Source organism: Pedobacter sp. UYP1 (assembly GCF_040547305.1).
Lineage (GTDB): Bacteria > Bacteroidota > Bacteroidia > Sphingobacteriales > Sphingobacteriaceae > Pedobacter.
In genome coordinates, this window is record NZ_JBEPPL010000017.1 from 57,672 (window position 1) to 115,342 (window position 57,671).

Annotated in this window: 59 protein-coding genes (2 of these 59 cut by a window edge); 19 read left to right on the forward strand and 40 right to left on the reverse strand. The window is 39.1% G+C overall.

The window, feature by feature from the left end; translation table 11 throughout:
• Positions 1-513 carry the 5' portion of a 3-ketoacyl-ACP reductase gene (locus ABIB30_RS23860; RefSeq protein WP_354305561.1) on the reverse strand. 204 nt of this gene lie to the left of the window's left edge, so 513 of the gene's 717 nt are visible here — the first part of the coding sequence; the start codon lies at positions 511-513; the stop codon falls past the left edge of the window.
• A 172-nt stretch (positions 514-685) separates the two neighbouring features.
• A complete protein-coding gene (typA, locus tag ABIB30_RS23865; protein ID WP_354305562.1) occupies positions 686-2,488 on the reverse strand; it encodes a translational GTPase TypA in 1,803 nt (600 codons plus the stop codon).
• 310 nt (positions 2,489-2,798) lie between these two features.
• Here typA and ABIB30_RS23870 point away from each other — a divergent pair, with 310 nt between their 5' ends.
• Positions 2,799-3,458 carry an NAD(P)H-binding protein gene (locus ABIB30_RS23870; RefSeq protein ID WP_354305563.1) on the forward strand — a complete coding sequence of 220 codons (660 nt, stop codon included), beginning with the start codon at positions 2,799-2,801 and terminating at the stop codon, positions 3,456-3,458.
• Between the two features lie 17 nt (positions 3,459-3,475).
• On the opposite strand, the gene ABIB30_RS23875 is transcribed toward ABIB30_RS23870, so the two are convergent.
• Positions 3,476-4,297 (reverse strand): alpha/beta hydrolase, encoded by an 822-nt coding sequence (locus tag ABIB30_RS23875; RefSeq protein WP_354305564.1) that lies wholly within the window; start codon positions 4,295-4,297, stop codon positions 3,476-3,478.
• Positions 4,298-4,524: 227 nt separating this feature from the next.
• Between ABIB30_RS23875 and ABIB30_RS23880 the strand changes: the two genes are divergently transcribed.
• The 9 genes from ABIB30_RS23880 (at position 4,525) to ABIB30_RS23920 (ending at position 12,010) form a co-directional block, all read left to right on the forward strand.
• A complete protein-coding gene (locus ABIB30_RS23880; RefSeq protein WP_354305565.1) occupies positions 4,525-5,229 on the forward strand; it encodes an esterase family protein in 705 nt (234 codons plus the stop codon).
• 61 nt (positions 5,230-5,290) lie between these two features.
• Positions 5,291-6,505: a hypothetical protein gene (locus ABIB30_RS23885; RefSeq protein ID WP_354305566.1), complete on the forward strand. Its 1,215-nt coding sequence runs from the start codon at positions 5,291-5,293 to the stop codon at positions 6,503-6,505.
• Positions 6,506-6,526: 21 nt separating this feature from the next.
• Complete coding sequence (locus tag ABIB30_RS23890) at positions 6,527-7,633, forward strand: carboxylate-amine ligase (RefSeq protein WP_354305567.1); 1,107 nt, start codon at positions 6,527-6,529, stop codon at positions 7,631-7,633.
• Positions 7,630-8,460 (forward strand): type 1 glutamine amidotransferase, encoded by an 831-nt coding sequence (locus ABIB30_RS23895; protein ID WP_354305568.1) that lies wholly within the window; start codon positions 7,630-7,632, stop codon positions 8,458-8,460. Before ABIB30_RS23890 ends, ABIB30_RS23895 begins: the two co-directional genes overlap by 4 nt.
• 1 nt (position 8,461) lies before the next feature.
• On the forward strand, positions 8,462-9,655 hold the full coding sequence (locus ABIB30_RS23900) for a hypothetical protein (RefSeq protein ID WP_354305569.1): 1,194 nt from the start codon (positions 8,462-8,464) through the stop codon (positions 9,653-9,655).
• 50 nt (positions 9,656-9,705) lie between these two features.
• A complete protein-coding gene (locus tag ABIB30_RS23905) occupies positions 9,706-9,864 on the forward strand; it encodes a FeoB-associated Cys-rich membrane protein (protein ID WP_183868329.1) in 159 nt (52 codons plus the stop codon).
• Positions 9,865-9,881: 17 nt separating this feature from the next.
• The gene (locus tag ABIB30_RS23910) at positions 9,882-10,469 is read left to right on the forward strand and encodes a Crp/Fnr family transcriptional regulator (protein WP_068405211.1); all 588 of its coding nucleotides are present in this window, start codon (positions 9,882-9,884) and stop codon (positions 10,467-10,469) included.
• An 86-nt stretch (positions 10,470-10,555) separates the two neighbouring features.
• The gene (locus tag ABIB30_RS23915) at positions 10,556-11,086 is read left to right on the forward strand and encodes a YceI family protein (protein ID WP_354305570.1); all 531 of its coding nucleotides are present in this window, start codon (positions 10,556-10,558) and stop codon (positions 11,084-11,086) included.
• A gap of 51 nt (positions 11,087-11,137) precedes the next feature.
• Positions 11,138-12,010 (forward strand): pirin family protein, encoded by an 873-nt coding sequence (locus ABIB30_RS23920; protein ID WP_354305571.1) that lies wholly within the window; start codon positions 11,138-11,140, stop codon positions 12,008-12,010.
• 71 nt (positions 12,011-12,081) lie between these two features.
• On the opposite strand, the gene ABIB30_RS23925 is transcribed toward ABIB30_RS23920, so the two are convergent.
• Genes ABIB30_RS23925 through porV form a run of 3 tightly spaced genes read right to left on the reverse strand, consistent with a single transcriptional unit; the run spans position 12,082 to position 14,017 of the window.
• On the reverse strand, positions 12,082-12,297 hold the full coding sequence (locus tag ABIB30_RS23925) for a hypothetical protein (RefSeq protein WP_354305572.1): 216 nt from the start codon (positions 12,295-12,297) through the stop codon (positions 12,082-12,084).
• 46 nt (positions 12,298-12,343) lie between these two features.
• A complete protein-coding gene (gene ispF, locus ABIB30_RS23930) occupies positions 12,344-12,820 on the reverse strand; it encodes a 2-C-methyl-D-erythritol 2,4-cyclodiphosphate synthase (RefSeq protein ID WP_068405202.1) in 477 nt (158 codons plus the stop codon).
• A gap of 12 nt (positions 12,821-12,832) precedes the next feature.
• Positions 12,833-14,017, reverse strand: coding sequence for a type IX secretion system outer membrane channel protein PorV (gene porV / locus ABIB30_RS23935; RefSeq protein WP_354305573.1), 1,185 nt, complete (start codon positions 14,015-14,017; stop codon positions 12,833-12,835).
• Positions 14,018-14,235: 218 nt separating this feature from the next.
• Between porV and ABIB30_RS23940 the strand changes: the two genes are divergently transcribed.
• Complete coding sequence (locus ABIB30_RS23940; protein ID WP_183868334.1) at positions 14,236-15,840, forward strand: SUMF1/EgtB/PvdO family nonheme iron enzyme; 1,605 nt, start codon at positions 14,236-14,238, stop codon at positions 15,838-15,840.
• 87 nt (positions 15,841-15,927) lie between these two features.
• On the opposite strand, the gene ABIB30_RS23945 is transcribed toward ABIB30_RS23940, so the two are convergent.
• The 20 genes from ABIB30_RS23945 to ABIB30_RS24040 form a co-directional block, all read right to left on the reverse strand.
• Entirely contained in the window at positions 15,928-16,428 is a 501-nt protein-coding gene (locus ABIB30_RS23945; RefSeq protein WP_354305574.1) for an acyl-CoA carboxylase biotin carboxyl carrier protein subunit, read from the reverse strand.
• A gap of 1 nt (position 16,429) precedes the next feature.
• Positions 16,430-17,089 (reverse strand): DUF4159 domain-containing protein, encoded by a 660-nt coding sequence (locus ABIB30_RS23950; RefSeq protein WP_354305576.1) that lies wholly within the window; start codon positions 17,087-17,089, stop codon positions 16,430-16,432.
• The gene (locus ABIB30_RS23955) at positions 17,086-17,790 is read right to left on the reverse strand and encodes a 16S rRNA (uracil(1498)-N(3))-methyltransferase (protein WP_354305577.1); all 705 of its coding nucleotides are present in this window, start codon (positions 17,788-17,790) and stop codon (positions 17,086-17,088) included. The genes ABIB30_RS23950 and ABIB30_RS23955 overlap by 4 nt, the downstream gene beginning before the upstream one ends.
• An 11-nt stretch (positions 17,791-17,801) precedes the next feature.
• The gene (locus tag ABIB30_RS23960; protein ID WP_354305578.1) at positions 17,802-19,127 is read right to left on the reverse strand and encodes a hemolysin family protein; all 1,326 of its coding nucleotides are present in this window, start codon (positions 19,125-19,127) and stop codon (positions 17,802-17,804) included.
• Positions 19,127-19,678, reverse strand: a complete 552-nt coding sequence (locus tag ABIB30_RS23965) for an inorganic diphosphatase (protein ID WP_183868339.1) — start codon at positions 19,676-19,678, stop codon at positions 19,127-19,129. Before ABIB30_RS23965 ends, ABIB30_RS23960 begins: the two co-directional genes overlap by 1 nt.
• Positions 19,679-19,691: 13 nt before the next feature.
• Positions 19,692-20,336, reverse strand: a complete 645-nt coding sequence (locus tag ABIB30_RS23970; RefSeq protein ID WP_354305579.1) for a DedA family protein — start codon at positions 20,334-20,336, stop codon at positions 19,692-19,694.
• Between the two features lie 44 nt (positions 20,337-20,380).
• Positions 20,381-21,754 (reverse strand): NADH-quinone oxidoreductase subunit N, encoded by a 1,374-nt coding sequence (locus ABIB30_RS23975; protein ID WP_354305580.1) that lies wholly within the window; start codon positions 21,752-21,754, stop codon positions 20,381-20,383.
• A gap of 4 nt (positions 21,755-21,758) precedes the next feature.
• Positions 21,759-23,225 (reverse strand): complex I subunit 4 family protein, encoded by a 1,467-nt coding sequence (locus ABIB30_RS23980; protein ID WP_354305581.1) that lies wholly within the window; start codon positions 23,223-23,225, stop codon positions 21,759-21,761.
• A 21-nt stretch (positions 23,226-23,246) separates the two neighbouring features.
• Complete coding sequence (gene nuoL / locus ABIB30_RS23985) at positions 23,247-25,139, reverse strand: NADH-quinone oxidoreductase subunit L (RefSeq protein ID WP_354305582.1); 1,893 nt, start codon at positions 25,137-25,139, stop codon at positions 23,247-23,249.
• A gap of 21 nt (positions 25,140-25,160) precedes the next feature.
• Positions 25,161-25,490, reverse strand: a complete 330-nt coding sequence (nuoK, locus tag ABIB30_RS23990) for an NADH-quinone oxidoreductase subunit NuoK (RefSeq protein WP_041883890.1) — start codon at positions 25,488-25,490, stop codon at positions 25,161-25,163.
• Complete coding sequence (locus tag ABIB30_RS23995; protein ID WP_183868344.1) at positions 25,490-25,987, reverse strand: NADH-quinone oxidoreductase subunit J family protein; 498 nt, start codon at positions 25,985-25,987, stop codon at positions 25,490-25,492. Before ABIB30_RS23995 ends, nuoK begins: the two co-directional genes overlap by 1 nt.
• Positions 25,988-26,067: 80 nt before the next feature.
• Positions 26,068-26,568 (reverse strand): NuoI/complex I 23 kDa subunit family protein, encoded by a 501-nt coding sequence (locus tag ABIB30_RS24000; RefSeq protein WP_111635046.1) that lies wholly within the window; start codon positions 26,566-26,568, stop codon positions 26,068-26,070.
• A gap of 33 nt (positions 26,569-26,601) precedes the next feature.
• Positions 26,602-27,642 (reverse strand): NADH-quinone oxidoreductase subunit NuoH, encoded by a 1,041-nt coding sequence (nuoH, locus tag ABIB30_RS24005; protein ID WP_068405177.1) that lies wholly within the window; start codon positions 27,640-27,642, stop codon positions 26,602-26,604.
• A complete protein-coding gene (locus tag ABIB30_RS24010) occupies positions 27,642-28,646 on the reverse strand; it encodes an NADH-quinone oxidoreductase subunit G (protein ID WP_068405175.1) in 1,005 nt (334 codons plus the stop codon). The genes nuoH and ABIB30_RS24010 overlap by 1 nt, the downstream gene beginning before the upstream one ends.
• 61 nt (positions 28,647-28,707) lie before the next feature.
• The gene (gene nuoF / locus ABIB30_RS24015) at positions 28,708-30,075 is read right to left on the reverse strand and encodes an NADH-quinone oxidoreductase subunit NuoF (protein ID WP_354305583.1); all 1,368 of its coding nucleotides are present in this window, start codon (positions 30,073-30,075) and stop codon (positions 28,708-28,710) included.
• On the reverse strand, positions 30,075-30,587 hold the full coding sequence (locus ABIB30_RS24020) for an NADH-quinone oxidoreductase subunit NuoE family protein (RefSeq protein WP_068405171.1): 513 nt from the start codon (positions 30,585-30,587) through the stop codon (positions 30,075-30,077). Before ABIB30_RS24020 ends, nuoF begins: the two co-directional genes overlap by 1 nt.
• Positions 30,580-31,794, reverse strand: coding sequence for an NADH-quinone oxidoreductase subunit D (locus ABIB30_RS24025; protein ID WP_111635042.1), 1,215 nt, complete (start codon positions 31,792-31,794; stop codon positions 30,580-30,582). Before ABIB30_RS24025 ends, ABIB30_RS24020 begins: the two co-directional genes overlap by 8 nt.
• Positions 31,795-31,798: 4 nt before the next feature.
• Positions 31,799-32,299 carry an NADH-quinone oxidoreductase subunit C gene (locus ABIB30_RS24030; RefSeq protein ID WP_354305584.1) on the reverse strand — a complete coding sequence of 167 codons (501 nt, stop codon included), beginning with the start codon at positions 32,297-32,299 and terminating at the stop codon, positions 31,799-31,801.
• On the reverse strand, positions 32,299-32,841 hold the full coding sequence (locus ABIB30_RS24035; protein WP_354305585.1) for an NADH-quinone oxidoreductase subunit B: 543 nt from the start codon (positions 32,839-32,841) through the stop codon (positions 32,299-32,301). Before ABIB30_RS24035 ends, ABIB30_RS24030 begins: the two co-directional genes overlap by 1 nt.
• Before the next feature lie 106 nt (positions 32,842-32,947).
• On the reverse strand, positions 32,948-33,319 hold the full coding sequence (locus ABIB30_RS24040) for an NADH-quinone oxidoreductase subunit A (protein ID WP_183868350.1): 372 nt from the start codon (positions 33,317-33,319) through the stop codon (positions 32,948-32,950).
• A 499-nt stretch (positions 33,320-33,818) separates the two neighbouring features.
• On the opposite strand from ABIB30_RS24040, the gene ABIB30_RS24045 reads away from it, so the two are divergent.
• Positions 33,819-35,306 carry a serine hydrolase gene (locus ABIB30_RS24045; protein WP_354305586.1) on the forward strand — a complete coding sequence of 496 codons (1,488 nt, stop codon included), beginning with the start codon at positions 33,819-33,821 and terminating at the stop codon, positions 35,304-35,306.
• A 95-nt stretch (positions 35,307-35,401) separates the two neighbouring features.
• Here ABIB30_RS24045 and ABIB30_RS24050 read toward each other — a convergent pair whose 3' ends face one another.
• From ABIB30_RS24050 to ABIB30_RS24095, 10 genes are all read right to left on the reverse strand, one after another.
• Entirely contained in the window at positions 35,402-37,120 is a 1,719-nt protein-coding gene (locus tag ABIB30_RS24050; RefSeq protein ID WP_354305587.1) for a tetratricopeptide repeat protein, read from the reverse strand.
• A gap of 199 nt (positions 37,121-37,319) precedes the next feature.
• Entirely contained in the window at positions 37,320-38,225 is a 906-nt protein-coding gene (locus ABIB30_RS24055; RefSeq protein ID WP_354305588.1) for a substrate-binding domain-containing protein, read from the reverse strand.
• Position 38,226: 1 nt separating this feature from the next.
• On the reverse strand, positions 38,227-38,451 hold the full coding sequence (locus tag ABIB30_RS24060; RefSeq protein ID WP_068405158.1) for a hypothetical protein: 225 nt from the start codon (positions 38,449-38,451) through the stop codon (positions 38,227-38,229).
• 14 nt (positions 38,452-38,465) lie between these two features.
• The gene (locus ABIB30_RS24065; RefSeq protein ID WP_183868354.1) at positions 38,466-39,287 is read right to left on the reverse strand and encodes an energy transducer TonB; all 822 of its coding nucleotides are present in this window, start codon (positions 39,285-39,287) and stop codon (positions 38,466-38,468) included.
• Positions 39,288-39,314: 27 nt separating this feature from the next.
• Positions 39,315-39,851: an ExbD/TolR family protein gene (locus ABIB30_RS24070; RefSeq protein WP_183868355.1), complete on the reverse strand. Its 537-nt coding sequence runs from the start codon at positions 39,849-39,851 to the stop codon at positions 39,315-39,317.
• A gap of 8 nt (positions 39,852-39,859) precedes the next feature.
• Positions 39,860-40,474 (reverse strand): ExbD/TolR family protein, encoded by a 615-nt coding sequence (locus ABIB30_RS24075; RefSeq protein WP_183868356.1) that lies wholly within the window; start codon positions 40,472-40,474, stop codon positions 39,860-39,862.
• 85 nt (positions 40,475-40,559) lie between these two features.
• Positions 40,560-41,387 (reverse strand): MotA/TolQ/ExbB proton channel family protein, encoded by an 828-nt coding sequence (locus tag ABIB30_RS24080; protein WP_183868357.1) that lies wholly within the window; start codon positions 41,385-41,387, stop codon positions 40,560-40,562.
• A 280-nt stretch (positions 41,388-41,667) separates the two neighbouring features.
• Complete coding sequence (pckA, locus tag ABIB30_RS24085; protein WP_354305589.1) at positions 41,668-43,272, reverse strand: phosphoenolpyruvate carboxykinase (ATP); 1,605 nt, start codon at positions 43,270-43,272, stop codon at positions 41,668-41,670.
• Between the two features lie 133 nt (positions 43,273-43,405).
• Entirely contained in the window at positions 43,406-43,759 is a 354-nt protein-coding gene (locus tag ABIB30_RS24090; RefSeq protein WP_354305590.1) for a translation initiation factor, read from the reverse strand.
• A gap of 10 nt (positions 43,760-43,769) precedes the next feature.
• Positions 43,770-44,669, reverse strand: a complete 900-nt coding sequence (locus ABIB30_RS24095; protein ID WP_354305591.1) for a diacylglycerol/lipid kinase family protein — start codon at positions 44,667-44,669, stop codon at positions 43,770-43,772.
• 233 nt (positions 44,670-44,902) lie between these two features.
• On the opposite strand from ABIB30_RS24095, the gene metK reads away from it, so the two are divergent.
• The 6 genes from metK (at position 44,903) to ABIB30_RS24125 (ending at position 53,084) form a co-directional block, all read left to right on the forward strand.
• Positions 44,903-46,171 carry a methionine adenosyltransferase gene (gene metK / locus ABIB30_RS24100; protein WP_354305592.1) on the forward strand — a complete coding sequence of 423 codons (1,269 nt, stop codon included), beginning with the start codon at positions 44,903-44,905 and terminating at the stop codon, positions 46,169-46,171.
• 154 nt (positions 46,172-46,325) lie between these two features.
• A complete protein-coding gene (gene treF / locus ABIB30_RS24105) occupies positions 46,326-47,873 on the forward strand; it encodes an alpha,alpha-trehalase TreF (protein ID WP_354305593.1) in 1,548 nt (515 codons plus the stop codon).
• A gap of 51 nt (positions 47,874-47,924) precedes the next feature.
• Positions 47,925-48,272: a hypothetical protein gene (locus ABIB30_RS24110; protein ID WP_183868363.1), complete on the forward strand. Its 348-nt coding sequence runs from the start codon at positions 47,925-47,927 to the stop codon at positions 48,270-48,272.
• Positions 48,273-48,404: 132 nt separating this feature from the next.
• Positions 48,405-49,583 carry a cytochrome P450 gene (locus ABIB30_RS24115; RefSeq protein ID WP_354305594.1) on the forward strand — a complete coding sequence of 393 codons (1,179 nt, stop codon included), beginning with the start codon at positions 48,405-48,407 and terminating at the stop codon, positions 49,581-49,583.
• 11 nt (positions 49,584-49,594) lie between these two features.
• A complete protein-coding gene (locus ABIB30_RS24120; protein WP_354305595.1) occupies positions 49,595-49,939 on the forward strand; it encodes an antibiotic biosynthesis monooxygenase family protein in 345 nt (114 codons plus the stop codon).
• 130 nt (positions 49,940-50,069) lie between these two features.
• Entirely contained in the window at positions 50,070-53,084 is a 3,015-nt protein-coding gene (locus ABIB30_RS24125) for a glycoside hydrolase domain-containing protein (protein ID WP_354305596.1), read from the forward strand.
• A gap of 273 nt (positions 53,085-53,357) precedes the next feature.
• Here the strand turns inward: ABIB30_RS24125 and ABIB30_RS24130 are convergent, their stop codons facing one another.
• Complete coding sequence (locus ABIB30_RS24130) at positions 53,358-53,999, reverse strand: TetR/AcrR family transcriptional regulator (RefSeq protein ID WP_354305597.1); 642 nt, start codon at positions 53,997-53,999, stop codon at positions 53,358-53,360.
• Between the two features lie 184 nt (positions 54,000-54,183).
• Between ABIB30_RS24130 and ABIB30_RS24135 the strand changes: the two genes are divergently transcribed.
• On the forward strand, positions 54,184-55,284 hold the full coding sequence (locus tag ABIB30_RS24135; protein WP_354305598.1) for a Fic family protein: 1,101 nt from the start codon (positions 54,184-54,186) through the stop codon (positions 55,282-55,284).
• Here the strand turns inward: ABIB30_RS24135 and ABIB30_RS24140 are convergent.
• The 3 genes from ABIB30_RS24140 to ABIB30_RS24150 form a co-directional block, all read right to left on the reverse strand.
• Complete coding sequence (locus ABIB30_RS24140; protein ID WP_354305599.1) at positions 55,281-56,327, reverse strand: hypothetical protein; 1,047 nt, start codon at positions 56,325-56,327, stop codon at positions 55,281-55,283. The two genes, ABIB30_RS24135 and ABIB30_RS24140, sit on opposite strands and share 4 nt — an antisense overlap.
• 114 nt (positions 56,328-56,441) lie before the next feature.
• A complete protein-coding gene (locus ABIB30_RS24145) occupies positions 56,442-57,323 on the reverse strand; it encodes an NAD(P)H-binding protein (protein ID WP_354305600.1) in 882 nt (293 codons plus the stop codon).
• An 11-nt stretch (positions 57,324-57,334) separates the two neighbouring features.
• A protein-coding gene (locus ABIB30_RS24150) for a nuclear transport factor 2 family protein (protein ID WP_354305601.1) crosses the window boundary here: on the reverse strand, positions 57,335-57,671 show its 3' portion. Its footprint extends 107 nt past the window's final position; the window shows 337 of its 444 coding nt (coding positions 108-444); its start codon lies beyond the right edge, outside the window; its stop codon occupies positions 57,335-57,337.

Consider the following 57,671-nt stretch of genomic DNA (forward strand, 5'->3'; position numbering starts at 1 on the left):
TTGCATTAAGGATTCAGAAAGACCAATTAATGCAAATTTAGAAGCACTATAAGCACTGGTGACAGCCGCTCCGCGCTGGCCTGCTGTAGAAGAAATATTTACGATATCCCCTGTTTTGCGATCTATCATTTCCGGAAGTACGGCACGGGTTACATAATAAGCACCGAATAAATTAACTTTTACAATCTCTTCCCACCTTGCTGGTTCTAATTCCATGAAGGAACCAAAGGAGCTGATCCCTGCATTATTGATCAGAATATCTATAACGCCCAACTCAGTTTTAACTTTCGCCACAGCAGCATTTACCGAGTCTATTGAAGCAACATCTGCAGTAGCAATAGCGATATGAATATTAAAAGCTTTTAGTTCTTCTGCCACATTTTTCAAGTCAGCTTCTGTCCTGGCCACTAGTCCCACATTCACCCCCTCTTGCGCAAGGGCAATCGCCAAAGCACGACCAATTCCTTTACCAGCACCTGTAATCAGTGCATTTTTTCCTTGTAATGATTCCATGATATCAATTGTTGAGCTACAAAACTAAGAAACTTTGTAAAAATTACCTCTTGCCTATTTCACAATTGAATAACTATAGTTTTTACCTATACAACGAGCAACCCGAAAACCGTCTTAAAACAAAAAATCCCGCAAGCAAAAGCTTACGGGATTCATACTTAGTTATAAGGTATTAGAAATTTTTACCTTTTATTTTACGTTCACCTTCAGTTAAGTAGATTTTACGTAAACGCATGCTTAATGGAGTGATTTCAATGTACTCATCAGCCTGGATGTATTCCATAGCTTCTTCCAGAGAGAACTTAATTGCCGGAGCAATACGGTTACTATCATCTGTACCTGATGCACGCATATTAGTTAAAGCTTTTCCTTTAACAATGTTTACTACTAAATCATTATCACGGATGTGCTCACCCATAATCTGACCTTCATAAACATCAACACCCGGGTCAACGAAGAAACGACCACGATCCTGTAATTTATCAATTGAATAAGCTGTTGTGCTTCCTTTTTCCATAGAAACCAATACACCATTCAATCTTCCAGGAATAGTACCTTTCCAAGGCTCGTAAGCTTTGAAACGGTGAGCCATAATCGCTTCACCACCTGTAGCAGTTAATACGTTATTTCTTAAACCAATGATACCACGTGCAGGGATTTCAAACTCTAAATGTTGTAAATCACCTTTTGGCTCCATGATCAACAGTTCACCTTTACGTTGTGTAACCAGTTCAATTACTTTACCAGCGACTTCACCCGGTACGTCAACGATCAGTGTTTCAACCGGCTCACATTTCTTACCATCAATTTCTTTGATAATTACCTGTGGTTGTCCTACCTGAATTTCATATCCTTCGCGACGCATAGTCTCGATTAATACTGATAAATGCAGAATACCTCTACCATATACTAAATAAGCATCAGGTGATTCAGTTTCCACAACTTTCAAAGCAAGATTTTTCTCCATCTCTTTGTACAAACGTTCTTTGATACGTTGAGAAGTAACAAATTTACCTTCTTTACCGAAAAATGGTGAGTTGTTGATTGTGAACAACATGTTCATAGTCGGCTCATCAATTTTGATAACTGGTAATTGCTCAGGAGCTTCAAAATCAGCAATAGTATCACCGATATCAAATCCATCAATACCTACAACTGCGCAGATATCACCTGAAAATACTTCAGTAGTACGAACTTTACCTAATCCTTCGAAAGTGTATAATTCTTTTACTCTTGATTTTACCATTTTACCATCACGTTTGATTAAAGTAACCGGCTGGTTTTCTTTAATTGATCCGCGGTGAACACGTCCAACTGCGATACGACCTACGAAAGATGAATAATCTAACGAAGTGATCTGCATTTGTAAAGTTCCTTCAATTAATTGCGGAGCTGGAATGTTAGCAACAACTGCATCTAATAAAGGGAAAATATCTGTAGTTGGTTTAGTATAATCTGTACTCATCCATCCTTGTTTAGATGAACCGTAGATTACAGGGAAATCCAACTGGTCTTCTGTAGCTTCAAGGTTAAAGAACAATTCAAAAATCTGCTCATAAACCTCTTCAGGACGACAGTTTTCTTTATCTACTTTATTTACAACAACAATAGGCTTCAAACCTAAAGCCAAAGCTTTTTGAGTTACGAAACGAGTTTGAGGCATTGCACCTTCAAACGCATCGCATAACAACAATACACCATCAGCCATTTTTAATACACGTTCAACTTCACCACCGAAATCGGCGTGACCAGGTGTATCAATGATATTAATTTTAATATCTTTATACATTACTGAAACGTTTTTGGAAACGATGGTAATACCACGTTCTCTCTCCAGGTCGTTATTGTCAAGTATTAAGTCACCTGTTTGCTCGTTGTCACGAAAAATAGAACAAGTGTGTAAAATCTTATCAACCAATGTAGTTTTACCGTGGTCAACGTGTGCTATAATAGCTATGTTTCTTATTTTTTGCATAAAATGCGCCTAAATTTTGGCGCAAAGATAACGTAAATAATTGATATATCAGCCTATTAACTAGGACTATGTCAATATATTTCGCATAAAAAGCAATCCGGACATTAAATTCCTTTTCATCTTATTCCAAGATGATTGTGTAACAAAACCGTCTGATCAACGAAGAAAAAAATTGATAACGCCTGTTTTTTAACAGAAAAAGTGATCTTTAAAGATTACAACTATTCTGAAATGAATTACAACTATTCTGAGATGATAGGTTGCGATGATAACATCAATAAGCTGAAAGAAAACGTTTATGACAGAAAATATGAAAGCAATACTGGTTGGTGCAAGCGGATCTATTGGCCGGAGTTTACTACAAGACTTATTAGATGATGTCCATTACACTGAGGTACTGGTATTGGTCCGCAAGAGATTAACGATACAACATCTTAAATTAAATCAGTTAGTAATAGATTTTAATCGTTTGAATGACTATGCGGCAGAAATTAAAGGAAACGCAGTTTTCTGCTGCCTTGGTACTACAAAAAGCCAGACGCCGGATCAGCAGCAATACCGTCAGATAGACTATCAGTATCCCCTGGACATCGCCAGGATAGCTTATACAAATGGCGCAGCAAGTTATCACTTAGTTTCAGCAATGGGCGCCAACGAAAACTCTTCCTTCTTTTACAACAGAACAAAAGGAGAAGTGGAACGTGACCTTAAGGTAGTTCCGTTCAAAAGTATCCATATCTACCGCCCTTCTTTATTGGATGGAGAAAGAACACAAAAACGTTTCGGGGAGAGTATAATGAACAGATTGATGCATTTAATCAATCCACTTTTGGTTGGTAAATGGAAAAAGTACAGAAGTATTAAAGTGAGTGCTGTAGCAAAAGTGATGGCCGCACAATCACTAAATGAGCAGAAAGGGATATTCACACATCCATCTGATCAAATTCAGGCTTTGAGTGATGTATTGTAAAATACTTGTGTAATAGGCTATAAAAACGTTTTTCTTGGAAATGCCCAGCATAAAAAAGAAGGGAGTGCTTTAGACCAGGTCGCTACATTATGCTTCCCTCCCACCATTTCATAGTAGAAAATATCTTCTTGTCTTTTATATCCTTTTTTGGTTAATTCTTTGATAATATCAATTGTATCATCAATAGAGTCAATGATAAAATTACGGTTACGGTCAGCTGTTTCATCTTCTGTTCCGGTCATTAACCAGAACTTCACCGGAGGCTTTCCCTCAGTCTCCCTGATTACCTGGTGCATAATGCGGTCGTCATCCGTGTACCCGTCTTTCAGATCTTTTTTTCTCCACCAGAAAGAACCAGAGAAAACCCCGGCCAGGTCAAAGAAAGCATCGTTTTTCCAGACGATATCAAAAGCGGTTAAGCCACCTAATGAGCATCCGGCAAATGCACGTTTACCCAAAAAAGGCATTCCAGTTTCTTTTTCAAGGTAAGGCATTAATTCAAGGGTGATGAAGTTGGAATACGAATTAGCCTTGCTGCCCCTTGAAGCAAAATCAACAACTCCAGCTACACCATATTCCTGAAGCCGCTCTTCAGAAGCTCTGATTGCAGCAACAACAACGGGTTCAATTTTCTGATCTTCGTACAAACTGCTCAGGGTCTCCTGCAGGTTTAGTCCTGCAGCATCCTGTCCATCGTTTAACAACAACAAATTCAACTTTTCATTTCCCAGCAGCCCGGAAGGATAGAATAATTCTATTTCCACTATGCGCTGTAAATGAATGGACTCTAATTGACGGATAACTGGGGTTAACCCAAGAACTGATTTAGTAGTATACATAATTCAACGAATTCCCTTTCTCACAAATTCCCTGCAAATTTAACAATCTCCAGAAATAATTTATCTATTTTTTTGATACAAAAACCAAGCTAACACCATTCAGTTGATGCTTTTCACACCAAAACTTATACAGGTTTAATAAATTGATAAGAGATAAGAATAAATTTATTAAACCTTTTGGGTTTGAATGAGTTTTACATATCTTCAGTATACTAATAGGGAAAGCCGTGAAAGAAGAATATAAGAAATGGTACAGCCCCAATTTAAGTGGCGATATAGAACTCCTGACTTATGGCCATAGCGGGCAGCCGGTACTGCTTTTCCCCACAAGTAAAGGCCGTTATTATGAAACAAAAGATTTCGGTCTGATTGCTTCAGTACAACAGCTAATTGAGGAAGGAAAAATTAAAATATATTGTCCTGACAGTGTCGATGCACTGAGCTGGTATAATAAAGATATCTCTCCGGCAGGCCGCGCACACAACCACTCCTGGTATGATAAAATGCTGGTTGAAGAACTTTTTCCAATGGCAGCCCACGAAACCGGTTATCAGAAAGTAGTGGCAGCGGGATGTAGTTTTGGCGGCTATCATGCAGCAAATTTTGCTTTCAAACACCCTGCTTTAGTGAGTCATATGTTCAGCATGAGCGGAACATTTGATATTACTCCACAGACTGATGGTTATTATAACATTGATATTTACTATAATAACCCTGTTGACTTTCTTCCCCGCGATCAGGATCCTGATCTCTGGAATATCAATATTATATTGGGCACAGCAGACCGGGATATTTGTAAACCCTTTAATGAACGTTTATCAGGAATTCTTCATCAGAAAAACATAAACCATTGGCTGGATATCAGACCTGATGCGGATCATGACTGGCCAATATGGCGACAAATGTTCCCGGATTATTTAGCAAGGATATAACAACATCATAAAAAAGAACATAAACAATATTATAAAAAGCGACTACCTAAGTTTAAAATCTATGAAGAAAATAGGCATCTTATTCGGACAGGAACGATCATTTCCTGAAGCCTTCGTGAAACGTGTAAATGAATTAGGAAGCAAAGATTTCCAGGCGGAATTTGTCAATATCGATAAAATATTCCAGGCTGAACCATTGGATTATGCAGTAATCATTGACCGTATTTCTCAGGATGTTCCATTTTACAGAGCGTCCTTAAAAAATGCAGCAATCACAGGAACAGCAGTAATTAATAATCCTTTTTGGTGGAGTGCTGATGAAAAGTTTTTCAACAATGCGCTGGCTGTCAAATTAGGAATCCCCGTTCCTAAAACTGCCCTGATCCCTTCGCACGCCAGACCGGATGATACAAATGAAAATTCTTTCAGCAACCTGGCTTTTCCTTTTGACTGGGATAACATCTTTGAATACACGGGTTTCCCGGCTTATATGAAACCTTTTGACGGGGGCGGCTGGAAAGAAGTTTATAAACTAAATAATAAAGAGGAATTTTTCGACAAACATAGTCAGACGCATCAGCATGTGATGATGCTGCAGGAAGAAATCGAATTTGAGGAATATTTCAGATGTTATTGTATTGGAGGAAAATATGTTCGTATCATGCAGTATGAACCGCGTAATCCTGCGCATTTGAGGTATGCTGTAGAGGAAAAGGCTGCTAACGAAAAGCTGATTAAGACGATTCATGATTATGTGATTAAACTGAATCAGTATTTAGGCTACGATTTTAATACGGTAGAATTTGCAGTGCGCGATGGCATCCCTTATGCTATTGATTTCTGCAACCCTGCACCTGATGCAGATGTTAAAAGTGTGGGTCAGGAAAATTTCGACTGGGTGGTAGAACATTCGGCAAAATATGCAATAGAAAGAGCAAAAGCGCAGATTGATGGACAGGATAACTTAACTTGGGGCGAATATTTGAAGTCGGCTATCGCTGGAAAACCATTAACTGGTTCTGGTAAGCAGGCAAGAGCAGTTCCGGTCGAAGTGGGAGATTCAGCAAAGCTTAAAGTGAAAAGTTCAGCAAAAACTAAAACAGAGAGTTCAGCGAAGCCTAAGACAGAAAGCTCAGCAACAAGTAAATCTGAAGCTTTAGTAAAGCCTAAACCAGAAAGTCCGGCAAAGCCTAAAGCAACAGTAAAAAGCACTGGACTTACTAAAAAAGTTACAACGACGGTAACTGCTAAAACAGCGGCAGCAAAGAAAAAATAGATTCAATAAGGAGGTTCCAAGATGATGAATGAATTTACGCTCGGTGTAGAAGAAGAATATATGGTCATTGATCCGGTTACGCGTGAGCTAACCTCTCATGATCAGAAAATAGTGGAGGCTGCGCAAAAAATCCATAAGGACCAGGTAAAGGCAGAGATGCACCAGGCAGTTGTGGAAGTTGGAACTGGTATTTGCAAAAATACCGAACAAGCACGTCTGGAAATATCACAACTGCGCCATACAGTATCGGTACTTGCGGGCGAACAGGGCCTGCGTATTGGTGCTTCAGGAACTCACCCATTTTCACATTGGGAAAAGCAATTGATCACTGAACACCCAAGATATAGCGAAATTGTCAATGAACTTCAGGAGGCTGCACGCTCTAACCTGATTTTCGGTTTACATGTTCATGTAGGCTTCCAGTCACGGGAACTAGCCATTCACATTGCTAACCAGGTTCGTTATTTCCTGCCCCATGTATTTGCTTTATCTACAAATTCGCCTTTTTGGGAAGGCAGAAACACCGGGTATAAATCCTACAGAACAAAAATATTTGATAAGTTTCCAAGAACTGGCATCCCAGATGTATTCAATAGTATTGAAGATTATGATAACTATGTCAAGCTGCTGATCAAAACGAACAGTATTGATAATGCCAAAAAGATATGGTGGGATATTCGGGTACATCCATTTTTTGAAACTATTGAATTCAGGATTTGCGACTGTCCGATGTTGATTGATGAAACTATGGCATTTGTAGCATTGTTTCAGGCACTTTGTGCTAAATTGTATAAGCTTCGTCTTCAAAACATGAGTTTTATCAATTATTCAAGGGCGCTGATCAATGAGAATAAATGGAGGGCAGCCCGTTATGGAATTGATGGGAACTTAATTGACTTCGGTAAAGAAATGGAGATCAATTGCCGCAATCTTGTACTGGAACTATTAGATTTTGTGGACGACGTTGTGGATGAACTTGGATGCAGAGCAGACCTTAATTATATCCACAAGATTCTTGAAAATGGCACAGGAGCCGACAGGCAACTCGCAATTTATTCACAAACAGGCAGCTTTGAATCGGTTGTAGATTACATTACTTCACAAACTTTAATCGGAGCACACGGATGACAGAACAGCTAAAAGAAATTAAAGTTGCGGTCATAGACATGAATAACGGGTTCCCTAACCAGGGATTAAGAGGTATTCTGAATATTGTATCCACTTACAAAGAGGAGCATGAACTGGAGTTGTCCATTCAAGTATTCGATTTGAGAGTGAAAGATGAAATTCCAGGAACGGAGTTTGATATTTATATTTCAAGTGGTGGTCCGGGCAGTCCTTATGAGGGTGAAGGTCAGGAATGGGAAAACTCCTTTTTTAATCTCCTGGATGATTTAGAGGCCCATAATCAATCACACGAAGACAAAAAATATGCCTTCCTAATTTGTCACTCTTTCCAGATGGCCTGCCGAAAATATGGCTTAGGGATGGTTACTGAGCGGAAATCTAACGCTTTCGGGATTTTTCCGGTTACCTTAACAGCACACGGAGAGAATGATATTATCTATACCGGCCTTACCAATCCATTTTATGCAATTGATAGTAGAGACTGGCAGGTCGTGGATGCAGAGGACGAGACTTTCAGCGAAACCGGAGCGGAGGTTTTAGCATTGGAAAAAGAACGGCCTCATGTTAATCTGGAACGCTGTATTATGTCTATTCGTTTCTCTAAGGAATTTGTGGGTACCCAGTTTCATCCCGAAGCAGATCCGGAAGGGATGAGGTTATATTTACTGGAAGAAGAGAAGAAAAACACTATTATTGCTGCACATGGTGAAGAAAAATATCTTGATATGCTGGAAAGTCTGGATAATCCGGATAGAATCCTGCTGACACAGAAAACTATATTACCCAATTTTTTAACCGAAGCTATTCAATCTTTTAAAGAAGCCTGATATGGTCCGTACTTACAGGGAATATTTTAACCGGAACTTTACCACAGACAAGTATGTTCAGTTTTTACGTGTGCTTGGTGAAGATTATCCACCCCTAACAATCAGATTTGCCGAAACACCTGTATTCATTCCCGAGGATTTAAAAAATCAGCTGATCGAAGCGGGCGAAGAAATCATCAAATTAATCAAACAACCTGATTTCAAAGCCCTTACTGACAGCGCAATTCCTAAAGAGTGGATAGTTCCCAATGAAAATGATCATCCTCATTTTTTAGCATTCGATTTTGGCATTTGTAAAGATGAAAAGGGTCGTTTAGTACCCAGACTTATAGAAATGCAAGGATTCCCCTCTTTATTTGGTTTTCAGGCACATTTGGCTGATGCTTATAAAGATGCTTTTGAGCTGGATGACCTCGCAGATTTCAGCCCTTTTTTCCATGGGATAGATCAGCAAAGCTATATCGCGTTATTGAAAAAAGTGATACTAGGGCCTTTTGCTCCAGAAGAAGTTGCTTTAATGGATATCGACGCACCGAATCAGAAAACTGCTATTGATTTTTTTGTCACCGCCAAACATTTAGGGATACGAATTCTAAGTTTAACAGATATTTTTAAGGAAGGCGATCAGCTATTTTATAAAGAACAAGGCAAGAAAATCAGGTTAAGAAGGATTTATAACCGCCTGATTTTTGACGAAGTAAGTACACAACAGGAATTATTTAAGCTCAGTTTTGACCCGAGAGAAGAGCTGGATATCGAATGGATCACACACCCTAACTGGTTTTACCGGATCAGCAAATTCACTATGCCCTTTTTAAAGAATGAATTTGTACCTGAAACCCGGTTTTTAAATACTATTGAATTGATTCCTTCAGATTTGGAGAATTACGTACTCAAACCTTTGTTTTCATTTGCAGGAATGGGGGTGATTATAGACGTCACTATGGCCGATATTGATGCAATAGCTGATCCCGAGAACTGGATTTTACAAAGAAAAGTGAATTACGAACCTGTCGTTCAATCACCAGATGGCCTGGTTAAAGCAGAGCTTAGATTACTCTATATCTGGCCGGATGGAGAAGAGCCACAATTGTGTATTAACCTGGCCCGTTTAAGTAGAGGGAAAATGATTGGGGTACGTTATAATGCTGATTTTGACTGGGTAGGTGGCACTGTAGGACTAATGGCTCAGTAAATTTACATTTAGCAGACTCCCTGAATAAATCAATTGATTATAATTGTATTATGGATATTCAAGCTATTTTAGTAGGACTTTTATTTGTTGCAGCACTATTTTATATAGGCCGCATCATTTATCGCGCCGTATCCCCAAAAAGTGGAGGTTGCGGATCTAATTGCAAATGTGGTGTAGATTTTTCTAATATTGAAACTAAGAATAAATAGTTTTCATCTATATCAGTATGTTCCAACAGCTTAAAGATTACCTGCAAAAAAGGATTACAGTAACTGACGAGCAGTTCGAACTGATTTCAAGAGATATTAAGGTTAAAGTCATTGAAAAAAACCAGGTGCTTGTTGCCCCGGGTGAAATCAACTCTAAGGGCTATTTTGTGACCGAAGGGTTATTACGCTGCTATTCTATTGACAGCAAAGCAAAGGTCAATATTATTCAGTTTGCTCCTGAAAACTGGTGGATGTCTGAAAGGAACAGCCTTTTCAATGAACCTTCTGATTTCTATATTGATGCTGTAGAACGCACTACAGTATTACAGATCCCTAAAAATTATTTTGATGATGCAGCAAAAAACATCCCTTGTTTTGCTGATCTCAATTATACTATGCTGAACAATTCGATCCGCTTTATGCAGAAAAGGATCAATATGTTATTAAGCGCAACTGCTGAAGAAAGATATCTTGATTTTATCAAATTATATCCTAACCTGACGCTCCGTGTACCGCAATGGATGATTGCCTCTTACCTCGGTATTACACCAGAGTCTTTAAGCAGAGTACGTAAAGACCTCGCACACAAACATTTCAAAGTTTAACTATTTCTTATCATACATCAACACCCACGCCTAACATTAGCTTTAGATTTGTGTTATAATAAAAACCAATATTAAAACTAAAGATTATGGCAACTACTAAATGGGTATTAGATCCAACACACAGTGAACTTCAATTTAAAGTAAAACATTTGATGATCTCTACCGTAACTGGTAGTTTCAATGAGTTTTCTGCAGAATTAGATACCGACAATGACAATTTCGAACATTCAGCTGTTTCTTTCAAAGCAGGTGTTGACTCTATCGATACAGGTAACAAAGACAGAGACGGTCACTTGAAAAGTGGTGATTTCTTTAATGCTGCAGACTTCCCTTCTGTTTCTTTTGTTTCGACTTCATTCACTAAAGATGGTGACGATTATCAATTGAAAGGTGACCTGACTATCAAAGATGTAACTAAACCGGTTACTTTAGCTGTTGAATTTGGCGGAACTGCACAAGACCCATGGGGTAATACTAAAGCTGGTTTTACCATCAACGGAAAAATAAACAGAACTGATTTCGGTCTGACTTACAATGCTGCATTAGAAACCGGTGGTGTCATGTTAGGTGAAGAAGTTAAAATCTTAGGTGAACTGCAATTCGCAAAACAAGCCTAGTCAGTTAACTCTTTAAACCTGGTTGATTACTTCTTACAAAAACGATTTCTTATGGAAACCACTATAAAATCTGTTTCGGCTGTTTTAGCTGCACCAGCACCACACATGGTCGGTGATGGGTTTAAAGTGAGTAACTTTTTCCCGGGAGGCTATAAAATTAAAATGAGCCCTTTCTATATGCTCGATTTTAATGATAAAATGGAGCTTTCGCCAACGAATCAATTACGCGGCGTTGGCGTGCATCCGCACCGTGGTTTTGAAACAGTAACGATCGCTTACCATGGGGCTATTGCGCATCATGACAGCGCCGGAAACAGTGGGATTATTTACCCTGGTGATGTACAGTGGATGACAGCTGCAAGCGGTATCCTTCATAAAGAATATCATGAAAAGGAATTCAGCAGGAAAGGCGGGCTTTTCCAGATGGTTCAGCTGTGGGTAAACCTCCCTGCTAAGGACAAAATGAGTAAGCCTAAGTATCAGGAGATTCAAAATGATACTATCGGAAGATACGTTTTACCCGAAAATACAGGAAAAATAGAGGTTATCGCAGGCCAGTATATGGATGTCATAGGGGCTGCAACTACTTTCAGCAAGATGAATGTATACAATGTACATTTAAATGCTGGCGGAGAAGCGGTCTTTAATTTTCCAGCCGATTTTAACACTGGTCTATTGATTATAGAGGGAAATCTCGTCATCAATGGAGAAAAAGCAGCTGGAAATGAATTCGTATATTTTAAGAATGATGGGGAGGAAATTCATGCTAAGGCTTCAGAAAATAGTATTATTTTGGTTTTAAGTGGTGAACCTATCGATGAACCAATAGCACAATACGGGCCATTCTTAATGAACAATCAGGCAGAAATAAAATTAGCCATAAGCGATTACAATGAAGGTAAATTTGGTTACCTCGAAGATTAATATTCTAAGGAAACCAAACCTGCATATAAATGAGAAAGCCTCTGAATCTTAAGATTCAGAGGCTTTCTCATTTATTTTTTAGCAGGCTTTGAATGATCTGTCTGCAAGCTGTCAATTAGCGTAGTATCAGAACTCTTTTGCTGCGCTGGCTGTGAAGAAGCCTTAATATTAGTATCTATTTTTACTGAATCAGGAACTTTCTCGCTTCCTTTATCACCCATGGTACAGGATGAAATAGAAACGGCTGTTATTCCCGCTATGAGTAAACATTGGAATGAGTTTTTCATAATAAGGGTTTTTTCTAAACAACGCCCTTGCAGCACCAATTGTTTTTTATTTTTCAATCAGGCAAACCGCATAAGCAACAACCCCCTCTTCCCGGCCAATAAAACCCATTGTTTCATTCGTAGTGGCTTTAATGGAAATATCTTCTGTTGACATACCGATAGCATCAGCAATATTCTGTTGCATCTGTGGAATATGCGGATTGATTTTCGGTGCCTCCAGGCATAACATCGCATCAATATTTCCAATGCTCCATCCTTTTTCAGTCAGCAGTTTTACAGTTTCCTGTAAAAGAATCACACTACTGATCCCTTTCCACCTTGGATCTGTATTTTTAAAATGGAAGCCGATATCGCGAAGATTCGCAGCCCCTAATAAAGCATCACAAATTGCATGCAATAAAACATCGGCATCTGAATGTCCAAATGCTCCCTGATGGTGTTCAAGATTCACTCCTCCAACCACAAATGGATGACCACCTTTTAACTGGTGTACGTCAAATCCAAATCCTACTTTAATCTTCATTTTTATTTATATTTATTTACTGGTATTCCCCAAATTAAACAATAAGGTAAACCTTAAAGTATTCGCTAACGGGCTTTTTCTGGCACTTGCAGCCAGGTAAGATACATCGAAATTAAAATTTTCATATTTAAAGCCTGTACCTAAGGTAAAATATCTCCTGTCCCCTTTTTGCGGACTTTCATAGAAATAACCAGTTCTGAGTGCAAATTTCTTATTGTACCAATATTCCAGCCCTGAAGCGATATTGATCTCCTTTACTTCTTCATTGAAGCCTCCCGGCGCATCGTTGAACGAGCCAAAGATACCAGAAGGAACTGAACGGTCAGGATCTCTGCCCGATTGTATACTTCCATCCTGATTATAAATCGGCTGGGTAGGTACTAAAAGTTTATTGAAATCAAGTGCAAGCGTTATTTCATTATAATCATCCAGGATCAGCGTTGCAGCTCCACCGATTTTCAGGTTTGTCGGCAGAAAAGCACTCTGACCGCCATCTACATAACTCATTTTTGTACCGATGTTTGAAATATTCGCACCAGCGGATATAATTGCATCATGTCCAAGCATATAGGTTGGCTTTTTGAAATAAGCAGAAACATCCACCGCAAGAGATTTACCCGCTTTTGATTGCTGTCCGACACCAAAGTTTCCTGCTGCCAGGTTTGAATAAATATATCTGACAGAGGTTCCTAAAGAGAATGAATCCCCAAAACGACGGGCAAAAGTTGCATCAATAGCTAATTCACTTGGACTGGAAGTACCCAGTTCTTGCTGATTTGCATCAGTCAGTTGTATTTTACCCAGAGAAAAATAACGCATTGAAGCAGCTAAAGTTGTTCTTTCATCCAGTTTATAAAAGCCACTCAGGTAGCCTAAATTAATATCAGAAACAATACTTCTCAACCATGGACTGTAAGAAGCTGAAAACCCATATTTCTCTTCCAGAAAAGCAAGTTTGGAAGGGTTAATACTACCAGAATTCGCGTCTGGTGAGATCGCCACACCAGCTTCTCCCATCCCTCCAACTCTCGCATCGGGGGTGATCAGTAAAAACGGGACTGCCGTTTTCAAGCTGTTAAACCTGCTGCCATTGCTTTGTGTTTCTGGTGTCTGGGCCTGCAGAGAGAAAGTTTCTACAGCAAAAAAGAAGCAAATCAATAGAAATCTTGAAGAGCACTTCAGTTTTATTATCCTCATTAATTGATTTTCTTTTTCAGGTTCATAGATAGGTATGGGTCAGTGTTGACTCTCTTTTTCAAATATAATTTAAATAAGCAATTTATTTAAATTAAGACTTAACATTTGTGCGGATATATATTGCAAGATGTTAATCTATGATGATATTATTCAATTATTTTGTTTCATCGATCTTTTTTTGTGTAATTTTAACAGTTAGAATAGCTCAATACGCAATTATGGAAAAAACATACCTATATTCATTTGCTTTTTTATTGTCTGTTTCCTCAATAATTTCGTGCACATCGAAAAAAAGTGCAACCTCCGAAAAGACAGGATTAGCATACAATAGACCAGAAAACGGAGGGTTTCAGGTAAATAACAAATTCAAACGCGGACCTGGTCCGGGTTTGGTTGAGATTGAAGGTGGTGTATTTGTGATGAGCGGAAGCGCGACCAATGTTCCGGGGCAAGAGCTCAAAGATTATAACCACAAAAGAGAAACAACAGTATCTTCCTTCTACATGGATGAGACTGAGGTTTCCAATACAAACTGGTTAGAATACCTCAACTGGATCAGAAAAGTTGACCCAACTAACTACGAATATTATTACAACGAGTTACCTGATACGCTGGTTTGGCGCAGGCCTCTTTCTTACAATGAACCTTACGTTGACAATTATTTAAGACACCCTGCTTATCAGGACTATCCTGTGGTAGGCGTAAGCTGGGAACAGGCACAAAGATATTGTGAATGGAGAACAGATATCGTCAATGAATCTCTTTTAAGGGAGCAAAATTATATGACCAGCTACAAGGACCTGAACGGTACTGGTAAAAATGGTAAAAAAACAAATGCAGCAGCTACTGCGGCTAAACCAACCGGCCCTTTCAATACAGACATTTATTTAAATGGACAGTATGACGATAAAGGAACTAAAGCCATGAAAGATTTTAGTCCTGCGGCTACTGCAGCCAATGCAAACGCTAAAGGTCAAAAAGGCGGTGCAACCAGGAATGTAAGACTAGAAGATGGTATTATCAAACAACCTTACCGCTTGCCAACAGAAGCTGAATGGGAATATGCAGCTTTAGGTTTAATCGGAAATACGAACTATGAGAATATCTCCAGCAACAAGATCTATCCATGGGATGGTTTGGGTATCAGTTCTGCGAAGAACAAGACCCGCGGTTTGATTCTGGCCAACTTTAAAAGAACTAAAGGTGACTACATGGGTGTTGGCGGTACGCTGAATGATAAAGGAAGTATTACTGTTCCTGTTCGCTCTTATGTACCTAATGATTTCGGTTTATACAATATGGCCGGAAACGTGAATGAGTGGGTAGCCGACGTTTACCGCTCTAATACTTTTGCGGATGCAGATGCTTTAAACCCATACAGGGGAAATTACTACCAGGACAAAAAGGTTGCTGATCCATTAACAGGCAGGCTAGAGAAAGACGCTTACAACAGACCTATTATGACTGCTGCTGTTTCTGGTAAAAAACAAACCTGGGCAGAGAAACAAGCTGCTACTGCTAAAGCAGATACGGTAAAGAATTCTTATGCTGACCAAAGAGGTTTCCGCGATGAGGAAAACAAACTATACGGTGAAATTACACTGGTCAACAATAAATCAAGAGTTTACAAAGGTGGCTCGTGGGATGATCAGGCTTTATGGTTAAATCCTGCGACCAGACGCTTCTTACCACAAGATGAGTCTACTGCTGATATTGGTTTTCGTTGTGCGATGACCATGCTGGGTGCTTCTGAGATCCGCTCTGTCGGAAAACCTCAGTTTAAGCCTAAACAGCAAAAGCCTTTCAATGCGAAAAAGAAATAAACTAAAATAAGCTCATAAAAAAATAGGAACTTTTTAGTTCCTATTTTTTTATGAGCTTATTTTAGACAATTATATTATCTCAAATAATTATACAAATTCTATTAAAACCTGGTTCTTCTCGACTTTATCACCTGTGCTGACATTTATCTTTTTGATCACTCCTTCAGTGACCGATTTCAGCATATTTTCCATTTTCATCGCCTCCAGTACCAGCAGGTTATCACCTTTGTGAACCTCCTGCCCTTCAAAAACGCTGACATTCAATACTAAACCTGGCATAGGCGCTTTAACCTCTCTTGCTGTTTTCCCACTACCAGCACCCATTCCCATTGCTTTCAGTAAACCATCAAACTGATCTTCGATCGCTACTTCATAAAGTTTCCCATTTATTTTAATAACTGAGGTTTTATCTTCGTGATTCTCAGAGACCACTTCAGCATTATACGACTTGTTTTTATAGATGAAATGCAGATGACCATCCTGAAGCTCCCTTACATCTACCGGAATCGTTTCACCATTCAGTTGTAAAGCATCATTTACAGCCAATAAATCAAAATCATAAGTATCATTTACTTTTATCTTATACATATCAATGGGTTAAAACATAACTGACTAAATTTGCGCCCATTTTAAGCGCATTACTTCTTTTTTCGGCTGTATCTCCCGGATAAGTCCCGAAGTCTTCCCAGCCGTTCCCTAAATCACATTCATAGGTATAATAACAAACTATTCTCCCTTCCCATATTAAAGCAAAACCTTGCGCCCGTTTTCCATCGTGCTCATGTATTTTGGGCAAACCATTCGGAAACTTAAATTTTTCACTGTAAATCGGGTGATTAGCAGGCAATTCGATAAATGATAACTCAGGAAATACCTTTTTCAGCTGTATCCGTACATATTTGTCCAGACCATAGTTATCATCAATATGCAAAAAACCTCCCCCTATCAGATAACGACGGATATTTTGCGCTTCCTGAGCACTGAATACTACATTACCATGCCCGGTCATATAGACAAAAGGATAATTAAAAATTTCAGGACTGCCCGCTTCTGCTACAGCTTCATCGGGAGCGAAATTAGTATGCAGGTTCTGATTACAAAACGCAGCCAGGTTACCTAAAGCGGTCCTGTTGCCATACCAATCCCCACCACCACTATATTTAAGTCTTGCCAGCTGATAAGCAGGGGTATGAAAACTGCTTGTCAATAAAACCAGTAAAGGGAAAAAGATTAGGAGCTTGAATTTCATCTATTTAAGTAATTCACCTCAAAACATGCAGCCAAAGCAGCAGTTTCTGTCCTGAGACGTGTATTACCTAAAGTTAATGGTTTAAAGTCATTTTGCAAAGCCAGCTGTATTTCATTTGGTGTGAAATCTCCTTCCGGCCCGATCAGGATCAGATAATTCTGACCTGGCTTGGAAACCTGGCTGATAAAGCCGCGTGGTTCTCCAGCTACACAATGTGCAATCATTTTATAGTCGGCGGTATTTTTACTAATAAACTCCTTAAAGCCAACAGCATCATTTAATACCGGATGATAAGCCTGCAGCGATTGCTTGACTGCCGAAGTGATCACTTTATTCAAGCGTTCTTCTTTAACAATCTTACGCTCCGAACGCTCACAGATCAGCGGGGTAATGGTATCAATTCCAATTTCCGTTGCCTTCTCCAGGAACCATTCCAGCCTGTCTATATTTTTTGTCGGAGCCACGGCAATATGAAGGCCGTGGTTTCTCTTTTGATATTCCCTGGTAGTCTTTAACACACGCAAGGTTACATTTCTTTTAGATTCAGCGATGATCTCTGCTTCATACAGCCCGCCTTTACCATCAATCAGGTGTACGACGTCACCGATTACCAGGCGCAATACTTTCATACAATGCCTGCTTTCTTCCTCATTTAAAATATAGGAATCAGCGGTAATATCCGGCGTATAAAAAACATGCATCTTATTTAATTTTAGTGATTATCTACCAGATCATTGTTACTGATCACCAATTCAAGCTTGATCGTTTCAATGTTTTGTTCTGTCTTTTTCAGAATGGTAAATAAATAGCCATAACATTCTTCACTATCCCCTACGTCCGGGATCTTTCCGAAAGCATGAGATACCAGACCACCAACAGTATCAAAATCCAGATCTTCAGGAAGATCATGTGGAAGGTGTTCATTCACATCATAAACCGTTGCATAAGCATTGATCACGAACTCTGTATCAGAAATCTTTTCTACTGTAGGCTTCTCTTCATCGTACTCATCCTGAATCTCCCCTACAATTTCTTCTACAATATCTTCTAGCGTCACCATACCTGCTGTACCACCAAATTCATCGATGACAATGGCAATCTGAATGCGTTTCTGCTGAAGCTCACTTAACAGATCATTGATCTTTTTCGTTTCCGGAACGAAATAAGGCTTTCTGATAATATCTTTTAATGACCACTCTTTATTTCCTGCCAGTAAAGGCAAAACATCCTTAGCATGTATAATACCGATAATCTTATCAATAATATCATCATATACCGGCATCCTTGAATATCCCTCAGCGATAATTAGTGTAATCACTTCCTCTTTTGGCGTAGACAGTTCAATACCCGAAATCTTGGTTCTGGGTACCATAATATTTTTAACCACACGTTCATTGAAATCAAAAACGTTGCGGATGAGTTCATGCTCGTTGTTATCCAGCGCGCCACTCTCTCTTCCCTGATCTAACAGGTAATATAGTTCTTCTGTACTGTGTACCGCCTCGTGACCACCAACTGTCGAAATACCAAAAATTTTCAGAATAATATTCGCAAACCCATTCAGTAACCAGATAAACGGTCTGAAAACTACATAGAAAACCTGTAACGGAACAGAGATAAAAAGTGTTGTAGCTACGGGGCGCTGAATAGCAATTGATTTTGGTGCAAGCTCTCCGAATACGATGTGCATAATCGTAATAAAACTGAATGCAATAATTGGAGAAGCAGTTTTCGAGAAGGAATCGATGAATGCAGGGGACTGGTTTAATGAAGTTAATAGATTGTGTAACAGATGTTCCATTACTGATTCTCCAACCCAGCCTAATCCCAGTGATGCTAATGTAATACCCAGCTGCGTTGCAGCCAGGTACCCATCAAGATGTTGTGTAATATATTTAGCAATATTAGCTACTCTATTACCAGATTTAGCCTTAATTTCTATTTGCGACGCTCTGACTTTAACGATTGCAAACTCAGCTGCAACGAAAAAGCCGTTTAAGACGACTAAGAAAAAGGTTAAGAATATTTGAAAGCCCATTAAGAGTTGTTTCTAAATGTACTATTATAAAGCTCTATACTTTCTTCAATAACTTTATAAGCATAAGTAACGCCCATCAACTTTTCGATAGTTACGTTCTTTTCTTCTAAAGCCTTATAATCCTGGAAGAATCTTACGATTTCTTTCATCTGGTGTGGTGGCAATTCAGAGATGTCATTGATATAGTTTACTGACATATCATTTTTTGCTACAGCGATGATTTTATCATCCTGCTCACCATTATCTACCATGTGCATTACACCAATAACTTTTGCCTCAACAATAGATAAAGGGTAAACATCCACAGAACACAAAACAAGGATATCTAATGGGTCATTGTCATCACAGTAAGTCTGAGGAATAAAACCATAGTTTGCAGGATACATGACAGAAGAAAACAGGACACGATCCAATTTAATCAAATGAGAGTCTTTATCTATTTCGTATTTAGCTTTTGATCCTTTAGGAATTTCAATAATAGCATTTACCGATTCTGGTAAATTAGCACCTGGAGAAACACTGTGCCAGGGATGTTTTGTGTCTATTTGCATTTTTTTAATGTTGTTATTTATTCTCTTCGTTTGTATGTACCCGCTTCTTCAAAAAAGTATAGAGCAGCGGGATAGTAGTTATAACCATAAAACCTACAATAATATAAAGCAGGTAAGCGTTGATTTCCTTTTCAAATTTCTTGCCAAGAAAATAGCCCAGCAAAGTTAAAGATGTTATCCATAAAAAAGCACCACAAATATTATATAGTGCGAACCTCTTAAAATCCAGTCTGACAACTCCGGCAATGATTGGCGCAAAAGTCCTGACAATGGGAACAAATCGTCCCATAATTAAAGCAAAAGCACCTTGTTTGTGATAGTAAGCTTCTGCAGCTTTAAGATAGCGTTTTTTGAAGAAAAAAGTGTCTTTACGATCGTATAAAACAGGCCCTGTTTTCTTTCCGAACCAATAACCAGTAAAATTACCTGAAACAGCCGATACAATCAGACCAAAGATAAGCACGTAAATATTTACGTCAAGTTTACCCGTCGCCACGAACATCCCGGCAAGAAACAGTAAGTAATCCCCAGGTAAGAAAAATCCAAAAAATAATCCTGTCTCAGCAAAAATTACGAATATCAGGACGTAAAAGCCACCTTCTTTAAGTAATTTCTCAGGATCAATAAAGTGATGTACGGAGGTCCAGAAATCGTGCATAGTTCAAGTAATCGTAAAATTACAAATAATTTCCTGAGAAATGCCTATATCAGATTTAATATTATAGTTGGATAAACTCCTAAGAATATTGTGATGATTACTGATAAAATTAAAACCACTTTGTATTGAACCGGCGTTTCTAACACAACCTCAGAGCCCTCTTTAAAGTACATGGCAACAATTACCCTTAAGTAATAATAAAAGCCTACAAGCGCATTTAAAATCGCAAATGCAACCAGGTAAACCTGGTATTCATTCATCACATTTAAAAACATCAGGTATTTTCCTATAAAACCAGCAGTAAGCGGTATACCTGCAAGAGAAAGCATCGCAATAGTCAATGCCAGTGCCACTAAAGGATTGCGTTTTCCCAATCCGTTGAAACTCTCAAAATTATCATGGCCTGTTTTCTGTTTCACTAAAATTAATACAGCGAAAGCAATAATACTGGCAAAAGTATAGGCTGCTGCATAAACCATTACATTGTTTGCCGAATTGGCAGTCAAAGTAACTAAAGAGAATAACAGGTAACCTGCATGAGAGATACTTGAATAAGCAAGCATCCTTTTGAAGTTCTTTTGGAAAAGGGCTGTCACGTTACCGATAAATAAGGTAATGCATACGATAGCCATCAATGGTGGCATCCAGAAATCATGAAGCGGAGCAAAAGTACCAGCGAAAAGACGCAGGAAGGCTGCAAAACCAGCAGTTTTTACTACAGTAGACATGAAAGCAGTAATCAGAGAAGGTGCCCCTTCATACACATCCGGAGTCCAGAAGTGGAAAGGTGCAGCACCGATTTTAAAACATAGGCCTACCATGATCAGGATTACCCCAGGATAAAACAATGGAGATACTGCCTGGTAGTTTCCGATCAGGTACTGATTGATTGCATGCAGGCTGAATGAGCCTGTAGCACCATAAACTAAAGTAATCCCGAACAAAAGGAAACCTGTAGAAAAGGCACCCATCAGGAAGTATTTTAAAGAAGCCTCATTGGAAGCAAAATTGCTCTTCCGGATACCCGCGAGGATATATAAAGCCACTGACATAATTTCTATTCCAATAAATAACATGGACATATTCGTATAAGATACCATGATCACGATACCCGCAAGCGCGAATAAGATCAAAGTATAATATTCTGCCACATTTTCACTGTCCTTCGCAAAGTAATTCTGCGTCAGTAAAAAGATGAAAATTGTCCCTAAAATAGTAAGAGAGGAAAAAGCGATGGCAAAATTATCCATCTCCATCATTCCATAATACACCGTATTAGAATTCCATGCGGTAACTGCAAAGGCCAGAGAGATCAATAACCCCACAAGAGTTAGTGGTAACAAAGCTTTCTTCGCTTTGAATAAACCTGCATAAAGCACCGCTAAAGCTGTAACAACAATTGTTATAATGATATTCATTTCCTTATTTTACCGATGTTAATTTTTGATTTACCTGTTCTAATAATTGTTGTACCGAAGCTTCTGACAAATGCAGAATTGGCTTAGGATATACTCCCAATACGATAATCAACGCACAAATTATAACCAATACAATTTGTTCTGTTCCTTTAATGTCTGCAAATCCAAGTGTTAATTCATTGGTTTTGCCCAACATGATGTTCTGATACAGGCGGAACATATATACCGCACCAAAAATAACTGTCAGACCGGCAAATACGACAGCCCAGATATTGTACTGGTAAATACCGATCAGCAATAAAAACTCTCCGATGAAACCGTTGGTTCCTGGTAAAGCTACCGTTCCCAATACAATGATCAGGAATGCAATCGCCAGTTTTGGTGCTGATTTCGCAATACCACCCAACTCAGCAATTGTATTTGTTTTTACTCTGGAGAAAATAATGTCCAGGACAAAGAATAACCCGATCACGTTCACACCGTGACTTAACATCTGGATCATTGCACCTTGCATACCCTGCGTATTTAAAGCGAAGATACCTGCAGAGATCAACCCTACGTGGGCAATAGATGAATAAGCAATTAGTCTTTTCGCATCTTTCTGTTTGAAAGCAATTAAAGAAGCATATACGATTCCGATGATAGACAGAATGATCGCAGTATTGCCCCATTCTTGTACACCTGCTGGTACGATTGGCAATAACCATCTGATTACACCATAAATACCCATTTTCAGCATGATCCCCGAAAGTAACATCGTACCTGCTGCCGGTGCCTCAGTATAGGTATCCGGCTGCCAGGTATGGAAAGGGAAAATTGGCATTTTAATCGCAAAAGCAATAAAGAACGACCAGAATATCCACCCCTGCTGAACAGGATCTAAATGAAGCTGGTAGAATGCTTGTATATCAAAGTTGTGTGCAGGATTCTGTAAGTACAGATAAATAATACCTAATAACATGAATAAAGAACCAGCAATCGTGTATACAAAGAATTTCATGTTTACTTTAATGCGGTCTTTACCTCCCCATATTGCACAGATAAAATAAATTGGAATTAATGCTGCTTCCCATCCGATATAGAATAAGAAAGCATCCATTGCTGTAAATACAACCAGTAAACCTGCCTGCATAAATAAGATTAAAGCAAAGAAACCAGCTGGTGATTTATAGTTATGCTGATAACTGGCCAGGATAATAATTGGTACCAGTACATTGGTCAGCAATACTGTGATTAAGCTGATCCCGTCGATACCTGCATGGAAATGAATTCCAAGATCCTGTATCCAGGGCAGGTTAACGACAAATTGTGTACTTGCATCCGGGATAAACTGTCCGGCAACAACAGCTGTTAATGCCAATGAAGCAACAGCGAAAACCAGGGCTACATGTTTAGCGGCATTGCCGGTAAATGCTGTAACCAGTGCACCAACTACTGGCAGAAATATTAGAAGTATTAAAAGTTGTTCCATTATGTTTTCTTGGACGATCTTTTATAGAGATAAATAAGTATACAATAACAACGAGATGATTCCAACCACCATCATAAAAATATAGAAGCCAACATTACCAGATTGCAGTAATCTTACTCCTTTACTCGCTTCCGATGTGCTCCATCCTAAACCATTGACAATACCGTCAATAATCTTTTTATCAAATACCTTATAAAAGAATACTGAAATAGCATCCAGAGGTTTTCTGATTAAAGTATCATAAATTTCATCTACATAGAATTTATGATAAGACAGTTTAGCCAGTGCGGAACGTTGTCCTTCGTCTGCCACAGGAACATGATTTTGTTTCACGTATTTGCTATAAGCAAATGCGATAGAAATCAACACACCTACAACCGAAACAGCCATTAAAATATATTCAGTAGCATGATCCGGTGCTTCTCCATGATGCTGGATAACCGGCGCAAGCCAATGTGACAACCAATGTGAACCTCCCAATGACTCCGGAACACCAATTGCACCACCGATTGCTGAAAGCACGGCAAGAACGATTAATGGGATAGTCATACTTTTTGGAGACTCATGAATTTTTTCTTCAGCATGGTGCGTTCCTCTGTATTTACCGAAAAAAGTAAGGAACAACATTCTGAACATATAAAATGCAGTTAAAAAGGCAGTAAATACACCAATTGCCCACATTACTTTGTTATACTCGTATACATGAGAAAGGATCTCGTCTTTCGAGAAGAAACCTGAGAACGGAGGTAAACCTGAAATCGCAATCGTACCAATCAGCATGGTTAAGAAAGTAACCGGAAGTTTTTTACGCAAACCACCCATATGTCTCATATCCTGCTCATGGTGCATCGCATGGATCACCGATCCTGCACATAAGAACAATAATGCTTTAAAGAAAGCATGTGTAATTACGTGGAAGAAAGAACCGTTATAAGCACCAACTCCTAATCCTAAGAACATATATCCCAATTGAGATACCGTAGAATAAGCCAGTACTTTTTTAATATCTGTTTGCGTCAGGGCAACCAATGCACCCATAACAGCTGTTGTCAAACCAATAATTGCAATTAAGTGCTGTACTACCGGAGCCAGGTCAAACAAGACATTTGAACGTGCAATCATATAGATACCAGCAGTTACCATCGTTGCCGCGTGAATCAGGGCAGAAACCGGTGTTGGACCAGCCATCGCATCCGGTAACCAGGTAAACAACGGAATCTGTGCAGATTTACCACAGGCACCTACAAATAATAACAAAGCAATTAATGCAATGGTAGAATTGCCAGGCACCATATTACCCGCCAGCGGGAATATTTTAGAGAACTCTACACTACCGAATGTAGTGAAGATCAGGAATACCGCGATTAAAAAGCCTAAATCACCAATACGGTTCATCACGAAGGCTTTCTTTGCTGCTGTTGCATAACTGCTGTTGGTAAACCAGAAGCCGATCAGTAAGTAAGAGCACAAACCAACACCCTCCCATCCGATAAACATCACGATATAGTTTGATCCAAGAACCAGCAACAACATGAAAAAGATAAACAAGTTTAAATAGCTGAAGAATTTACCGAATCCTTCATCATCATGCATATATCCGATCGAGTATACATGAATCAGGAAACCAATTCCGGTAATGATCAGTAACATGATTGAACTCAATGGATCTACCAGGAAGGAAACCGGAATTTTTAATGACCCAGCACTGATCCAGTCAAATAAGAAAATCTCATGCGATTTCACAGCATCATTGCCTAAAGCTAAAAAGATGCCGATACTAATCACAAAAGATATGAATATCACGCTACTCCCAATAAAACCGATCAGGTTTTTGGATAATGTATTTCTCCCAAGACCGTTGATGATAAAGCCTAAAAGAGGAATTAACGGAACCAGCCAAACTAAATTTATCATTTTATAATTTATTCTTAATAATTACCACTTAAGGCGATTCAATACATTAATATCTGTAGACTGCGTATTTCTGTAAACCATTACAATAATACTTAAGCCCACTGCTACTTCGGCCGCTGCCAAAGCCATGATGAAAAATACAAACACCTGCCCCGAAGGATCGTTGCTATGTACAGAGAAAGCAGTAAGTAATAAATTAACAGCATTCAGCATCAATTCTACCGACATAAAAATTACGATAGCATTTCTGCGGGTCAGTACGCCTATTACACCGATGGTGAAAATAATAGCACTTAACCATATATAATGATTAAGCGGTACACCCTGTAAGGTTTGAGTAAGATTATTCACTATACTTTTTCTTTTTTAGTTAATAATACGGCACCCACCATAGCTGTAAGCAATAGAATTGAAGACAACTCGAAAGGCAGCATAAATGGACCGAACAATTCTTTACCCAGGTTCTTAACCAGACCTAAGTTTGGATTCTGCAATACCAATGGATCAGATACAGCTGTGGCCTTTAAAGAGCCAATCAGTGTCACAACCAGACAACATCCGGCAACGATACCTACAACCTTTACTAAACCAGACTTCAGCGGTTCATTCTCTTTATTGAGATTGAGCAGCATCAGGACAAACAGGAAGAGTACCATAATTGCCCCCATGTACACAATAAAGTTTACCACTGCCAGAAACTGCGCATTAAGCAAAATGTAATGGACTGTGAACGTAAAAAACGTTACGATCAGATAAAGTACACTATGCACCGGGTTCTTTGCGAAAATCACCATCAGTGAAAAGAAAATACTTAAAAAAGCGACCAAATAGAATACTGATGTACCCATTTATTATTTTTGTTTTAAAGCCGTAAACGGCAAATGTATAAACTGTTTATATCAAGAAGCAGTTACCCGCTTCAATTTCATTATTTCTTTACCAAAGGCTCTTCTACCAGCTTATCTTTACCGTAAATAAAGTCTTTACGTAAATAATCTGAAGGAACGATCGGGCCATCCAGGTAAATTGCTTCTTTTGGACAAGCCTCTTCACATAAACCACAGAAAATGCAGCGCAGCATATTGATTTCATATACAGCCGCATATTTCTCTTCTCTATACAAGTCCTTTTCTTCTGGTTTACGCTCAGCAGCAATCATAGTGATCGCTTCTGCAGGGCATGATAATGCACATAATCCACAAGCAGTACAACGTTCCTTTCCGTCTTCATCTCTTTTAAGGGAATGCATCCCTCTCCAGTTGATAGACATTTCACGCTGAACTTCAGGATACCTGATCGTTGCTTCTTTTTTGAAGAAGTGGCTGATCGTGATAGCCAGTCCCTTTCCTAATGCAGGCAGATACATCCGCTCCGCAAAATTAAGTGGCTTTTGTATTAATATTTTCTTTTTACTGGTTAATGGTTCCATTAAACCTCCTTTTATATTCCGCTGAGCGGATAGTTAAAACTTTTCTACTATTGCAATCACAATACCTGTGATAATTACGTTCGCTATGGCAATTGGGATCAGTACTTTCCAGCCCAAATGCATTAGCTGATCATAACGGAAACGAGGAATTGTCCATCTTACCCACATAAAGAAAAATATGAAGGCAAATATTTTAGCGAACAATACGGCTGTCCCGATTAATGGTGCGATCACAGGACCAACTTGCGTCAGTACCCAGTCCATACCCGGATAATTGTAACCTCCGAAGTATAAAGTAGCCATTACCGCCGAAGACACAAACATATTGATATATTCTGCAAAAAGATAAAAACCTAATTTCATCGAAGAATACTCTGTATGGTATCCACCGATTAATTCAGTTTCACACTCCGGTAAATCGAATGGTGCCCTGTTGGTTTCAGCGAATGCGCAAATGATAAATAGCAGGAAGCCTAATGGCTGATAAAGCACATTCCAGCGCCATCCGTGCTGCATATCCACGATTTCTTTCAAACTCATCGTATTGGTCACCAATAATAAGGCGATAATAGAAAGCCCCATTGCAACCTCATAACTGATATTCTGCGAAGCCGCACGAATAGCACTTAAAAGAGAGTATTTATTGTTAGAAGCCCAGCCCCCGATCATCACGCCATATACACTTAGAGAAACTACCCCAAAAATATATAGAACACCTACGTTAATATCAGTAACCTGTAAAGGAATAACCCTTCCGGCAGCCGTAGTAATCGGGCTTCCCCATGGAATAACAGCAGTTCCGATACAGGCGGTCAGCATCGCTAAACCCGGCCCAACCATAAACAACCACTTGTTTGCATGCGTAGGAATAATTTCTTCCTTCATGAACATTTTCAGTCCGTCTGCCAAGGGCTGCAAGATCCCGAAAGGGCCTGCACGGTCTGGTCCAAGCCTATCCTGCAAGAAAGCAGCAACTTTTCTTTCCGCATATGTAGAATACATAGCGATAACTAAACTTATACCAAAAATGATAGCGACCAGTATAAATTTTTCTATGACGAATGAGATATCCATTAGAATTTAGCGGTTTTTTCCAGTTCAACTTTATTAGCTTCCTGCAAACGAAGATCTTCCTGAATTACAGGTAACGGGATCATCGTTTCGTAATGGTTAGAAGAGATTACGGAAGTATCACTGATATGCGTAGGATGCTCAATAGTCCAGTCTGCAGTTTTCTTTTTATCAAAGCGGCAGGTATTACAAATGAATTCTTCCACTTCACCATAAATGTCTTTACGGGCAGTTACCCTTAAAACATCTTCCCCTTTGTACCATAAAGTCACTTTACCACTACAAGTAGGGCAATCTCTATGTGCATCTACAGGTTTTGTAAACCAAACCCTGTTTTTGAAACGGAAAGTTTTATCAGTTAAAGCTCCAACCGGACATACATCAATTACGTTTCCGGAGAAGTCGTTATCAACAGCAGTCTGGATATAAGTAGAAATTTCTGAATGATCACCTCTGTTTAAGATACCATGAACACGTTTATTCGTGATCTGATCTGCTGTAAACACACAACGGTAGCATAAAATGCACCTGTTCATATGTAACTGGATCTTATCTCCTATATCGATACGCTCAAAAGTACGGCGCTCAAATTCATAACGTGTTTTCTGTAAACCGTGTTCATAACCCAGATTCTGCAAATCACATTCTCCAGCCTGGTCACATACAGGACAATCAAGCGGGTGATTAATCAACAGCATTTCTACCACACCACTTCTGGCTTCAATTACTTCAGGAGAAGTAATATTCTGCACTTCCATTCCGTCCATTACTGTAGTACGGCACGAAGCAACCAGCTTAGGCATCGGTCTTGGGTCTTTTTCAGATCCCTTGCTTACTTTTACGATACAAGTACGGCACTTACCTCCGCTACCTTCCAATTTGGAATAGTAGCACATAGCAGGAGGCACAATGTCCCCTCCTATTTGCCTTGCAGCATTCAGGATTGTTGTACCGGGCTCTACTTCGACGGTTATCCCGTCTATGGTTACCTTAACTTTTTCACTCATTGTTAAATGATATTCTTTTATCGTTCCTGTGTTTCTCAATTAAAAAACCCAGGTCTGACAGTTAATTTTCCTGTTTTACTTCTGCTTTGGGAATCGGTACTGCATAATTAGCGATACCATAATTTCCCTGAAGACTTTTTATAGGCTCTTTCACATGCCATTCAAACTCATCCCTGAAATGTCTGATTGCACTTGCGACAGGCCATGCAGCAGCATCTCCTAAAGGACAAATTGTATTTCCTTCAATCTTTTTAGACACATCAACCAATAAGTCAATATCACTCATCTTACCAAGTCCATGCTCCAGTCTGTGCAATACTTTTTCCATCCATCCAGTACCTTCACGGCATGGCGAACACTGGCCACAACTTTCATGGTGATAAAAGCGGGAAAAGTTCCAGGTATTTCTTACGATACACTGATCTTCATCAAAAGCGATAAAACCACCCGAACCTAACATCGTTCCAGTAGCAAATCCACCTTCAGAAAGCGATTCGTAACTCATTAAACGTGGTTCACCATTCGCTAACTTAAGCGTCAGGTTAGCAGGTAGTACTGGAACAGAAGAACCTCCGGCTACAGTAGCCTTCAATTTTTTGCCATTGGCAATACCACCACAATATTCATCAGAATAAATGAACTCTTCTACCGGAAGACCTAATTCTATTTCATAGACACCTGGCCTAACCAGATTACCCGAAGCAGAGATCAGTTTCGTTCCGGTACTGCGTCCAATACCGATTTTCATATATTCATCACCACCATCGTTAATGATAGGCACGACTGCGGCAATAGATTCTACGTTGTTCACTACCGTTGGGCAGCCATATAAACCAGCAATAGCCGGGAATGGCGGTTTAATCCTTGGATTACCCCTTTTACCTTCCAGTGATTCCAATAAAGCCGTTTCTTCACCACAGATATAAGCTCCGCCACCCGGCTGAACATAAATCTCCAGATCATAACCCGACCCTAAAATGTTTTTTCCTAAAAAACCAGCAGCTTTTGCTTCTGCGATTGCTCTTTCCAGAATCCTGATTTGCGGCATCATCTCCCCACGTACGTAGATATAAGATGTATTCGCCCCTAATGCAAAACTTGACACAATCATTCCTTCAATTAAAGCATGAGGAATGTAGGTCATCAGATAGCGGTCTTTAAAAGTACCCGGCTCTGATTCGTCAGCATTACATACCAGGTAGCGGGCAACACCCTCTGGTTTTGCCAGAAAGCTCCACTTCATTCCTGTAGGGAAACCTGCACCGCCACGTCCGCGTAAGCCAGACTTTTTAACCTCTTCAACCACTTCATCAGGGGTCAGAGTTTTCAAAGCTTTCTCCACAGCACGGTACCCGCCTTTTTGGCGGTAAACATCAAGTGTATTGATGCCTGGTACGTTTATATGTTCTAATAAGAGTTTACGGGCCATTATTTTTTGCGTAATTCTTCTATCAATGTGTCTACCTTTTGATTGTCGAGGTTTTCATAAAAAGTGTATTCAGGGCCTATTTGCAGAACCGGGCCGTAACCACAGGCTGCAAGACATTCAACACCTCTCCAGCTGAATAAACCATCCGCTGTCACCTCTCCTTCTTTCACTCCAAGAGTCTGTTCCATATGCTCCATCAGTTTTTCCGCTCCTACCAGGCAGCAAGGCCCGGTGCGGCAAACTTCTAAAACATATTTACCCTTTGGCTGTAAGAAGTACATACTGTAAAAAGAGGCTACCTCGTAAACTTCGATAGGTTCAATTTTTAAATATGCTGCTACTTTATCCATCGCATTGGAGCTTAACCAACCCAGTTCTGCCTGAACTTCGTGAAGTATAGGCAATAGGGCAGATTTTTGTTTCCCTTGCGGATATCTACTTGAAATTTCATCACACTTTGCAATCAAAGCTGATGAAAACTCTACTGGTTGTTGTTCTTCTACTTTAAGCATCTAATTCTCCGGCAATAATATTCATACTACTCATGTTGATAATGGCATCAGACAGTAACATTCCTTCACTCATCTTCGCATACATGGAATAATTGATAAAACTAGGTCTTCTGAAGTGCAGACGGTAAGGTGTTCTTCCACCGTCGTTGATCAGATAAAATCCAAGTTCTCCGTTTCCGCCTTCAACAGCATGATATACTTCTGCTTTGGGTGCATCAATCTCTCCCATTACAATTTTGAAATGGTAAATCAAGGCCTCCATATTGTTGTATACTTCTTCTTTAGCAGGTAAATAGAAATCAGGCACATCTGCATGGAAAATTCCTGCAGGTTCGTGTTTAAGTTTCTCAAGTGCTTGTTCAATCAAACTTACACTCTGCCACATTTCCTCGTTACGTACTAAATAACGATCGTAAATATCACCGCTTGTGCCTACAGGAACTTCGAAATCGAACTCATCATAAGAGCAGTAAGGCTCACTTACGCGTACATCATAGTCTACACCAGTTGCACGTAACAAAGGACCGCTCCAGCTGTAATCCAAAGCTTGTTCTGGCGTAACACAGGCAACACCTGCAGTACGGTCAATAAAGATACGGTTACGGTTAAGCAGGCTTTCAAATTCCCTTAAAGCAACAGGGAATTCTTTTAAGAATTTATTGATTTTAGCAAAGGCGATGTCGTTGAAATCTCTCTCAAAACCACCTATACGGCCAATATTTGTCGTTAAACGCGCGCCACATATCTCTTCATAGATTTCATAAATATGCTCTCTGAACTGGAAAAGATATAAGAAGGTGGTTGTTGCACCGGTATCCTGTGCGATAATCGTATTACAGATAATATGATCTGAAATACGCGCCAGTTCCATGACGATAATCCTAAGATAATCAACACGTTTAGGTACTTTTATATTTAACAGTTTCTCTACTGTCATGTGCCATCCCATATTGTTAATAGGTGATGAGCAGTAGTTTAATCTGTCAGTCAGGGGTGTAATCTGATAGAATGGCCTGTGTTCAGCAATCTTTTCAAAGGCGCGGTGAATATACCCGATGGTAGAAACTCCGCTCACAATACGTTCTCCGTCTAACTGAAGTACGTTTTGAAAAACACCGTGTGTTGCAGGGTGAGTCGGACCTAAGTTTAAGGTGACCAGCTCATTCTGAGGATCGTTGTCTGTATATACTGGTTGATTGTGATTCATGTTCTTATCTACCAAAGTATTCGTCTTTTTTATCAACTCTGTTCGGATCTTCTAAAGGATATTGTTTTAACATCGGGTGAACATTCAGCTCATCCATATTTAAAATCCTTCTCAAATCGGGGTGACCTTCGAATTTAACACCGAAGAAGTCATATGTTTCTCTTTCCATCCAGTTTGCACCATTCCAGAGCACAGTAGCGGTTGGGATTGAAGGGGTTTGTTCATGGATGAATACCTTAACTCTGATCCTGATTTTGTTCACCATGTTATGCAAGTGGTAAACTACAGCGATATGTTTAGTGTCAGGATAGTGTACCGCAGTGATGTCAGTAAGGAAGGCAAATTTAGTACCTTCTGTTTCTTTCAAATACGTTAGCACCTCAATGATTACATCTTTAGTGGTCTCTACGGTAAGCAAACCATAAGGTTCGTTCACTCCACTCACTTTAGCTCCGAAACGGTCAGCTAACAGTTGTATTACGCTACTATTGTTAACCTCTGCCATTATTCGATTCCGTATGAAGCCAACATTTTTTTGTACTGATCAGAATCTCTTCTTCTGCCAGATTCATTTCTCACTAATTCCTGAATCTTACCGAAACCGTCTAAAATAGCTTCTGGTCTTGGCGGACAGCCAGGAACGTAAACATCTACCGGAATAATCTCATCTATTCCCTGTAAAACTGAGTAAGTATCAAAAATACCACCGCTTGATGCGCATGCACCTACTGCCATTACCCAACGGGGCTCTGCCATTTGTAAATACACTTGCTTTAGTACAGGACTCATTTTTTTAGCTATGGTACCCATAACCATTAATAAATCTGCCTGACGGGGAGAAAAACTTAAACGTTCTGAACCAAAACGACCGAAATCATAGTGCGAACCCATTGTAGCCATGAATTCAATTCCACAGCATGAGGTTGCAAATGGCAATGGCCATAATGAATGGGAACGGGCTAAACCAATAACCTTGTCTAAAGAAGTAGCGAAAAAGCCAGATCCTTCAATGCCTGGAGGCGCGTCTACTATATTGATGTCACTCATATCATAAAACAAAAAAGGCTCATTCTAATACAGAATGAACCACAAATCTACAATATTTCGAGCCAAATTGGCTTAGTCTATCTCGATTTAGAACCGATCTAAATAATTAGTTCCAGTCGAGAGCTTTCTTCTTCAGAATGTAAATAAAGCCTAATAAAAGAGTTGCCATAAACACGAACATTTCAATTAATCCCGGCCACCCAAGTTCTCTGAAATTTACGGCCCATGGGTACATAAAGATAACTTCGACGTCGAATAGTACAAATAGTATGGCAACAAGGAAGTATTTAATGGAGAATGGCTGACGCGCATTTCCTACAACTTTTACGCCGGCCTCAAATGTACCTAACTTGTCACTGGTTTTACGTGAGGGACCTAAGAAGTGTGTAGCAATAAGTGTGACTACAACAAAACCAAGGGCTACGATGACCTGGAAAATGATAGGTAAAAAGTCTGAGGGTAAACTCTGCGTTTCCATATAATCTTAATTAGGCCACAAAAGTAAAAGAAAAAAGGGGGAAATCAAATACTTAAAAGTGACTTGCCATGTTCGGACGGCATTTCTTTGCCTGAAAAGGCAAAAATGCATTGTCCTTAAATTAGCAAGTCACTTTTAAGTATTTCGCACTGCAAGCTTGGTTAGTGTTTTACAAAAGGCACAAATTAAGATTAATGCGCTCTTAAAAAATGTTGGTTGGAGGTGAAAGATGAAAAACCTAGTGACGGAGTTCATGACTATATTTTATGAAGGAATTGCGGAAAAACCTTATGACGGAACTAATTAATTAAAGTTTAAAATGAGCATTGTCCCTTATCTCCACATCATGTAGCTAAATTGCGCATTTGATCGATTTATCTTAATCACCTTATTAATTTCTTGTGGGTTTACACTTCTCCCGGATTTGCTTCAGTAAATTAATATGTTTCCTGATTTTTATAAAATAGTCTAATTTAGAACAAAACTTAAAGTGCTGAATATGATTATAAAACGACTATTTATTTGTTTTTCTACCCTCCTTTTTTATATCCCGGTCAATGCACAAAGTGAGCTGACCAGTGATAGTGTGGATGTGTTTATCAAAAATAAAATGCAGCAGCTGCGTATCCCGGCGCTTCAGCTTGGGGTTATTCAAAAGGGAAAACTGGTTAAATTGAGTAGTTATGGGATGGCCAATCCTGAGAATTCGGTGCCTGCGACGGATGAAAGTTTATTTTCCATTAATTCTTGTACGAAGGCTTTTGTAGGGGTGGCTGTTATGCAGCTTCAGGAGGACGGTAAGCTCAATATCAATGATCCAGTATCAAAGTACCTTGATAGTTTGCCTGAAGCATGGAATAAGGTCACAATAAAGCAGGTATTGGCGAATAATTCGGGGCTTCCTAATATTATTGATGAACAGGAAAAGGTATTAGGCAATGGCGATGAGGCTTCAGCTTGGGCAAAAGTAAAAACCCTTCCGGTTCAATTTCAAGCGGGTGAAAAGTATAGTTATAATCAAACTGGGTATGTTATGCTGGGCATGATCATTAATAAGCTCAGCGGGGTACATTTTACTAAGTTTATCGAAGAGCGTCAGTTCAAGGTCGCCGGAATGAAGTTAACTCGTTTTGGTGATGCACATGATGTGATACCACATTCTGCTGGTGCTTATTCTACTGTGAGTAATGTAAATGGTCAGTGGATAAGTAATGGGGATTTAACAACGGCTTATGTAGAGTTTCCTTTATTTTTCAGAACTGCCAGCGGAATGATTTCTAATGCAGGAGAAATTGCAGAATGGATTATTGCGCTTGAGCATGGTCAATTGCTGAAACAGAAATCGAGCCTGGAATTGCTTTGGGCAGCTGCATTGATGAATAATGGAAAACCTGAGGGTCTTAATAATTTCTTAAATGGTTATGCGCTTGGCTGGCCGGTTATTGTCCGGGATGAGCATCCGGCAGTTGCACCGGTTGGTGGAATGAGAAATTCTTTCTTTGTTTATCCAAAGGATGAGCTTTCTGTAATCGTACTCACTAATTTACAGGGAGCTAATCCAGAATATTTTATAGATGAGATTGCTGGGTATTATCTTTCTGGTTTAAAAGAATCCAATGGTTTTGGTTTATCTCCTGCGGTCAAAGCATTAAGGAAAGAATTAATCAAGCAGCAATACAACAATGCTTTAAAGACTGCACAGCAGTTGAAAAAGAAGCATGGTGCAGATTTTATACTAAAAGAGGACGATATCAATGCTTTTGGCTACAGGCTTTTGGGTGAGCACAAAATGCAGGAGGCTGTCAAGGTCTTTAAGTTATACACAGCGCTTTATCCAAAGAGCAGCAATGCTTATGACAGTTATGCTGAAGCGCTTGCTGCAACGGGGAATAAGACTGAGGCTATAAAGAATTATCGCCGCTCTTTTGAACTGAATTCAAAAAACACGAATGCTGCTCAACAGCTGAAAAAACTTGAAGGTATTTAAATCAGACCAAGGGGATTTTAAAAAGGGCTTTAAAAAAAATGCCCCGGGAAGCAAATACTTTCCGGGGCATTTTTATGAAATAATTCTTTTAAATACTATTTCTTTTTAGAAGGAGCTTTTGCAGCAGGGGCAGCTAATTGTTTTGCACCAGCTAATGCATTTGCATTTGCAGGATCAATAGCTAATGCCTTTTTGAAATAGTCACCTGCTTTTGCTTTATCTGTAGGCGTATAAGCAAATCCTAAGTTAGTATAAGCTTCAACTAAGTTTCTTTTTTCAGCTTCAGCAGCACCCAATTCAGGTTTTTTAACAGTTACTAAATCCAGGTATTGCTCATAGTAAGGAACTAATAAGCCTTTAGGATTAGTCTGATCATCCATCAAACGTGCAACACGTGCTCTCATGATGTAAGCCAGAGTGAATTCAGGTGAAACTTTGTTTAAGTGTGCTAAAGCTGAGTCAGCTTCCACTAAAATAGTTTTAGCTGGATTCTTTTTGTCTCTGTCTTTATTTGCATAATCAAAGTAATCAGCAGAAGCCAGGTAGTAATAGTTAGTTAACGAACCTTTACCATTTGGATTCAATTTGATTGCGTCTTTATAAACAGCAGCAGCCTGATCGTATTTTTTGTTTGTGTATAATGCTTTACCAACATCCTCTAATGCTTCTACGTTAGTAGAATCTTTAGCGATTGCTTTTCTAATACTGATTAAAGCAGCACTATCCTGATTAGCAACTAACTGAGCTTTACCTAAATAAAGGTAATCGGCAGCGATTAAACGAGATGTATCGGCGTTTTTGGCAAAGAAATCAGTTAATAATTTCAAACTCTCAGGGCTTTTGTTTTCAGCTGCAGAGTATGCCTGTAAACGGTTGATTACCAATGTTTTTTGGTTGTTAGGATATAATTTTGCAATATCAGCAGTCTCAGTTTCTAAAGCTTTGAAGTCTTTTGCATAGAACAAGAACTGTGCATAACGTAATCTTGTATCGAAAGATTTGTCAGTCAGATCCATGTATTTTTTGTAGTTCTCTAAAGCTTGTTTAGATTTCTCATCATAGTGAGCTGGCTCAAAGTTTGCCCATTGCATGTACAATTCAGCAATTTCACGGTAAGCAGGACCATAGTTAGGGTCAGCTGTGATTACTTCTTTCAATTGAGTTTCAGACTCAGGAAATGCTCTTGACTCTTTGTACATTCTTCCGATCTGAACTTTAGCTCTTACTAAGCCTTCATTGATATTCAATGCACGCAGGTAATTGCTTAACGCCTCAGAATTTTTTTTCTGTGCTGCGTATAAATCACCCAAAGCTAAAAATGTCTCAGGATCTTTATCAGCTGCATCAACTTCGTCTGCTTTTGTTAAGTTCGTTAAAGCTGCAGCAAAATCTGGTTTGTCTTGTTCCAGGTAAGCTTTACCAATGTATAAATATGGAGTGTGGTCTTTTTTAGAAGCCAATCCGATAGCTTTATCAAAATTAGTTTTTGCTGATGCCGCATTGTTCGTAGCAAGATCTACATGTCCTAATCCAACGTAGTTTAAGGCATATTTAGGATCAGCAGCAATTCCTTTAGTAAAAACTGCTTTAGCAGAATCTACATACTCATTATGCAGATATACATCACCTAAGTTAAAATAGTTCTCTCCTTTACCCGCCTGAGAACTTACTAGTGATTTAAGCATAGAAGTTGCTTTAGCATACTGCTCAGCATCAATTGCTTTTTTTGCATCACTTAAGTTTTGAGCAAAAGAGGCAGAACCCATCACTACTAAACCTAAACTTAAGGTTATTGCTTTCTTTGTCATTTTCATCCGTTTTCGATTTGATTTTAAAGGTGATGAAGCTTGCATGAAAAATGCAGGTTTCATCCGTTTTCTGTTTGATTTTTAAAGGTTAATGAAGCTTGCATGGAAAATGCAGGTTCATCGGTTACTTATTTTTTATTTATTGTATAAGCTAATTCGTTTTTTTCTATTACCTGACCACTAAAAGCCACGGCTCAATATAATATTAATTTTCCTTTTTTATATTAATCTCTCTCGGATTCATCTTATTTGGCCCCAATCCAGATTTCAAAACGATTAACTGACCCCTCTGGCCTGTTAACCACGTTGCAAAACCCGTGCCTAAACCATTTTTTCCTTCTGCATTAATAATATAAACATTCCTTAAGAACGGATATATACCATCAATTAAGTTCTTTTGAGTAGGCTTATAGAAGATATCATCACCTTTCTTGCCCTTTGTGTTTTTTACACCCATAACTTTCACCTGGTCGGTAAAGTCCTGCTGATCACGGCCATTTTTCATTAACCAGTTCACCCCAACAACCCCAATATAGTTCTTATGCTCTGCAACGTATTTTATAACGTCTTTATTATTCTGCAAAGTATAAATACCTGATTTAGGTAATTCCTTAATTTGAGAAAGGTCCTTAAAATAGCGCAATGTGCTCGAATAAGCGTTATCAAAAACCAATTGTTTACCAGAAGTCGAAATCCCTTTCATAATCGAAACCACTTCGTCAGCAGTAATCGTTGAATCCTGGTTATCATTTCCTGTAATCAATGCGATACCGTCAATTGCGAACCTGGAAGTAAAAATCGGGATACTTCTTTTACTGTAAGCCTTTTCTTCATCAGCCGTGAGCATTCTGGATAAAACAGCAACTCTTACACTATCATTTAAGAAAGTAGGCAGGATCTTATTTTCATTCCCCTGAACCAGTTCAAATTTAGCATCCGGATAGTCCAGTTTAAAAACCTCAATCTGATCTTCCAGAACTGAAGAAAAACTCTCGTCAACTAGTAACTTTAGCGTACCTGAAACACGGGAAGCCCCCCCATCATTACTTTTAGGCTTTTGCTTACAAGCAATGAATAAAAATAATGGCAGGATAAAAACTAATTTGTTCATGCTAATTGTCTTTTTGATTAATCAAACGGAAAAATCTGATCACGGCATAAGCGATCAATAATAGTCCGAATAAGATGCGGTAGGTAGGCTTAATCTCAAAAGGAATGTCTTTCCAGAAGATTAGTGCTGTTCCAAGTACTACATACATAGTCAGCATCACTAGGCCTAAAATGAACAGAAATCGCTGTTGAGGCGATTTCTGTTTGAAAATATTGAAGTTAAACATTATTGTTATAATATTTAGTTAGATAAAGTGAAACTGATCGGGATGTTATATTTAACACGAACAGGTTTACCATTCTGGATACCAGGAGTCCATTTTGGACTAGCCTTTAATACCCTGATTGCCTCTTCATCAGTACCACCACCTAATTTACGCTCAACTTTAATATCAGTCAGACGACCATCTTTCTCAACTACGAAAGATAAGAACACCTTACCCTGAATATTATTTTCCTGAGCCATAGGAGGATATCTTACCGCTTTATGCAAGTATGCATAAAACTTGTCCATACCTCCAGGGAAACCTGGCTGAGTTTCGATACTTACGAAGTCATAGACTTTAGTATCTTCTACTACTGCTGCTTGTTTAGGGCCTTCTCCTACTGGACCAACCACTACAATATCAGCACCCGGATCACCTTCGATTGTTTTCTGACCTGGGTCAGCAGCTTTTAATTGCTCAATCTGAGGAGGATCTTCATCACGAACCTGATTATCCGGTTTTACAATCGGAGGAGGAAACTTGATTTGATCTGTCTTTGGTGGCGGTGGCTCAACCGGAGGCGGTGGAGGTGTTTTTGGATCCACCGGAGGCGGAGGTGCAACAGTAACTTCAACTTGTTTCACAATTTCCTCTTCAGGAAGCTGACCTTTGATCAAAGTAACGATCTTAGGTAAAAGAAACAAAAATATAAAAGCTGCCGAAGCAAAAAGTAGTGCTCTTGAAGTATTTGCGCCGTTTTGTTTACGTAACTCGTAAGCTCCGTATTCTTTGTTCTTTTTAGCGAAAATAACATCAAGCCATTCCTTATTGAATAAATCTATTTTAGATCCGAACATTGCTTGTTATTTAAAATGTTAATAATATTATAAAAGATTCTGAGATTTCATGAATGCTTTTTCAGCATCAGTGATGTTTTCATCATCAATTGCAGGAGCCGACTTGATTCCGGTAATTGCTAACTCATCCATGATATCAACAAAGTTTTTATAGGTAGCGCCAGAAGTAGGTTTAATCACCATAACGATAGATTTGCCACTTGCAGCCTGTACTTTTTGTTTGTTATCCAGTATCGATTTTCTGATCTGAGTAAAATCCTGAACCTCAGGAGCTGATTTTCCAGCCTCTCCCATGTACCAGGCAACCTTGTTATTTTTACCTAACAAAATCGTCATAGTCTGAGATGCTCTTAATTCAAGTCTCTGTTCATTCTTTTCATCTTTATCTGGCTTCGCAATATCCATTGCGATTGGTTTATTCAGCGTGGTGGTTAACATGAAGAAGGTAATCAATAAGAACGCTAAATCAACCATCGCGGTTAAATCTACTTTCGTAGACGATTTCTTACTTCTTACTTTCCCACCCTTTTTGCCACCCCCGCCGGAGGTATCTAATTCTGCCATGTTTTAAATTATTTGCTACCGCCTTCAGCAGTGGTGATTAAACTGAATTTGTTAATTTTTTGTTTTTGAAGGATGTCAACAATTTTCTTTACCATCGGGTAGCCTTCTTCGGCATCGCCTTTGATACTTACTCTCATTCCTTCAGAATGCAGCTCAGCAACAGCTTTACGGGATTGAAGAATCCAATCTGCCAATTGATTATTGGTAGAATCGGTAGGTATACCTGTTTCCAGACCTGATTTCTTTCTTTTATCTCCGTCCAGCATTACAAACTGTTTTAAACTCTGGATCGGCACACCGAATGATCCAATAACGCTAAAGCGTTTTTTCTCTTCTGGTGTAAAACTGATCTTATATTGCTCACCAATTTTTTCCAGCGTAGCTACTTTGATATCCTGACCAGCAGCTTCGAAGAAAACTTTGTCTGCACCAATCGTTAAAATCGCAATGTCCTTTTCAGGAACTTTGATTTTATACGTTGACGTAGGAAGTCTTACATCCAAAGGATCCGGTTGTTTTGCAGTCGCTGATAAAATAAAGTAAGTAAGTAACAGGAAGGACACGTCGCACATGGCGGTCATATCAATCGAGGTACTCTTTCTTTGAACCTTTGCTCTAGGCATAATTTTAAAAATTACTTATGTTTTGTATAATGATGTTAATTCTTCCGGTTTTCCATAAAGCCGGTAAAAAAAATTACATTATTTTCTATTTATGCGTAGAAGCATAAGTTTGGATGATGCTAAAACCAGCTTCATCAATTGCATAAGTTAATTTATCAATTTTAGAAGTCAGGATGTTGTACATGATAATCGCTAAAGTTGAAGTACCGATACCAGTTGCAGTATTGATAAGTGCCTCAGAAATACCTGTTGCTAATGCTGCTGAATCCGGAGCTCCAGAAGCACCTAAACCACCGAAGGCCTTGATCATACCTGTTACTGTTCCTAATAATCCCATTAATGTACCAACTGATACTAATGTTGCGATTACTGTTAAGTTTTGCTCTAACATTGGCATTTCTAATGTAGTAGCTTCTTCGATATCTTTTTGGATAGCTAAACATTTCTGGTCTGTGTCCATGTTTGCTTCAACTTCCATCTCACGATATTTTTTCAAACCAGATTTGATTACGTTAGCAACCGAACCTTGTTGTTTATCGCACTCAGCCATAGCAGCTTCGATATTATTTGAATTTAAAAGTGCTTGTACTTTTTTCACAAAAGCATCTAAACTAGATGTACCAGTTGCTTTTCCGATAACGATGAAACGTTCTACTGAGAATACGATTACCATTAAAAGCATACCCATTAAGATTGGAACGATTGGTCCACCTTTGTAAGCCATACCTGCATAGTTACCAACTTTAGGTAAGTTCTCAACGTTGTTGTCAATAAAGTTATTTGCATCTCCAAGAACGAATTTATAAATAAGTGCCGCGATGATAATACAAATAGGGATGACTAGAGTAGCGAATAGATTTGAAGCTGATGAGCTTTCCTTTTTAACTGTTGTTGGTTTTGGTGCGTTTGCCATTTTTTTAGTTTTTGAGTTTTTAGTACTTTGTTTTTTTAAATTTAGATTAAATATCTTGTAATACACACAACGACGAATAGAATCAAATGTTGCAATAACAAATCTACAACTTTGATTTTAATTCCAAATTAAATTATCATTACCAGGTAAATTTGATTTTCGCAATAAATCTATCGTCGCGTAGCTATTATTAAAAAAGATTGTCTCGGTTAGAAGACAATCTTTCACAATGAAAACTAAAAAAAAATTGAAATGCAAATTTTTCCTTAAAAAAAATGATTTAAAGTGTGTTTTCTACAACTTTTGGGACTGATTTCAGTATTTCGTCGTTTGCGAACTCTTCAAATTGCTTAAAGTTGTCAATAAACGCTTTAGCAAGTTCGTTTGCTTTATGATCATATTGATGTTTGTCTGACCATGTATTTCTTGGATTTAAAATTTCTGAAGGAACGCCCGGACAAGCATCTGGCATCTGTAATCCGAAAACAGGATGTTCAGTAAATGTTGCTGAAGTTAATTCCCCATTCAAAGCCGCAGTAATTAAAGCTCGCGTATAACTTAATTTCATTCGTTTTCCTACTCCATAAGCACCACCGCTCCAGCCTGTATTAACTAACCAGACATTAACTTTGTGTTCTTCCATTTTCTTTCCAAGAAGATCCGCATATTTAGTAGGGTGCAAAGGTAGGAACGCCTTTCCAAAACAAGCAGAAAATGTTACCTGAGGCTCAGTAACCCCAGCTTCTGTACCTGCTACCTTGGCTGTATATCCGGAAATGAAATGAAACATAGCCTGACCTGGGTTTAATTTTGATAACGGAGGTAAAACCCCGAAAGCGTCTGCCGTCAGAAAGAAAATATTCTTTGGAATACCCGCAATAGAAGGTAAAACCGCATTGTCAATATAGTTTATAGGATAAGCGACCCTTGTATTTTCCGTTTTTTCAATATTTGAATAATCAACAGTTCTGGTACCCGTAAAATAATTGATATTCTCCAGCAAAGAACCGAATTTGATTGCATTATATATTTGCGGTTCTTTTTCAGCAGTCAGATCTACACATTTTGCATAACATCCGCCCTCAAAATTAAAGACAGAAGAATCTCCCCAGCCATGCTCATCATCACCAATCAGTCCCCTTGCAGGGTCAGCAGACAACGTTGTTTTACCTGTACCAGATAAGCCAAAGAAAATTGCAGTATCCCCTTCAGCGCCTACATTAGCAGAACAGTGCATGGATAAAGTATTCTTCAATTCAGGTAAAATGAAATTTAATACAGAGAAAATACCTTTTTTAATTTCACCCGTATAACCTGTTCCACCAATCAATATGATTTTGTCTGTAAAATTCAGGATTGCGAAATTAGGCTGGCGCGTGCCATCAACAGCCGGATCAGCCATAAATGTTGGTGCAGCTATAATTGTCCACTCCGGATTTTCAATCACCTCTCCCTCTTCTGGTCTGAGGAATAAATTATTAGCAAATAGATTTTGATAAGCGGTCTCAGTGATTACCCTGATGCTCATTTTATAGGCTTCATCCGCACAAGCATATGCATCTCTCACGTAAAACTTGTCTTTGTTAAGATGCGCACAAACTTTGTGCAGTAAAGACTCGAAATTTGACTGACTAAACTGGATATTAATATCGCCCCACCAAACTGAATCCCTCGTTACATCATCCAGCACTATAAATCTGTCCTTTGGCGAACGACCAGTAAATTTACCAGTATCAATTGCCAAAGCACCTGAAGATGAGAGTGTACCCTCTCCGTTATTGATTGCTTGTTCTACCAGTTCCGGTACGCTTAACTGATAGTATGCATTATCAGTACCCAAATTCAACCGGGATAAGTCTGGTTTAGGCATTAAAACTTTGCTCATAAAATGATTATTTGTTTAGGCAAAGCTAAGGAGATATTTATTGAAAAATTATCATTTCAAAGGAAATATTTCACTTATTGTGGCATATACACTATAGAATAATCATTTGAATATCAACGATTTAGCAACCTTATTATCCGCCAGATTTTTTCACTTTATAGCCTTCTTTTTGAAGTATCAAAACCACCTTATCTCTGAAGTCTCCCTGCACCATAACCTCTCCATCTTTAGCACTTCCTCCTACCCCGCATTTGGTCTTCAGCATTTTTGATAATTTCTCCAATTCCTCTGCACTTCCCCGAAACCCGGTAACTAGTGTCACTGCTTTACCGCCCCTGTTTTTCCGGTCAAGCATTACCCGTAAATCTTGTTGATTGTTGGCAATTACTTCCTGCGGCGTCTCGTTCTCAGTTTCATAGCTAAAAGAAGGATCAGTAGAATACATGATCCCACCAAGATCGCTCAATGATTTTTTATTAGGTTTCATAATAATATTATTAAATGATAGCTCCCATTGCCGCCGGTACAATTACATTTAAAGACAGCGGCGAAATCGTGACTTCAATCTCTCTGCCCATAAAATAAGGTTCCCCGTCAATGTGGATAGCGGCATCATCCACCCTGGTAATCTGTATCTCTTTTCCCTGGATAATTTCTACCAGATCAGATTTGTCTGTACTCGCATTCAGCATATGATAAGCTAACAGCGGGATTTTATATAGTGGAAACGACTTGATAATACAAACATCCAGCAAACCATCCGTCACAGAAGCATGCGGTGAAACATGTGCATTATTTCCATACTGAGAGGAATTCGCTACACTGACCACAAAAGCAGTCCTGGTGTACCCTACCCCATCAACCCGGATGTGATAGGTTTCAGGTTTATAATTAATCATTTCTTTGAGCCCCAGCTTAAAATATCCTGTTAAGCCTCTTTTCTTATTGCCAACAAATACAGAACTGATATGTGCATCAAATCCCATTCCGGCCATATTGAAGAAAAACTTATCATTAAATGTACCCGTATCAATTTTTGTTACGATCAGCTCATTCAATACCTGGATCGCTTTGGCTGTATTCATTGGTATTTTTAAAAACCTGGCCAAACCATTTCCTGATCCAAAAGGGATAATACCCAGGATCTTTTGCTGCTGCATTACCTTCGCTGCAATTTCATTGATCGTTCCATCACCACCAACGGCAACAATAATATCAAAGTTCTTATTCGCAGCCTCTTCCGCTATCTCTGCAGCATGTCCAACGTACTCCGTAAAGCTAAAATTAGGGTTAAATTTGGACCTGTCCAGATTCGCATCAATGATAGCTGGTATCTTTAATTTATCCTTACCCCCGGATATAGGATTAATAATAAATAGAATGTTCGACTTTGCCAAAGGGATATGATTTAATTATGGCACAAAATAATTGATATTTTTTGACTATTTTGAATATATATAGTAATTTTGCAATATAAAGGTGGACTGATTTGCGATGTTATGTTAGCATGACGGGATTGCAACCACGTAAAAAAAAGTGCTAACCATTCATACACTTCATTTTACTGCCTGTTTTTACGGGATCAATGTCCATTTTAAAGAATTGTTGATTATTTACCTAATTATTTAAAATGTCATATTTATTTACATCAGAATCTGTTTCTGAAGGTCATCCTGATAAAGTAGCAGATCAAATTTCGGATGCACTAATTGATAATTTTTTAGCATTTGATCCTGAATCAAAAGTTGCTTGTGAGACTTTAGTAACTACCGGACAAGTTTTTCTTGCCGGAGAAGTTAAATCAACAGCATATCTTGATGTGCAGAAGATCGCAAGAGAAGTAATCAATAAAATTGGTTATACTAAAGGTGAATATATGTTTGATAGTAACTCTTGTAGTGTACTGTCTGCTATTCACGAGCAATCTCCTGACATTAACCAGGGTGTAGACAAAGAAGACAAAACTACTCAGGGAGCTGGTGACCAGGGAATGATGTTTGGTTATGCAACCCGGGAGACTGAAAACTTCATGCCTCTTGCACTTGACCTTGCGCACAAAATCCTGATTGAATTAGCTGCAATCCGTCGTGAAAATACGGAAATCACTTATTTACGTCCAGACGCAAAATCTCAGGTTACTTTAGAATACAATGACAACAATGAGCCTGTAAGAATCGATTCTATCGTGGTGTCTACACAACATGATGATTTCGATGAAGAGCAGACTATGCTTAAAAAGATAAAAGAAGATATTATCAATATCCTGATTCCACGTGTATCAAGCCAATATCCTCAGTTCAGCAAATTGTTCAATAAGGATATCAAATATCATATTAACCCAACTGGTAAATTTGTGATTGGTGGTCCTCATGGAGATACTGGTTTAACCGGTAGAAAGATCATTGTTGATACCTACGGTGGTAAAGGTGCTCACGGTGGTGGTGCATTCTCAGGAAAAGACCCATCTAAAGTTGACCGTTCGGCAGCTTATGCAACCAGACACATTGCTAAAAACTTAGTCGCAGCTGGTGTTGCTGATGAAATCCTGGTACAGGTATCTTATGCAATCGGTGTTGCTCAGCCTATGGGTATTTACGTAAATACTTACGGAACAGCGAAAGTTAAAGCAGCAGACGGTAAATTGCTTACTGACGGTGAAATAGCGAAAGAAGTTGAAAAAATCTTCGATATGACTCCTTACGGTATTGAAACCCGTTTGAAATTAAGAAACCCTATTTATTCAGAAACTGCAGCTTATGGACACTTTGGTAAAAACAATGAAGTAATTACCAAAATCTTCAAAGCATCTAATGGGACTGAAAAAGAAGTTACAGTAGAATTGTTCACCTGGGAAAAATTAGACTTTGTAGATGCAGTTAAAAAAGCGTTCTCTTTATAATCCGGTCAGGTAAAACTATAGCAAAAGGGCGATGTCTTCACAGACATCGCCCTTTTGCGTTTAAGCAGGAAAAAGGAGCGGAAATCAGCAGTTTTAATCCGGTTTTTGTCGGTAAAGCCAGAATAAATCGTATTATTAATCAAAATATGAGATTATGATGCGCAGATTTATATTTATCCTCTTTATCGGGCTTCAGCTGGGAAGAGTTTCCGCCCAGACTAAAACACCAGATGAGCTCTACGGCCAGCTGTTTATTGATGTACAAATGCAGAATGTTCTGAAAGATGGGAAAACATTTGTGGATTGTATACCGAAAAGAGATCCTGCAAATATCCTTGAAGATTACATGAAATTAAAAGCCGCTAAAACTAAATTCAGCACCAAAGCTTTTGTAAATGACAACTTTATTCTACCAGATACCAATACCACGGTTGTTATTCAAGCAAATCAACCAGTAGCTGAGCACATTAACCAACTCTGGGAAGCACTGCGCCGTAAACCTGCAGAAAAAATCGCCAATAGTTCTCTGCTCGATCTTCCTTCCCCATATATTGTTCCCGGTGGACGATTCAGAGAAGTTTACTATTGGGATAGTTACTTTACGATGTTAGGGCTACAGGTATCCGGAGAAAATGAGAACATAGAAAACATGATCAAAAACTTCGCTTACCTGATTGAACAGAACGGCCATATTCCAAATGGGAACAGAAATTACTACCTCAGCAGATCTCAACCTCCTTTTTTCTCGCTGATGATCGGGCTTCTTGCTCAAATCAAAGGAAATGAGGCCTATTCCACTTACCTACCAGCCCTGGAAAAAGAATATGCGTATTGGATGGATCAGTCTGCTGCAACCAAACATGTGGTAGTTATGCCCGACGGAAGTAAGCTGAACCGCTATTATGATCAGTTAAATACGCCCAGACAAGAATCCTATAAAGAAGATGTGCTGATCAGTCAACAAGCCGGGGCAAAAAATCCGGAAGTGTACCGTGATATCAGGTCAGCAGCAGAAAGTGGCTGGGATTTCAGCAGTAGATGGTTGGCAGACGGCATGCAGTTAAAGACAATTCAAACGACACAAATTGTTCCTGTAGATCTGAATTGTTTATTGTATAATCTGGAATCAACGCTGCAAAAATGTTACGCACTTCAGCACAATGTGGCCAAAGAAAAGGAATATCAGACGCTGGCCTTGAAAAGGAAAGCCAGTATTCAGAAATATTTCTGGTCGCTAAAATACTCCTGGTTCACAGATTACAACCTTAAAACCAAAAAACAATCCTCTATATTAAGTTTAGCAGGAATGTTCCCTTTATCTTTTAACCTGGCTGATCAAAAACAGGCCAAACTGGTTAAGAACATTTTACAGCAAAAGTTCCTGAAAGCTGGAGGACTGGTTTCTACGCCACTAAATACGCACCAACAATGGGATGCACCTAACGGATGGGCTCCTTTACAGTGGATGGCTATCACCGGACTGGGCAATTATGGCTTCCATACTTTAGAGAAACAGATCTCTGTCCGCTGGATTAATTTAAATACCAACGTCTATCAGCGCACTGGAAAGTTAATGGAGAAATACAATGTCGTAGATCTGCAATTAAAGGCTGGGGGCGGAGAATATGCTTCTCAGGATGGATTCGGGTGGACTAATGGAGTATTAATTTCCCTGATGAAAAAATACGGCTACACGAAATAAAAAGAAAACCATTTATTGAAGGCTTTGTTTAATAAGCAAACAATCTTTATTATGGAACAACCAGCGGAAATGAACACACTTAGCCAGATTTTAGAAAAATTAAGGCAAAAAGGGTTAGATAACGAAATAAAGATGACCGACCATGGCAAAATGCAGGGTGTTGGTCTGCACAAAATCTATGTACCGGAAGATCTGACTATCATAAAAACGTATCGTTTTGAAGGTGACTCAGATCCGGCTGATAATTCTGTGCTTTATTTGTTAGAAGACAAAGATGGCCAGATTGGCTACATTATCGATGCCTATGGCATGTACAGCTCTCACGAAGGAACGGGTTTCGATGATTTTCTCAAGAAAATCCCTACTGCTGACAGAGACCTGCAAGAATTATTTAAATAAATAGCCAGCTGCATAAAGGAAAACAACGCTTGTTTTCCTTTATGCATTCCGCGCTTTTCCTTCCCGGAATTCCTCTTTGAAAATTAGCTGTGCTAATTAATTTCCCTTCCATTGTGTACGATTCATTTTAGAATGAAGTATAACCTTTTTTGGTTAGCTAATTTTGATGAAGTCAATAAAGAACACCTGATGGATACCGGAATTATTTTAGATTGGAATACAATTGAACCCCGTAAATTTTATACTCAAAAAAGAGCAGCACACCAGCTTTATTACGCCAAAGCGCAACAAAGCTGGTTCATTTATGCTTACCCGCAAGCTAAAGAAGTCTTGCTGCATCAGGATGCCCTTATCCCAGAACTGAATACTAATCAGACCGGTTTGAATAAAAATGCAGTCCAGTTAATTCAGCAACTAGCGCGGCTGAATAATTTTGAGCAACACCAGCAATCAAGAGCAGCTGCATTACGGATTTATAATCAAATGCAGCCTGTTCCTACTCAGGATTTGCTTGATCTTTTATTAAAACCAGTAATAGCGGGGGTACCTGTCGATTGGGTGGAACTTGTTTGTAAAAGGTTACCAGCACTCTATATCTTAAAAAGTCTGAATGTTGGGACACAAGATTGTGCGTTTTTGATTGATAATCTTCCTATACTGGTTAAAATTATGGCTCCACAGCAAAATCCAGCAATTATAGAACAGTTAAATGAGTTGATCGACATTCTATTTCCTTTATTACAAAAATATCTGCCAGACAGTGCAACTGCCCCAAATAATATAGCCGCAGAGGAATGGGCAACATTACTGATCTCTAATCTCATTGGACTCCTGATTCAAAGCTATGATGCAGGAAGAGGGCTACTAACAAATACACTCTTGCAGCTCGCTGCACATCAACTATCCCTGCCGGTAATTGAGGCAGAAAACTATTTCGACCAAGCCGTTGTAGAAACTTTACGCTTTGACCCACCAATACATCTAACCCGGAGAATTGCCGGAAAAGATCTTTTGATAGGTAATCAGTTGATAAAAAAAGGAGAAATGATAATCATTTTATTAGCAGCGGCCAATCTGGATCCTCAAATATTTGAATCTCCCTTAACATACAACCCCTCCAGAGGCAATAACCAGGAGCACCTGACTTTTGGTGCAGGTCATCATCATTGCATGGCTAAACATTTAACCACGAGATTAACAGCAGAAGTCTTTAAAATTTTGTACCACCGCATTCAAATATTGCCTCAATCCCTCGCCTATGAACCACTTTTAAATGCGAAATTGGTTAAAAATCTATTCATCACTCTTTAAAAATCAAAAAAATGATCGCAGTAATTTTTGAAGTTATCCCTGCAGCGGGAAAAATGACAGACTACCTGGACATCGCTGCAAAACTTAATCCTGAACTTTCTACTATACCAGGCTTTATCTCCATTGAAAGGTTTCAAAGCCTGGTACATCCGGATAAGATTCTTTCCCTGTCTTTTTGGGAAGATGAAAAAGCAATTCTGGAATGGAGAAATATAGAAATGCATAGGGACGCACAAGCACAGGGACGAGAGACCGTTTTTAAGGATTATCATCTAAGAATAGCAACTGTGGTTAGAGATTATGGAATGTTCGACCGTAAAGAAGCTCCTGCAGACAGTAAAATAGCACATGGATAATTAAAAACAGCTTAACCAAGCTAAATCTCAAACGTTTGCGTTAATTTTCGGCCCTAAATCCGGGCCATTTTCAGGTCTTTCGTGATTAAAATCAATACCTTCAGCTTAGGAAAATATTCCTCCGAAGACCATGTTCAAATCAATTCAGCCAAAATTTCTAATAAAAGCTATCCTTGGGATTGCTTTACTTTCAAGTATCAATTGCGCAGTCGCCCAAGCACAGCAACTCCAATATAAAACTGGCAATAGTAACTGGAATCCTGACTCATTGGGTAACCACCGTGCAGTTGTTACGGTGAGTAATGCAGGTGCAGTCGCAAAAACAGTCATTGAATGGCGAAGAAAAGATGATCCCGCAAATAAAGAAATTATTGTGGTTGATGCCCGTTCCAATCAGCGGATACTGAATGTAAAAACGGATGCGCTATCACGTGAATCAGGGACGGTTTATTTCGAGCCATTATCTGGCGCAGGGACCTATTATATTTATTACTTGCCTTTTCATGTTCAACCAGGATCAAATTATCCAACAGCAGTTTATAAAAAACCAATTGATCGGGCCGCATCAGCCTGGAAAGATAAAATCAATGGTAAAACGATAACAGCTAAAGTAAATTACCTGGAGTCTTTTAACCAGTTAAATAGTTTTTATCCGATGGAAGTCATTGCTACCACAAAAGAAGTAGCAGGCCTGATTTCCAAAAACAAAGACCAACCTTACCTGATTTTTCCAGAAGACAGGCTGCATCCTGTAAAAATGGAAAAAGACCTGCCTCAGCGCTGGGTTCTTAAAGGAATAACTCAAACATTTACAGACACGGCGAGCCGGGGTGAGAATTTCAGCTTTCAGTTAGGGCTTTATGCCTTTTCAAAAGATCTGCACAAGGTAACGCTAAAGTTTACTGAGCTGAAAAGTGCTGATGGGACAATTATTCCAGCTGCGCTTCTCTCTTGCCTCAATACCGACGGCATCAACTGGGATAACAAGGTCTTAAGGAAACAAGTGGATGTAAATAAAGGCGAAATTCAATCGCTATGGTGTTTACTCGATATTCCAGAAAACACAAAACCTGCTACTTATACCGGAACAGTGACAATAATGAGTGAAGGAACTACACCAACTCCCATACAGCTCAAGATAGTAGTCAGTCCGAAAAAAGCAGTTAATGGAGGAGTAAATGAGCCATGGAAACAAACCCGCCTAACCTGGCTGAATTCTTCTTTAGGCCAGAAAAACGAATTGATCAAGCCTTATGTCCCTTTAAAAGTAAGCGGAAATACGATCAGTTTATTAGGTAGAAAAGTGATATTAGGAAACGATGGATTGCCTGCACAAATTGAATCATTCTTTACAGAAGAAATGACAGCAATTGATCAGCGTGCCCGGCCGTTATTAGCTGCTCCATTTGCTTTGACTGCTGAAGAAGCCGATGGTTCGGTTAGCCAATGGAAAACAGGAAAACCTGAAATTAAGCAAATTGAGCCCGGTGAAGTGGAGTGGACAGCGGTAAATACAGCCTCCAAATTAAAGATGGAAGTAAAAGCCAGCCTTGAATTTGACGGATTTCTGAATTATTCTATCAAATTGACGGCATTAACTGCTATAAAGCTTAAGGATATCAGAATGGTTATTCCTTTTCAGAAGCAAGTGGCTGAATATATGATGGGATTGAATTTAAAAGGCGGAAAAATACCTGCCGATTATCGATGGAAATGGGATGTTGCCCATAAAAATCAGGATGGTGCCTGGATTGGAGCAGTAAATGCAGGTCTGCGTTTCTCTTTAAAAGATGAGCATTACACCCGCCCGTTAAACACCAATTTCTACCTGGATAAACCACTTTTATTACCAGGCTCCTGGGGAAATCAGAATAAAGGAGGAATCGACATCAAACAAAACATCTCAAATACTATGGTGACGAACTATAGTGGTGCAAGGGAAATGAAAGCTGGCGATACGCTTTATTATAATTTCAACTTAATGATCACTCCTTTCCACGCGCTCAATACAGCGGATCAATGGGCAACACGGTACTATCATAAATATGCGAATGTGGATACGATTAAAGCCACAGGGGCAACCGTAATCAACATTCATCATGGAACTGCTATTAACCCATATATTAATTATCCTTTTATCGCGCACGATGCAATGAAGAGTTATATAGACTCTGCACACCACCTGGGCTTAAAAGTAAAGATATACAATACCGTTCGTGAGGTATCTAACAGTGCTTATGAATTAGCTCCCTTAAGAAGTCTGGGCCATGAGGTATTCTCTAAAGGTAAAGGAGGTGGTTATGCGTGGCTACAGGAGCATTTAAATGCAGATTATATTGCCGCCTGGTATGTGCCGGAAGTAAAAGACGCGGCTATTATCAATAGTGGGATGAGCCGCTGGCATAATTACTACGTGGAAGGCATGAGCTGGTTAGTACAAAATGTCGGGATTGATGGAATTTACCTGGATGATGTAGCTTACGACAGAACAACCATGAAAAGAATTAAAAGAGTATTAACTCAAAATGGTCACCCTGGCATTATTGATCTGCATTCAGCAAATCAGTATAATAAGCGTGATGGTTTTAATAACAGTGCCAATTTATATATGGATCATTTTCCTTACCTAAACAGACTGTGGTTTGGAGAAAACTTCGATTATGAGAACAATACACAAGATTTTTATCTGACAGAAATTTCAGGCATTCCATTCGGACTTATGGGTGAGATGCTGGAAGGTGGCGGCAATCCATGGAGAGGAATGCTTTATGGAATGACGAACCGCATGCCTTGGTCTGCTAATGCAGATCCACGCCCTATCTGGAAGATTTGGGATAGCTTTGGGCTTCAAAATAGCAGGATGATCGGTTACTGGGTCAAAAGCACCCCGGTTAAAACGACAACAGCAGATGTTTTAGCAACAGTTTATTTAAAAGATAAAAAGGCATTGATTGCGTTGGCAAGCTGGGCTAAGGAAGATACGAAGGTAAAACTTCAATTAGATTGGAAAGCTTTAGGGATTGATCCAAAAAAAGCAACGCTGAAAGCGCCTGCTATCCGGAATTTTCAACAGGCAGGTACTTTCACGGTGAATGAAGAAATTTCAGTTAAAAAAGGAGAAGGTTTATTGTTGATTTTGGAGTGATTTTCAGCGCTCAATTTTCAATTCTGAAATGATCTGTCAAATAATTTTATCCACGTCTTTAGCAGAACAAAACACAAAACACTGACAAACAGGTATTTAAATAAATATTTAAGCTAAAAATAATTGAATTATTTTTAGCTTATGTCACCACTTAGAGAATTAATGTGATCTAACTTTGTGGTGTGTGAATCTTTGAGAAGATTAGAAATCGTTCTTACCAACATTAATTAGTGTACCTCATGGCTTTAGGTGTGTTTAGCCATGAGGTATCTTTTAATTTGCTTTTTTCTTTTTACTTCCAAAACACAGTTCCACTATTTTCCTTACAGCCTTAGTGATCTCTTTTCTTCCCGCTTCGGTATTCAGGTCAAGTCCGCATAAGGTACTTGCATTCTTTTTAGTGTGTAAGACAGAATAATAAATTCCGCATATAATAATCGCTGAAACAGCCCTGAAATTGACGTCTGAGTCCTTAAAATAAGGATCTGTTAGCTTTAAAAGTTCTTCTCCCATAGCCTCGCGCTTTCTGCTCAGCTCGTTTAAAATATTGCTTTTTTCAGAGATTTCCCAAAGGATGATCCGCTGCATTTCATCTTCATTGAAAAAGAAATCAAACTGATTTTCGAAGATACTGGACGAAAACTCAATCATGGTTTGTTTTTTATTAGAGGCAACTGCTGCATCACTCACTTTTTTAGAAAAAGTGACCCAATAATCTCTTTCTATGAGATAAGTTTCAATTAAAGCATCAACTGTACCAAAATAGCGGTAGATCAATTTTTTACTGACCCCGGCACTTTTAGCAATTGCATTTACACCCAGCCCCGTATATCCAGTTGACCGGATAATTTCCCCTACTGCATCAATAAGCTTTCGCTCAGTTAGTTTCCTGTTTTTCGGCTCCGTTTTATTCAAAACATTTTTATCCAGCATAATCTCTTTCGTAGGAATTTACCCAAAAATAGAGTTTTATGTAATCTTTCAAACTTATTTTTTAGTTGATTTAATCAAGAGGCAGAGGAATTAACTGTATACAGACCGGTGAACTTCAATTTATGCGGTGATTAAATTACTTATTCATTGCATAATTGCGGCGAATATGTATATCCATCAACAATATAACTGGCCTGATTTTTACTGGAACACAGAAAACCTAAGTAAAAAAGTGGGGGAAGTAAGGCACAGGCAGGGCAAAATATTAGGTCAGATGAGTGCGCTGGGCTTTGATTTCAGAGAAGAGACGATCTTACAAACGCTTACACTGGACGTTACCAAATCGAGTGAAATCGAAGGGGTAATGTTGAGCAATGAACAAGTTCGTTCTTCTATTGCAAAGCGTCTGGGTATAGAAATTGCAGGTGCAGTACCAACAGAACGTCATGTAGATGGAGTAGTAGAAATGATGCTCAATGCGATTCAACATTATCAGCAACCTTTATCCGTCGAAAGATTAACTAACTGGCATGGAGCTTTGTTCCCTACAGGACGCAGCGGGCTCTACAAATTAAAGGTAGCCGAACTGCGTGATGGTCCTATGCAGGTTGTATCTGGAACAATGGGCAAAGAAAGAATACATTTTGAAGCTCCTTCAGCAGAAAGACCTTCCATTGAAATGAAAAAATTTATAGCGTGGGTTAATAGCGATCAGAATCTTGATCCTGTAACCAAAGCCGCAATCGCACATATATGGTTTGTTACCATACACCCTTTCGATGATGGTAATGGCCGTATGACAAGAGCAATTACAGATATGTTATTAGCCAGAGCGGATCAAACAGAAAATCGCTTTTATAGTATGTCTGCTCAATTACAAAAAGACAGGAATTATTATTATGAAACCCTTGAACAAACTCAAAAAGGGTCTATGGATATCACCGCCTGGATAAATTGGTTTTTAGATTGCCTGTATCGTGCTATGGATAGCACAGATGTAATACTGGATGCGATCCGGATCAGGACTCTTTTTTGGGAAGCAAACCGGAATACAGTATTTAATGTCCGCCAGCAAAAAATAGTTCAGCTTTTACTCGATGGATTCTTCGGTAATTTAACGGTTTCCAAGTGGTCAAAAATCACTAAATCCTCTAAAGACACCGCACTCAGAGATATTCAGGATTTGATAAAAAAAAACATACTCCTGCAGCAAGGTGCTGGCAGGAGTACAAATTACAAACTCTGTTTAGTTGAAAAAACAGATTAGTTGATCAGCTTAACCTGCTGATCAACTATATATTTATTGATGTATGCTTTGACCTCTGCTTTTTTAACAGGATCAGCAATCAGCTGGTCTAAAGAGATTAACCCCTTCTTATTTTCGTTCCCGCCAACGCCGATAAATACTGAGTTTTCTACTGTTAAGCTATGCGACCATTCAGTAATATTAATTTTAGGAATTTCAAAACGCGGGTCTGGAATGAGTTTGGAAACATCACCACCAACAGCATCATAAACTATCTTTTGAGAAGATACTGAAGCGAGTAATTTTGGCGCAGGATCATCCATTCTTCCCGTAGACAGGCCAAATACATTTTTAAGGGCCACAGTAAAGTTAGCACCTGCCAAATTCTGTCTCTCGCCTGCATCGATTTCATTATTGGCCACAGCCTGATAGACAACATTTATCTTTTGTCCCAACAGAATGCGTGTAAGCACGTGCGTACCATATTTCCCTACCAGATCAGCACTGCTCATTTTCAGGAGATCTTGTGTAAACACAGGAGTTAAATAATCGTGCCTGTCGGTATAATAAATGCCCAGACTTTTTGTCTGGCTGATCAGTGAATAATTCGCATAAACATATTTGCTTGAAAACGCATCTTTCTCAGGAAATGAGGAAGTAATCGTTCCTTTAAAAAAAGAAGCTTCATTTTCCAGTCCGGATGGAACCGGAAATTTTGTAACAAAGTTTGCTGCATCCTTACTAAAAACAACAAAAGGCGCTGCTGAAGTACTCGTACTGGTAATTAAACCATCCGGAGACTGTTTGGCGAAGGCATCTGCATCGATTGCCTGCGCACGTACAGCAGATAAATCATCATGCTTTCCTGTCACATCATATCCATGTCCAAGCACATTAGCAGTACTGCTCCAAACCAGGTCAGGTTTGTTAGTTATTTGTGGCATACGTGAAACAGCTACTTTAGTATCGGGCACGTAAACAGGCTCTATTATTCGATTTTCAGTTGATTTTTTACAAGAGGTAAATGCTGTAAACACAGCAATAAGAATAAGAATTTTTTTCACAGAAATAACTATTAGGTAATTTTATAAATATAATCATCGAATATATATATTAGACTGCATTTATTTCCCAAAAGTTCTTAATATTATCGCATAGCGTCATTCTCAGGCTACTATTTAAGAGAAAAAAGGTGCAAGTTTAGTGCTGATGAACTGATCAAACGAGGTTGGCGTAAATGCTTCATGTGTACGTGGAGTTGAATAAACTCCAGATGGATCACCCAAAGCCTTAAACAGCGCTGACAATTCTTTACTGACAGTAACATTTGCACCGAAACTTTCCAGCTCAGCACTTGCGTTTAATATTGATTTTTGCCGATAGGTAATCTTTTTCCCTAATAACCGGGACAATCTTAGCGCAACTTCCTCCGCGTTTAGATTTTCAGGCCCCATTAAATTTAGTTTCCATCGACCTGCCCAGGTATTATCCAAAAGAAATTTAGCCGCTGTATCTCCGATATCATCAGTGCTGATCCAGGGAATATCATGATCTGCTTCATAGGTAAAGGCGAATTCATTCCCAGACTTTATACTTTCAGCCTGCATCAAAATGTTTTCCATAAAATACCCTGGACGCAGGGCCAGCACATTTGTATTCAACTTATCAAACGCTATCTCCATATCACCTGCGTAACTTACCGTTCCCAAGTCATCGGCCGCCCCCGCACCCAATGACGAAATCAATACTACACGCTTGATTTTATGCTCACGGACTGCCGCTATCCCTGCCATAGTCACCTTATGGTACCACTCCTTTAAACTCGGCACCGTCAAAACAGGCGGCACCAGCCAGAGCAGCGCATCAGCGTCCTTTGTGGCCTGAATCATCTGTTCAGGATGACTAAGATCAACAACTCTGGAAATACTGTTATTAATTTCGAGCTGGTTCAACCGGTCAAGGCGCTGCCCGAGTAAAATTGGGGTCCCTCCCCCAGAACTTATTTGTACCGCTACTCTGCTGCCAATATTTCCCGTTGCTGCTGCTATTGCAATTTTCATCGTTTTTAAGCTTATGAATTACTTTCAAAAATATCCCTGCTCCCCTGAGCTCCGCCAAATGACTTTAGTCCCGGCACCGGATCCCAATATTCTTTGTAGTGCTGGAATTTATTTCCGGAAACCTTAAAGTACATCACATAATCCTGCGCATAAGGTAGCCCTGTGGAAGCAATCAGGGCTTCACCATGAGCTTCCGCCCAATACTCCTCCTTATTCTCCATAGGATATATCCTGACATCAGAAAACCTCAGATTCAGCATATTTTTGAGGCCAGCATTAATATGCTTGAAATAGGTATCCAGATTGATTTTCTTCCGATCAGGATAACCGGCTGAATCCGCATAGGGA

What these genes read in the sequence shown, in the direction of transcription:
- typA (WP_354305562.1), bottom strand. Translation starts at nt 2,488, where the DNA reads ATGCAAAAAATAAGAAACATAGCTATTATAGCACACGTTGACCACGGT.
- ABIB30_RS23870 (WP_354305563.1), top strand. Translation starts at nt 2,799, where the DNA reads ATGAAAGCAATACTGGTTGGTGCAAGCGGATCTATTGGCCGGAGTTTA.
- ABIB30_RS23875 (WP_354305564.1), bottom strand. Translation starts at nt 4,297, where the DNA reads ATGTATACTACTAAATCAGTTCTTGGGTTAACCCCAGTTATCCGTCAA.
- ABIB30_RS23885 (WP_354305566.1), top strand. Translation starts at nt 5,291, where the DNA reads ATGAAGAAAATAGGCATCTTATTCGGACAGGAACGATCATTTCCTGAA.
- ABIB30_RS23890 (WP_354305567.1), top strand. Translation starts at nt 6,527, where the DNA reads ATGATGAATGAATTTACGCTCGGTGTAGAAGAAGAATATATGGTCATT.
- ABIB30_RS23895 (WP_354305568.1), top strand. Translation starts at nt 7,630, where the DNA reads ATGACAGAACAGCTAAAAGAAATTAAAGTTGCGGTCATAGACATGAAT.
- ABIB30_RS23900 (WP_354305569.1), top strand. Translation starts at nt 8,462, where the DNA reads ATGGTCCGTACTTACAGGGAATATTTTAACCGGAACTTTACCACAGAC.
- ABIB30_RS23905 (WP_183868329.1), top strand. Translation starts at nt 9,706, where the DNA reads ATGGATATTCAAGCTATTTTAGTAGGACTTTTATTTGTTGCAGCACTA.
- ABIB30_RS23910 (WP_068405211.1), top strand. Translation starts at nt 9,882, where the DNA reads ATGTTCCAACAGCTTAAAGATTACCTGCAAAAAAGGATTACAGTAACT.
- ABIB30_RS23915 (WP_354305570.1), top strand. Translation starts at nt 10,556, where the DNA reads ATGGCAACTACTAAATGGGTATTAGATCCAACACACAGTGAACTTCAA.
- ABIB30_RS23920 (WP_354305571.1), top strand. Translation starts at nt 11,138, where the DNA reads ATGGAAACCACTATAAAATCTGTTTCGGCTGTTTTAGCTGCACCAGCA.
- ABIB30_RS23925 (WP_354305572.1), bottom strand. Translation starts at nt 12,297, where the DNA reads ATGAAAAACTCATTCCAATGTTTACTCATAGCGGGAATAACAGCCGTT.
- ispF (WP_068405202.1), bottom strand. Translation starts at nt 12,820, where the DNA reads ATGAAGATTAAAGTAGGATTTGGATTTGACGTACACCAGTTAAAAGGT.
- porV (WP_354305573.1), bottom strand. Translation starts at nt 14,017, where the DNA reads ATGAGGATAATAAAACTGAAGTGCTCTTCAAGATTTCTATTGATTTGC.
- ABIB30_RS23940 (WP_183868334.1), top strand. Translation starts at nt 14,236, where the DNA reads ATGGAAAAAACATACCTATATTCATTTGCTTTTTTATTGTCTGTTTCC.
- ABIB30_RS23945 (WP_354305574.1), bottom strand. Translation starts at nt 16,428, where the DNA reads ATGTATAAGATAAAAGTAAATGATACTTATGATTTTGATTTATTGGCT.
- ABIB30_RS23950 (WP_354305576.1), bottom strand. Translation starts at nt 17,089, where the DNA reads ATGAAATTCAAGCTCCTAATCTTTTTCCCTTTACTGGTTTTATTGACA.
- ABIB30_RS23955 (WP_354305577.1), bottom strand. Translation starts at nt 17,790, where the DNA reads ATGCATGTTTTTTATACGCCGGATATTACCGCTGATTCCTATATTTTA.
- ABIB30_RS23960 (WP_354305578.1), bottom strand. Translation starts at nt 19,127, where the DNA reads ATGGGCTTTCAAATATTCTTAACCTTTTTCTTAGTCGTCTTAAACGGC.
- ABIB30_RS23965 (WP_183868339.1), bottom strand. Translation starts at nt 19,678, where the DNA reads ATGCAAATAGACACAAAACATCCCTGGCACAGTGTTTCTCCAGGTGCT.
- ABIB30_RS23970 (WP_354305579.1), bottom strand. Translation starts at nt 20,336, where the DNA reads ATGCACGATTTCTGGACCTCCGTACATCACTTTATTGATCCTGAGAAA.
- ABIB30_RS23975 (WP_354305580.1), bottom strand. Translation starts at nt 21,754, where the DNA reads ATGAATATCATTATAACAATTGTTGTTACAGCTTTAGCGGTGCTTTAT.
- ABIB30_RS23980 (WP_354305581.1), bottom strand. Translation starts at nt 23,225, where the DNA reads ATGGAACAACTTTTAATACTTCTAATATTTCTGCCAGTAGTTGGTGCA.
- nuoL (WP_354305582.1), bottom strand. Translation starts at nt 25,139, where the DNA reads ATGATAAATTTAGTTTGGCTGGTTCCGTTAATTCCTCTTTTAGGCTTT.
- ABIB30_RS23995 (WP_183868344.1), bottom strand. Translation starts at nt 25,987, where the DNA reads ATGGGTACATCAGTATTCTATTTGGTCGCTTTTTTAAGTATTTTCTTT.
- ABIB30_RS24000 (WP_111635046.1), bottom strand. Translation starts at nt 26,568, where the DNA reads ATGGAACCATTAACCAGTAAAAAGAAAATATTAATACAAAAGCCACTT.
- nuoH (WP_068405177.1), bottom strand. Translation starts at nt 27,642, where the DNA reads ATGGATATCTCATTCGTCATAGAAAAATTTATACTGGTCGCTATCATT.
- ABIB30_RS24010 (WP_068405175.1), bottom strand. Translation starts at nt 28,646, where the DNA reads ATGAGTGAAAAAGTTAAGGTAACCATAGACGGGATAACCGTCGAAGTA.
- nuoF (WP_354305583.1), bottom strand. Translation starts at nt 30,075, where the DNA reads ATGGCCCGTAAACTCTTATTAGAACATATAAACGTACCAGGCATCAAT.
- ABIB30_RS24020 (WP_068405171.1), bottom strand. Translation starts at nt 30,587, where the DNA reads ATGCTTAAAGTAGAAGAACAACAACCAGTAGAGTTTTCATCAGCTTTG.
- ABIB30_RS24025 (WP_111635042.1), bottom strand. Translation starts at nt 31,794, where the DNA reads ATGAATCACAATCAACCAGTATATACAGACAACGATCCTCAGAATGAG.
- ABIB30_RS24030 (WP_354305584.1), bottom strand. Translation starts at nt 32,299, where the DNA reads ATGGCAGAGGTTAACAATAGTAGCGTAATACAACTGTTAGCTGACCGT.
- ABIB30_RS24035 (WP_354305585.1), bottom strand. Translation starts at nt 32,841, where the DNA reads ATGAGTGACATCAATATAGTAGACGCGCCTCCAGGCATTGAAGGATCT.
- ABIB30_RS24040 (WP_183868350.1), bottom strand. Translation starts at nt 33,319, where the DNA reads ATGGAAACGCAGAGTTTACCCTCAGACTTTTTACCTATCATTTTCCAG.
- ABIB30_RS24045 (WP_354305586.1), top strand. Translation starts at nt 33,819, where the DNA reads ATGATTATAAAACGACTATTTATTTGTTTTTCTACCCTCCTTTTTTAT.
- ABIB30_RS24050 (WP_354305587.1), bottom strand. Translation starts at nt 37,120, where the DNA reads ATGAAAATGACAAAGAAAGCAATAACCTTAAGTTTAGGTTTAGTAGTG.
- ABIB30_RS24055 (WP_354305588.1), bottom strand. Translation starts at nt 38,225, where the DNA reads ATGAACAAATTAGTTTTTATCCTGCCATTATTTTTATTCATTGCTTGT.
- ABIB30_RS24060 (WP_068405158.1), bottom strand. Translation starts at nt 38,451, where the DNA reads ATGTTTAACTTCAATATTTTCAAACAGAAATCGCCTCAACAGCGATTT.
- ABIB30_RS24065 (WP_183868354.1), bottom strand. Translation starts at nt 39,287, where the DNA reads ATGTTCGGATCTAAAATAGATTTATTCAATAAGGAATGGCTTGATGTT.
- ABIB30_RS24070 (WP_183868355.1), bottom strand. Translation starts at nt 39,851, where the DNA reads ATGGCAGAATTAGATACCTCCGGCGGGGGTGGCAAAAAGGGTGGGAAA.
- ABIB30_RS24075 (WP_183868356.1), bottom strand. Translation starts at nt 40,474, where the DNA reads ATGCCTAGAGCAAAGGTTCAAAGAAAGAGTACCTCGATTGATATGACC.
- ABIB30_RS24080 (WP_183868357.1), bottom strand. Translation starts at nt 41,387, where the DNA reads ATGGCAAACGCACCAAAACCAACAACAGTTAAAAAGGAAAGCTCATCA.
- pckA (WP_354305589.1), bottom strand. Translation starts at nt 43,272, where the DNA reads ATGAGCAAAGTTTTAATGCCTAAACCAGACTTATCCCGGTTGAATTTG.
- ABIB30_RS24090 (WP_354305590.1), bottom strand. Translation starts at nt 43,759, where the DNA reads ATGAAACCTAATAAAAAATCATTGAGCGATCTTGGTGGGATCATGTAT.
- metK (WP_354305592.1), top strand. Translation starts at nt 44,903, where the DNA reads ATGTCATATTTATTTACATCAGAATCTGTTTCTGAAGGTCATCCTGAT.
- treF (WP_354305593.1), top strand. Translation starts at nt 46,326, where the DNA reads ATGATGCGCAGATTTATATTTATCCTCTTTATCGGGCTTCAGCTGGGA.
- ABIB30_RS24110 (WP_183868363.1), top strand. Translation starts at nt 47,925, where the DNA reads ATGGAACAACCAGCGGAAATGAACACACTTAGCCAGATTTTAGAAAAA.
- ABIB30_RS24115 (WP_354305594.1), top strand. Translation starts at nt 48,405, where the DNA reads ATGAAGTATAACCTTTTTTGGTTAGCTAATTTTGATGAAGTCAATAAA.
- ABIB30_RS24120 (WP_354305595.1), top strand. Translation starts at nt 49,595, where the DNA reads ATGATCGCAGTAATTTTTGAAGTTATCCCTGCAGCGGGAAAAATGACA.
- ABIB30_RS24125 (WP_354305596.1), top strand. Translation starts at nt 50,070, where the DNA reads ATGTTCAAATCAATTCAGCCAAAATTTCTAATAAAAGCTATCCTTGGG.
- ABIB30_RS24135 (WP_354305598.1), top strand. Translation starts at nt 54,184, where the DNA reads ATGTATATCCATCAACAATATAACTGGCCTGATTTTTACTGGAACACA.
- ABIB30_RS24145 (WP_354305600.1), bottom strand. Translation starts at nt 57,323, where the DNA reads ATGAAAATTGCAATAGCAGCAGCAACGGGAAATATTGGCAGCAGAGTA.